This is a genomic window from Levilactobacillus wangkuiensis (assembly GCF_016861605.1).
In the GTDB taxonomy this organism is placed as follows: domain Bacteria; phylum Bacillota; class Bacilli; order Lactobacillales; family Lactobacillaceae; genus Levilactobacillus; species Levilactobacillus wangkuiensis.
The window spans coordinates 1-57671 of record NZ_BOLM01000014.1 but is presented as its reverse complement, the minus strand read 5'-3'; the positions used below and the strand labels follow the sequence as shown (position 1 = coordinate 57671).

The window sequence follows — 57671 nt, the reverse complement described above, 5'->3', positions numbered from 1 at the left end:
GTCTTCATAATCTACCCTCCAACAATCATTTTTCTCCGTGATCACTAATTTCAACATTCGTCTCAAGTTCCTTTCTAATGACAACTGCTGTCACTAGAAAAATTATTAAATCAGCCACCGGTTGACTAGCCCAAATACCATCGACGCCAAAGGCACTGGAGAAGATTACCATGAGTGGAATTGCTAAAAATAAGAATCTTGAGACTCCCAACAATACCGAAACTTTCGTCTTATTAACAGCCTGGTAGTACCCAGACATTAGGTTAGATGTTAACCCAAATGCAGAACATGAAATCATAACCATTGCTCCACGCGATGCAACATGAATTAATTCAGGATCATTCCCAACAAAAAATCCAATGATCTGTGTAGGGAACAAGATGAATACGAGCGTTACTACAAGTAAAATGCTGAAATTACTTATCGTACTGACTTTAACTAGCTGCTTCAATCGCCCTTCATAGCGGGCCCCAAAATTAAAGCTCGCTATTGGCTGCATCCCATTTGTCAGTGCCGTTGTGATTAAATTCAAATCATAAAAAATATAACTATTAATAATCCCAAACGCTGCAACATCAACATCATTTCCCACCCTCGCTAATAGAACATTGGCTGTCCAAGTAAAAGCAAAACTTGAGATTTGAACAATGAAGAAGGGTAACCCAATTTTAAAAGCTTTAAAAAATCCCTTGAATTCAAGCTCAAAATCAAATCTTATTTTCAACCTAGTGTGACTAAACAAGAAGTAAAAAACCGAAAGTGACCAGCTACCAATAGAAAATGCATAGTAAATACCGACACCCTTAATCCCCATCTTGGCAATTATCACTGTATAAAACAGAATAGCCATAGCGAAAATTGATGCCGCAATCATTACCCCCGTTGCAATCCCTGGTTTCTCATCCACACGCAAAACACTACATAGGATTTGACCTAACATACAGAAAGGATATCCTAGCATAAAAATATGAATAAATATCCTAACACTGGGTAATAATGTTGCAGATGCTCCAAGCAACCTACCTACAGCTTCAGCATTGAGTCCAATTATCATTGACAGAATAACTGTTATAATTACCGAAATCCAAAAACCGTCCGAGAAAACTTTTTGTGCTTGTCTTAAATTTCCTTCACCCAGTTTAATTGCAATTGCTGAACTAATTCCCATGCTCAAAGCACCGCCTAGAGCAAGATCCAACAACTCCAACGGCATAATAATACTTACCGTGGCCAAACCTTCAGCACCTAGTCCATTCCCAATGGTAATACCTTCAAACATCACCATTGCTGCCTGAGCCATCATTCCCATGAGCGTGGTAGTACCATACTTGGCGAAAAGCGTTCCAATCTGTTTCGTGCCTAACTCCCTATTGGGCTCATCCCTTACCGATTCATCCATGTAAAATCACTACTTTTCGTTTAGTGGAAAATTAATTATTACGTTCGTCAACGGCGTTCCGTAACATTAATTCAAATTCTGCATCGTACTTGTCGGCAACAGCCTTGGAAGCGTACTTCAATTCTGGGTTCAACAGGTAAACGAAGATAGCACGCATAGCCGTCTTACGGTTTTCAGCTTCGTCCCAAACGATGGAGTAGTCGGAGTCAATGACTTCGTCGGTAACTTCTTCACCACGGGTAGCTGGCAGGCAGTGCATGAACTTCACGTGATCGGAAGCCTTAGATACTAAGTCAGCGTTGACTTGGTACTTAGGGTAGAAGATCTTCATCCGGTCATCCTTGGATAATTCAGCTTCGTACAAGCCGTACCAAACGTCGGTGTAGATAAAGTCGGCATCCTTCATGGCTTCGTCAGCGTCTTCAGTAACTAAGACAGAACCGCCAGAAACTTCAGCGTTCTTCTTACCAATTTCAAGGGTTTCAGGCTTGATTTGGAAGCCTTTAGGGCCAAATTGTACGAAGTCCATCCCCATCTTGGTAGCCATAAACATGGTCGAAACACAAACTTGGGTAGCGTCACCAACAAAGACAATCTTGCAGTCGCTAAGCTTCTTGCCCTTTGGTAAGTGTTCCGTCATGGTAATGATGTCGCCAAGTTCTTGCGTTGGGTGGTTGTAGTCACTCATGAAGTTAACCACTGGCACCTTAGCAAATTTACCAACTTCAGCAACGGTGTGGTGACGTTCAACCCGGGCACCGATGATGTCGAGGATGCGGCCCAGAACTTGTGACGTATCTTCAATGGATTCGTGACCACCCAATTGGATTTGGCCTGGTGCTAAGTATTGGGCATGTCCACCTAATTCAGTCATGGCAGCTTCGGCAGAAGTCCGAGTCCGCGTTGAGGATTGTTCAAAGATCATCCCGAGCGTCTTGTTCTTCAGTAATGGTGGGTAGTAGCCGTTCTTGATGGATTCCTTAATCTTAATCCCCAATTCGATCATGTATTGGATTTCGTCTTTCGTGTAAGTGTTGGTATCAATAAAATCGCGTTTAGTCATGTCAATTACTCCTCTATTAATTTACTTTTTGTATACAATTTTTCCGCCTAACATCGTCAAGTCTACTTTTGTATCTAAGATAGCATCGTTATCTTCCTTAAACAGGTTCTTATCTAAAATAACCAAATCCGCTAGTTTGTTGGGAGCTAACGTCCCGTATTCGCTTTCACGACTTGCTGCGCAGGCAGAACCATACGTATATGCTCGTAAAGCTTCAAACAGTGAAATACGTTCTTTAGGAATCCAACCGCCTTTTGGCTCTTTAGTAAATGCTGATTGACGAGTAACCGCATTATAAATTCCATAAAATGGATTAATCTCAACAACTGGAGAATCCGTTCCAAAGGCTAATGTACTACCAGCATCCAACATCATTCTGAATGGCCACATGTATTGAATACGTTCTTGACCCAAATCCTTTTCAATCCCGTTAGGATCGACCATCAAGTGAGGTGGCTGTACTGATGGAATAACTCGCAACTTACCTAATCGAGCAATATCTTCTTTCTGGAAATTTTCAAGGTGCTCAATCGTTGGATGCAGATATGGCTTGTCCCCATATTTTTCTTGTGCCTCTTCAAAGAAATTAATCAAGTTATGAATCGATTGATCACCAATAGCGTGAACGCGTGGGCTTAAGTCGTTCTTGTATGCCCACAAGACTAATTCTTCCATCTTCTCAACTGGCATTGAGGGATGACCATGATCCCCTTTAAACCAGGCATCTGAATAATCATCTTTAAGATATGCTGTATGCGTAGATGAAACACCATCAAAGAATTGCTTAACACCTTGGCATCGAACCATATTGCCTTGGAATTTATCTCTCAACTCTAATGGTCTGTTTAAATCCTTACGCAGGGTTGGAAACATATTAACTCGGACAGAAACTTTATTATCCTTTTGCATCTTTTCATAAACGTCATCACGAATAAAATCGAGGCCTGGGATGGCCATCATTGAGACATCACAAATTGAAGTAATTCCTAGCTTATTCATTTCAGCCATGTAACTGTTATAAAATTCTTCGACCGTTTCATTATCGAAATCATAAATCTTTGGCTGTAATGCAGATGCGGCAGTGTCTTCAATGATCCCTGTTAATTCACCATCCTCATCCTTGTTATAGCTCCCGCCTTCTGGCGCAACAGAATCTTTGGTGATTCCCAACTTTTCTAAACCTTTTGTGTTCACCCAAAAAGTATGGCAATCAGCTGAAACCATGGCAACGGGGCGATCTGGGTAGACAGCATCAATATCCGCTTTGGTTGGCATCGTTGGATCATCCCACAACGTGTAGTACCATCCAGCGCCAATCAACCATTCATCCTTAGGAATTCGGTCTTCCATCTTCTTCAGGCCAGCAACACACTCCGCAGCGCTCTTATCCTCAAAGCTAACATTAACCAATGGTGAAGCGTATAAGGCCGACATGTACATGTGAACATGTGCATCATTAAAGCCTGGCATGACTAATTTATCTTGTGCTTGAATAACTTTAGTATTAGGTCCCTTATAAAGATCCAGGAACTCTTTCTCACCAACATACTGAATATGGTCATCCTTAATGGCAACAAAACCATTGATTAACTTGTCTGAAACACCATTAAAAATCGCATTACTCTCAATAATTGTATCGGCACTACGCATAACAGCATCTTCCTTTCAATTTGACTTCTTTTCAAATTTTTTAAGACGGCCTATTTCCCGAACTGTTAACCACATTGTCAGAAGAAACGCCAGAACATCTGAAACTGGCTGTGAGAACCAAACACCTGTGACCCCAAGCCAATGGGCCATGATGAAGATTGCTGGAATTCCAAAAATTAGGTAACGACAAATGCCCAAAATCGTAGATTCCAAAATTCTCTCGACAGCCTGAAAGTAACCAGACATTAAATTGGCTGTTAATCCTAAAGCGGCACAAGATACAACAATCTTAGAGTATCCGCCGGCCATCTCAACTAGACTAGAGCCACTTCCAACAAAGAAGGCAACTATTTGATTAGAGAATACAAAACATAAACTAGCTAATATATAAATGCCAACAATATTAGCTATCAAACTAACCTTAATTAGCTTAATTACACGCCCAAATAAATTTGCACCATAGTTATAACTAGCAATTGGTTGTTGACCACCTGACGTTGCTTGAGTAATTAACATTAGGATATAAATGATATAACTATTGATCACTGAAAAGGCTGCAATATCCATCTGAGTCCCATATTTTCCAAGAAAGTTATTCAAAACCATGGTGAATACAGTACTGGATGCTTGAATTAGCATAAAAGGAAAACCAATCTTAGAGATGGCGAGGATAATTTTTTTATCCATCTTTAAATCCGACCAATGAATTTGAAACTTGGACTTTCTACTAAAAATAAAATAGACAAAGAAGAACCCCCAAATTCCAATAGAGAATGCATAATAGAATGCCGCGCCAATAAATCCTATGTGGAGCGGAAATACACTCAAATACAGCCAGAGTGCGGCAATGATTGCTGACGAGGACATCGCCCAAGTTGCAATATCAGGTCTTTCATCCACACGGACCATATAAACTGTGACATGACCAATCATGCAAAATGGATATCCAATCATAAATATCCGAATAAACGTTGTCACCTCACTGTGTAACTGTGGCGTTGCTCCCAAAAGTGTTGCAACTTGACTAGCAAAAACTGCAATTAAGATAGCTACCGTTAGCCCAACGATAATGCTATACCAACTTCCTTGACCAAATATCCGGCGGGCTTCTTTCTCCTTTCCTTCACCCAAACGCATAGCACATAATGTTGACGTTCCAATTGCAAAGAAACCGCCCAGTGCCAACATCAAGTATTCAAGTGGCATGATGATTCCAACAGTTGCTAAACCGTTAGAACCCAATCCACGGCCAATAACCAGCCCTTCAATTACGACCATCACAGCCTGAGCAGCTAAACCTGCAAAAGTTAACATTGTATATCTTGCGAATAATGGTGTAATTTCTTTATGTCCAAGTTCGCTACCGTTAACCTCTTCAAGCGGGTCATTTTCGGTTGAAGAATCCATAAGAATCACCTTTCTTTCAATGAACTTCGCGGTTTAAACTCAGTTCAGACTTTAAATAGACCAATCAATCTTCTATAAATATTTTGGATTTCAAATCCGTTGATCATTCATGAACATGTTTAGCATAAAGGATTCCCGCTTCGGAATAAAGCGTTTTCAAAGCTATTGACTCTAGTGCTTCAGTTGTGTCACGTGTTACATTTCATGAAACATTTTTCACCCAAACACTATTGTTGATTTCTAAGCTATTTAGCACCCAATTACTAGAAAATAGATATAAAAAAGAACACACCTCAGTATTCAACTGAAAGTGTGTCCCAATGCTACATTTAATCTGGTAAATTCTGAATCTGTTTAACCGGTACCGGTAATAAGTCACCGCTAGCCAACAGATACAGGTACTGCCCTGTCACGGGCTTCCCCGTCATCTGCTTTAACGCTGCCGCGTACAGGTTCACTTGACCCCCATAGCGGTCGAGCAACTTGGCTTCACTTTGGGCAACGGCCTGTGCATTGACGTGATCGGTCTTGTAATCAAACAGGATGACCCCGTCCGCCGTTTCCAAATAGCCATCGACAATCCCATGGACCAACACCTGTGAGTCGGCTTCCTTAAAGTCCCGGAACAAGCTTCGTGCCGGCATCAATAAGGAGAATGGCACTTCACGATGGAGGTTTTGAGGGGCCGCCAGAATCTGCTGGCCGAGTTCACTACTGTAGAAGCGCAAAATGAACTCCGGTTGAATGCGTTGCGCGACCTCTGCTGACAAGACCTGGTCAGCCACCAGTTGGTCAATGACTTCCTGAACGCTGGCGGCCGTTGGTGCGGTCGTGACGTCTAGCTTCTGGAGCACCAAGTGGGTCGCGCTCCCAATTTCAGTTGGCAAGGGCTCCCGCACCGTTTGCAAGAAGTCTGGCCGTGCAAAGTCGTGGGTCACGAACCGGTTCCCGGTCGTCTGGCCCGTGGCGCTGGCCCGGTACTCGCCAATCGACGCGTTGTCGGGATCCTCAAACAGCCGCTTGGCTTCTGAGACTGACTGGTAGGCCGTGGTCATCGTTGCCGCCTGGTGTGGATACTGGAAGTCCATGATCCGTTGAATCTGTTCACCGGAAACCGCCTTAGCCGTCACCTTGGCGGCCGTTTCACTGGTCGTTTGGAGCCAATCCGTTGCTGCTTCATTAACACTTTGGGCGGGTTCCAAATCATTAGCCGCCGCAAACGCGATTCCAAAATCAGCGGGGTCGCCAGCTAAACCTGAGAAGGTCGTTGACCCTTGGCGTAAGTCGGCCGAGAATTTGGGATCACGCACCAGGCACATCCCAATCCAGTCGAGATAGTTCGCCTGCGTCGACTTTTCCCGCAAGGTCGCATTCAGCACCAGGTCGGGACTCTGATAAGCCTGCTCCCACGCCGCAATGGCCTCCGTCTGGGTCTTGTGCGACCCAACAATGTAGAGTCGGGATTCCGCCCGCGTTAAAGCCACGTACAGCTTCCGCATTTCTTCGGCCAGGCTGGCCCGCGAAATGGCCTGGGCCGTGACCAGCTTCTGGAGGCTCGGGGCCTTGACGCGGCTGTCCGGGTCCAGATAATCAATCCCAATCCCGGTTTTGCCACTCATGACGTAGTTTCCCTGCTGGTCCTGCTTATTGAACTGACGGGACGCATCCATGATGAAGACCACCGGAAATTCCAGTCCTTTGCTTCCATGAATGGTCATGACCGACACGGCATCCGTTGCTGTTTGCACCGGCGCACCAGCCAAATCGGCATCGCGCTCTTGCAGGCGTTCCACGAACCGGACAAACTGGAATAGACCTTTGAAGCTACTCTTCTCATAGCTTTGCGCCCGCTCATACAGCGCATGCAGGTTAGCCTGGCGTTGTTCACCAGCCGGCATTCCCCCAACATAATCGAGGAAGCCGGTGTCTTGGTAAATACGCCAGATCAAGGTGACCAATTCGTTTTGTTGCGCCACGTCCCGGAAGGTCTGTAGCTGTTCCATGAAGTGGGTCACTTTCGTATGGACCTGCTGCTGGAAATCACTCGCCTTGGGGCCCGCAAAGTTCTGTTGGAAATGCAGTAACGCCTGGTAGTAATCCCCCGTCTTCTGGTTGATTCGAAGCATCGCCAGTTCATTTTCGTTTAACCCTACGATGGGCGATCGTAGTACTGCAGCCAACGGAATATCCTGATAGGGGTTATCGATGATTCGCAGCAACGCCATCATGATTTGAATTTCAGTCGTCTTGAAATAATTCTGTGCATCGTTCACGACCACCGGAATCCCCAGTCGCCGGAGCTCGTCGGTAATGATCAGGTTATTGGTTCGCGTCGGCGTTAACAGTGTAATGTCGCCGTAGGTCATGTCCCGAACTTCTTTAGCATCCCGATCATAAATGGGGGTCTTAGCGGCAATCAATTCCTTGATTTTCTTGCCTACCATGAGGACTTCACCTTGGTGCTTGTTATCGACCTGGAAGGTGGGGTCCATGGGTTCACCATCCCCAGCGGTCTCTTCAGCCCCCTCGGTCAAGTAAACCAGCAACTCGGCGGTGCTCTTGGCGCCAGCACCCTGCTCATCGTAATAGGTCGCGCCATATTTCAGTTGGGCGGAGCCGGTGTACGAAATTTCTCCCAACTCACGGTCCATCAATTGTTTAAAGATCAAGTTGGTAAAATCATCGACATTCTTCATCGACCGGAAGTTTTCGGCTAGTACAATCAACTGACCGGCATCGCCATTGGTTTCGTAGCGGTCCGTCTTATCCATGAAGAGCGTCGGGTCCGCCTGCCGGAACCGGTAGATGGACTGCTTAACGTCCCCCACCATGAAGAGATTACCGTGGGGCGCTGGCTGCGCGATAGCCGTTAAAATGGCTTCCTGCAGCCCATTGGTATCTTGATATTCATCGATCATGATTTCCTGATACTGCTCGCGTAATTGTGCCGCAACCTGACGGGATTGATCCGTGTCACTGGTTAAAATTTCCAGTGCCGCGTGTTCAATGTCCGCGAAGTCCAGGACGTGTCGCCGCTGTTTCTCTTGACGATAGGCATCCCGAAAGGCGCCCACGACCCGGGCCAGTTCACCGACCAATTCGCCGGATTTGGCAATCGTGGTCGTGGCCTGCTCCTCGGTCTGCAGCAGGTAGGACTTCTGTAATTTTTCCAACTGCTTCTTGGCTGGATCATAGTAGGTCGACTTCAGCTCATCGTAAACGGGATAGTCTTCGTTCGTCTTGCGAATCGACGGCATGCGGCCCCAGGAAAATCCCTGAATCGCCGCTCTCAGCGCGTTCCAGCTCTCACCATCTACTAACGCAATGATGCCTTCTAAATCGCTCAGCAGCGGCGTCAGGTGGTCCAGTTGCTTGGTTAAGTCCGCCTGCGTGGCAATCTGTTGGGCACTGGTCAGGTCGGCCTTAATTTGTTGTAATTGCTGACTAAATAACGGCTTTAACCGTTCCTGATAAAAGGTCGTGCCGGTCAAATGGTCACTATCCAACTGATACGGTTGGGGTAAGGCCGCTAACCAGGCCGCTGGGTCGGGCGTCGCGTTGGCAAACGTATAGGTCTGCTGAACCAGTTCGGCCAGGCCATCATCGCTCCGGTCGCCAGAGAAATTCTCCGTTAACCGCGCAAATAGTCCAGATTCATCGTTGGCGTACAGGTCTTCCCGGAGGTCTGCCCAGACTTCATCGCGGAGCAACGCATTTTCCGTTTCATCCGCTAACAACCGGAAGACGGGGTCCATATCGATGACATAATAATAGTGTTGCAGGATTCGCAAACAAAAGGCATCCAGCGTGCTAATATCCGCGACGGGCAACTGGTTGAGTTGTCGCAAATAAAACTGTTGCTGCTCGCTATTGCCCTGGCTCGCCGTGAGTTCGGCGCGCAGGCTGGTTTGAATCCGGTCACGCATTTCCGCGGCCGCAGCCTTGGTAAAGGTCACAATCAGGATGCGGTCGATACCCATCCCCGCCTTCAGGTGCTCAATCACCCGTTGGACCAACACCCGGGTCTTCCCGGAACCGGCTGAGGCTGAGACCAACAAATTATTACCCGTTTGATAAATCGCATCGTGTTGACTCTGCGTGTACTTAAATTTTGTGCTCATCGGGACCCTCCTGTTCCTGCTTCTGTTCCTGCTCCTGCTCCTGCTCGGCCTTGATGCGGTTCATGACGTCATCCTTCTTCAACGCCGCTAAATCGCGGTAATTATTTTCTTTGAGTAAGGGATCAAACTGCATGATTGATTTGTACGGTGAATACTGAAGCGCCGTCTTACTCTGTTGCCGGAACGGCGCCAGGTCAACATGCCCGTCGAAAATTTCGGTGGCTGCCCGTTTGATCAAGCGCTCCGTATGGTTCAACAGCATGTCCAACTCGCCGGGGTTGACCAGCATCTTGCCGTAGGAGGTAATGACCCCCTTCTTGGTCCGCCGTAATCCCCGGTAGAGTAAGGAACTTCCACTAAAATCAGGGTCAGCAAATAACGTATCCAGATTCGTTAACAGATCCGGATCATCCAGCAATAACCCTTGGTACTGTTCCGCCTTGAGCAGGGCATCTTCGAGGTCCTCGCCCAACACATCGGCCGCTTTTAAAATTGGGTTCTGCAGGTGCAGGTACACGGCCCCGGCCAGCTCGGCATCCTCCGGTGAGACATCCGTCAACAGGTCTGGCATATTCTTCTTAACAGCATCCAAATACGTTAGCATCTGCATGGCTTGGCCGTAGTAAGCGTCTTGATAACTAAATTTATGCTCGGAACTCTTGTAATCTACGATACCTAAATAGGTCTTATTGTTGACTTGCATGGCATCCAGCCGGTCAATTCGCCCACGGACGGTGACCTGACGCTGCTTGCCGACATCAAAGGACAGGGCCGTCAGTCCCCGCTCGTCACCGAGGCCAAATTGTAATTCGGTCCGCTTAGGCCGGAACTTGGTCCGCTTGCTTTGCTCCTGTAGGGTTTTGGCCATCCGCCGCATGGTCTTGATCAATTGCTCGCGAATATAAGTCATCCGGTGAGAGCTTTCCAGAATGGCGAATTGCGGATTCTCCGTGGTATCCAAGATTTTGGCAATCACTTCATCCGTCATTTCCCGTAATTGCTGGTCATCCAGCTCAGCCAGGTCCAGCTTCTGTTGGTTGACCAGCTTCATCAGATTATCCAGCGTCGCATGGAAGAACTCTCCGGTGCTAGCCGGTGACAGCTCAAAGACATCCCGCTCCTGCAGCTTCAGCCCATATTTCAGGTAATAGGCGTACGGATTGGCATAATATTCTTCTAATTTAGAAATTGAGGTGCTGATCTTATTGCCATACAACTGGGTCACGATATCTGGCGTTAATGCCGTCGGAACATTACGGTAACTCAGGCTCCCCAGTAACTTGGTCGTCAACTCGCCATAGGTGCTATCCGCCCGTAAAACCTGGAGCACGTACAACCATGCATTAGACAGCGGCTTCTCACGGAGCTGACTGTCGTGGCTGGCCTGCACCAGGTGTCGCAACGTAGTCCGGCGGGTCCCCACAAACGACAGGATATCGCCATCCTCGGCCGTTGGGGTTGCCGCTGCAATCTGCGTTGGCAACTGGAAAAACGCCTGAATCCGCGCAACGTATGGCGACAGTTGTAGGCCATTTTTATCATCATCGCTGGTTGCGGGATAGCTAAAAATCAGCTGCTCACTACTACTGAGAAAGGCCAGGTAGTTCAGGTAGGGTTCCCCCGCCAGTTGGGTCGCAGCGTCATCGCGAAGATAACTATCGGCATCAACCTGCTGGAGTTGCTCACTCAGGTCTTGGCGGTCGTTATCGGCCAGCAAGGTCGTCGGAATCTGATTATCCGGCATGGTATCGGCCGTGGCCCCCATCAGGAAGGTCACCTTGCGATTATTGGTCTGCACGATCCCACTTTCAGAAATGGTGACCTGATCCAACGTCGACGGAATCTGACTGAACTTCGCCCCGGCAAACCCAGCCTGGAGCAGCGCTTGGAAGTCAGCCTGAACGAATGGCGTATCCCCCAGAATCGTATGGAATTCATCCAAGATTTGGCAAAAGGTCGACCACGTCTGTTCGGGTTGCCCTGCCCGCACTAAGTCACCAGCTTTGATGGCCTGGTCTCGCCAAGCCATCAACCGGTCCATGACCCCGGCATTCGCGAGAAATTGGTAGAGCACGGCCACGGCATCAGTATAGGTCTTAGCCCCCCTCAACCGCGCAAAGAATGGCGGCAGGGTCTCTTTCACAAAGTGCCGAATTAAATTAATTTGCCGTGAGATTTTATCGTCTTGGGTGGTTTGTACGCCACCATCCCCGGTAGCAAAGCGGTTGAAGACCCAATCTTTGTCTTGAGTCCACCGATGTTGCCCCTCATACCCATTCTTCAAAACGAGATTTTCCGTCAGGGCCAGGGCTTGGCGGTAGGTCGTCACTGCGATTGGCTTACCATCGGCGTCCTGTGGCAGTAATAACTCTGACTTCAAGACCCGAAAGACGTCGGCGTAGCGGTAGTTCCGCCGCTGCACGTCAAACAGCGCATTCAACAGCTCTACGAAGGGGTGGTCGGCCATCTGCACGTCGGCGTCATCAAAGTACGGAATCGACTGTGCACTAAAAATGGGGTCGATCACCGTCTGATAGGCATCTAAATGGCGCGCCAGCACCAGAAAATCCTGATACCGGTACCGACCGGTCGCCACCATCTGGCGAATCTGCGTGGCGACCCGGGAAACCTCCACGTAGCGGTTATCCGCCTGAATAATCTGGACATTGGTCAGCGATTGGTCTGCGTGCTCTGGCTGGGGTGACAGCGTATTGCTGGCCTGCCAGTAGGCATCTAACGCCTGTAGATCCGCGCTGACCCGTGGTGTTCGGGCCTGATGGTCACGTAACACGTGGACGTGCGCAGCCTGGGCCACCACGTAAAGTTGGTGATATGTTTTGGCCGACTGAAAGAAGAGGTTCGTCGGGTCGGGCAAGTCCAGCGGGTAGCCCTTATCCAGGTTCAACGCCACCGTCACGCTGGCTGCATTTTCAATCAAAACGGCCACCAGTTGCCGTTCCTGCGCGCTTAATTGTGAAAAGCCCTCTAGGTAGAAATGGGCGTGGCTGAGGTCGACCCGTGTTGTCAGATAATCTGCCAATTGGTTCAATAAGTCTGTATTTTCGACGTATTTTCCCAGCATCTGGGTCTCAAATGCCTCATAAATAATCATCAAATCGTGGAGTTTCGCCTGCAAATCAGCGTTCTTGCCCGGAAATTGGTCAATCGCGGCTAACAGGTCGGCGGCCGTCACCTGACCCACTTTGAACTCGGCTAGCTGCGTGGTCAATTGGCTGATAAAGCCCGGCCGGTCGACCTCGCCGCGAAAAATCGTCAACTCATCGGCATGACTTTGGATGATTTGGTAGATCAACATGTTCAATCCGGCCGTCGAGATGCGGGGCAGCTGGTAAACGGGTTCATTTTTCATGAAGAACCAGGCCAGTCGCGTGAACGAGAAGACCTGTACTTGGGTCTGGGCGAAGAGTGGCTGGTCGGGTGCGACCTGGGCCTTCAAGGCAGCCAGCACGTCGACTTCAGTTTCAAATTTAATATGGTTGGGAACCAAGTAATAGCTCTGATCCGTCGGTTGGTCTGTCACCTGCTGGGCCAACGCATCCACCATAGGCTGGCGGTGATCCTGGCCGGCACTTCCTAGAATAAATTGTAAACTCATCTGCGAACCTCCATCTCTTAAGTTCTGTTGCTATGTACTGCCCGGCTTCATGACAGGGACCGGACAGACGGTTAGGTGACTAATCGCAGCTGTGTGGACGATCGTAACCCCTCACCTAATCGTTAAGGTCATGATATCAAAGGCACCCGTCAGTAATTGTCGTTTTCACCAGTTATGGGCAACTTTAGTCCAGTCCGTCCATCTCTTAGGTTGATTATATTCTAGCATACGTCATCGCAAAAGCGAACACTTGTTTGGCACAAATTTTGTCATAATCTGAGGACTTCGCGGGCCATTTTTCTGAAAGCGTGCTACACTTAATCATAATATTAAAAATTGGTGAGAAAGTGGGCTTGCATTTATGAAAGATAGTGAAGAAGTTCAGATTTTACAGGATTTAGTCAGCATCAATTCCGTCAACGGCAACGAAGACGCTGTCGCGACATACATTAAGCAACTCTTCGGTGAACACGGCATCGACGCCAAGATCATTCCCTACGCTACCGGCCGCAGCAACATCGTCGCCGAAATTGGGGACCCAACTAGCGACAACGTCTTCGTCCTAGCCGGTCACTTGGACACTGTGGCCACGGGCGATTTAGCCGACTGGAAATTCGATCCCTTTGCCGCGCACATTGAAGGCAACACGCTGTATGGCCGTGGTGCCGCCGACATGAAGAGCGGGCTGGCCGGCATGTTGATCACCTTCGTTAACCTGGCCGACGCAAAGGTCCAGCTGAATGGTCGTCTGCGCTTTATCGGGACCGTTGGTGAGGAAAATGGGGCCATGGGCTCACGCATGCTGACGGAACAGGGCTACGCCGACGATGTCCGTGGCATGGTCATTGGTGAACCTACCGGCGGCAACCTGGTTTACGCCCACAACGGTTCCCTCAACTATCACGTCTATTCCCGCGGCGTCGGCGCCCATAGTTCAATGCCTGAAAAGGGCGTGAACGCCATCACCAATTTGATCAAATACGTGACCGCCGAAGCCACTGAATTTGACGATGCTCCGGTCAGCCCCGAACTCGGACCACTGGTCCACAGCGTGACCGTCTTCAATGGTGGTGAACAGGTCAATAGCATCCCCGCTAAGGCCGAGCTGCAAGGCAATATTCGCCCAATTCCAGAATTCAACAACGAAGCCGTCATCAACCGGTTAAATGAAACCGTCGACCGTCTCAATCAAGAAGACGGTGTCGACCTGAAGCTCCACGTGGACTACAGTTTCAAACCTATCATTAGCGCGCAGGACTCCCCACTGGTCAAGACGACCAAGGCCATTGCCGATGCCGAATTCGGCCATCCCATCGACCTACAAGTCATCCATGGTGCGACCGACGCTTCCGAATTTACCAAATCAACGAATCAGTTCCCCGTCATCGTTTACGGTGCGGGTAAGTGGTACGACGCCCACTCCTTGAACGAATCCGTGGACCTCGACGAATTCCGCCACGTCCAACGCGTCTACGAACAACTCGTAAAACAAGTCTTAGCCTAACTAAAAACGCTCAGTTTCCGTGAATGTTCCACGTGAAACTAAGCGTTTTTACTTACCCTATTTACCGGCCGTTCGGAAATCATGCGCCCCGAAGTACTGGAGTCCCGGTAGCGCCTGGTAATTCAGTAACTGACTGACCGTGACCAACTTGTAGCCTTTGGCCTTTAAGCGTTTGATAATCGTCGGTACCGCAGCGACGGATTGCTTGTGAATATCATGCATCAACACAATATCCCCACCACGGGTATCTTTCATCACTTCATTAATATCCTTTTGCGTGTTCAGGTAAGACCAATCGCGTGAGTCGACCGACCAGCGGATGATCGGCTGCTGAATCTTCCGGCCCTCAGCCGCGGTGATATTCCCGTATGGTGGCCGAACGTACTGCGGCAGCGTCCCAGTCGCCTGGTAAATGGCCCGATTGGTGCGCATGACCTGACTGGCCGTGTTGCTGGTGCCAATGCTGTTGAAGTCGGGATGATTCCACGAATGGTTCCCTAACTCATTGCCCCCAGCCAGCACGGCCCGGGTAATCTTGGGATAACGACTCACGCTCTGCCCAACCTCAAAGAACGTGGCGTGAACCTTATTTTTCTTCAATGTCTTCAGTAGCCGTGGCGTCAGGGTTGGGTCTGGCCCATCGTCAAACGTCAATGCCACCATCTTGTTTGTCTTGACCTTACTCGTCTTGTCGGCCTTAGGGAGGTAGCGATTCAGCACCTTCCCCTTCAGCTCGCTGTATGGAACCGTGACGTGTTTAAGTTTGAAACTATTTGGCAGCAGTGGCATCCGCAAGCCATCCTTGGTCAGCTTAGCGGTCTTGTTCATGTGTGTCGGTAGCTTCACCTGATAGACCGCGGCCACCTTGGAGCTCTTGGCCTTAGTCGTCTGTAAAATGGACTGGCGCGCCGCCTCCCGAATTGCTGCTAAGCGGTGCGGTTGCTTGTTGGTCAATTGACCATAGGTAACTGTCTTGTTCACCGTCTTGGTCTTCGCCTGGGCGGGGGCCTGAGCGGACAGCGTTCCAGTCAGTAACAGGACCGCCGCGGCCGCCATAACCCCCGTGATGATGCTTCGTTGTCGTTTCCTCATTAAAATCCCTCCTAAAAATAGACTCCCCTGAATCTACTCTTATGTTACCAGTCTTGGCCTTGAAATGAACGCGTTCCGCCTAAATAATTCGGTATCAAAAAAGGGCCACCAACCGAAGTCAGTTTCCCTTTAATCTTCCGCACTATCTGGCGGATTAATCGTTTGGTGATTCTCTTTCAAAACCTCATTGGTGTAATGTTCCAGGTCGGCCAAAACGCTGGCACTGTCGCCCTGTTGCGCGGCCATGTTTTCAGCCACTGCCCAGCGCGCCAACGTGTCCGTGATTGGCACGATGTCTTGGATAATTGCCATGTCCGAGTCATCCTGATGCTGCTCCTGAATCGACCGAAAGCTTTCGACATCGGTGATCAAGCGTAACACCTTGCCCGTCTCACGTTCAACGGATTGAAAAATCACGAAATGAGCCTGTTGATTGGCCTCACCCATGCGTTCGCGAATCGCTTGTAATTGTTCATCATCTATTTTTAATGCCAATGCTTTCACCCCACTGGCTCTATTCTAACAAACATTGCGTGGTGCTACGTAAAATTTTATCAGGTTTCCGCAATCTTTAGGTTCTTTGGGCAAACTTTCGTGTTTTGATTCGCCTCCAAGGTGAGAAAAACTGGGCCGGAACGCTGTGGGCGGACGTCTAGAGCCAAAAGGCGGTCTCTAGACTTGCTTTGAGCCGCCAAAAAACGCGTCTCAAAGTCACCAATTCTCTAACCAGCAAAGCTGGCAAGAGAATTCCCACGGCTTAGCCCATTTTTCTCACCTTTCCGGTTGACACTGGTTTAGCCCATAAAAACAGCAATTATCGGCTTCACCTAATCGGTCATCGTTTAACCACTAATCTCTAGCAGATAGCCAATGATTGGTAGTCGTAACCGCCATCACGCATTAGATCAACGGCCACGCGGGCGACTGTTTCATGTGAAACAGTACCCGCGGGAACCGGGTTACCCTCTTTAATAATCTGCGGGTCACGCCCGGCGCCATCCGTCAATGTGACTGGCCGCAAGATGGTGTAAGGGAACTCCGCTTCGTCGACCAATTTCGCCGCATACCGTTGTTGGTTCAGGTATTCCTTGACGTTATCGATACCGGGGTAGGCTAGGTCTCCCGTCACCTCTTGATCCACGCCCGCCGTGCTGAGCATCACAAAGCGCGCCAGCTTTAGTCGTTGGTGGTATTGCGCGTCGAACAAGGCTTCAAACGCCAAGTCGACATCCATCCCGCTCAAGGCTGAGAAAATAATCGGGTTGTCCTGCAAGGGGGCCACGTAGGTTGCTTCCGCCGTTAAATCTCCGCTAAATTCCGTGACTAAGCTGGCGACATCCGCTGTCAGCGTTTCTGTGGTGGCGTGTAGCACACGGACCGTTGTGTCCGGTTGCTGGGCCAGTTGACGGGCGACCGTTTGTCCCAATGTCGTTGCGCCCACGATTAAATAAGTTGTCATCATATCCGCTCCTTTTTCCTTGCCTCCCAGTGTACCAGAAAGTGGTGAGCGCTAACACCGGGCCAAGATATTTTTCACCACAAAATAAATCCGTTATAATAGGAAATGTATTTGAATCCGGTTTCACAATTAATTAGGAGGGTCTTTGTATGACACACAAACAAGTCACGATTGGTAAAACTGATGTGCAAACAACACCGCTAGGACTGGGCACAAACGCCGTTGGCGGGTATAACCTCTTCCCGAATTTGAAAGATGAAGACGGGCTTAACCTGGTCAAGGCGGGCTTAAACAACGGTATTCAGCTACTGGATACGGCCTACGTTTACGGTCTGGGCCATTCCGAAGAACTCGTTGGTCAAGCGATGCACGACTTTGACCGGCATAGTTTTACCCTAGCAACTAAGGGCGCTCAAGACTTTTCCAGCGGCGAACAGGTCATCAACAACGACCCTAAGTTCTTAACTGAACAAGTTGAGGCTAGCCTGAAACGCCTCAACACCGATTACTTAGATATTTATTACATCCATTTCCCAGATAAACAAACCCCTAAGGCCGAAGCGGTTGGCGCCCTGCAACGGCTGCGGGAACAAGGCAAGATTCGCGCGATTGGCCTGTCTAACTTCAGTCTGGACCAGGTCAAGGAAGCCAACGCCGACGGTTACGTGGACGTGGTCGAAGACGAATTCAGCCTGCTACACCGCGACCACGAAGCCGACTTGATGCCCTACCTGAAGGATCACCAAATCAGCTTTGTCCCTTACTTCCCACTGGCTTCTGGCCTATTGACTGGAAAATATGACGCTGACGTGTCCTTCCCAGCCGATGACATCCGTAGCCAAATCAGCGACTTCCAGGAACCGCGCTACAGCCAAGCCCTGAAGGCTATCGAGGCTATCCGGCCAATCGCCAAGGCACACAATGCCACGGTTGCCCAAACCGTTTTGGCTTGGTACATGCAGGATCCCCTAATCAGCGTCGTCATCCCCGGTGCCAAGCGCGCCGCTCAAGTCGAAGCCAACGCACAGTCTCTGGATGTCACCCTGAGTGACACGGAATATCAAACGATCGATACCGCCTTTGCTGGTTTCAAGAGCATCGAAAGCGGCAAGTCCTTAGCTGACCCAGACTAGGACAAATAGCTGGTTCACTGCCTCCGGGCTGGTGAAAATGGGCCGGGACACGGTGGGCGGACACTTGGAGCCAAAGAACGGTCTCCAAGCTTACTTTGAACCGCCAAGCCCGCGTTTCAAAGATACCAGTTCTCTAGCTGGCAAAAATCGCCACCAAGAGAACTCCCACGGCTGAGCCCATTTTCACCAGCCCTGCGGCTAACTGTGATTTGTCCCGTTACACCGTTACTGGGTAACTTCTATTGGATATTTCACTTCGACAAATTTAAAGCACCACACTCCCCCAAGGGTTCGAGAAAATTTTCTCGGACCCTTTTATTTTGTCTAACGCCGCCATCATGGGATGTTCGTATTTTACGAACTTATTCATAACAAATTAATTCATAATTCGTGATTGCATTTTATTTAGAGAAATGATAAGCTCTATAAGTATTGTTTGAGAGAAAAACACGAACGATAGTCGACAACGTTCGGATTTTACATAAATTCTGCCTTAAAGGAGCAATTATTCATGCAAAGAATCGCTGACTTTTTTCATTTTGAAGAATTGGGCACCAACTATAAGAAGGAAACGCTGGCTGGGTTAACCACCTTCGTCTCCATGGCTTACATCCTGTTCGTGAACCCCCAAGTCCTAGGGGCGTCCGGTATCAGCCAAGGTGCCGTGTTCACCGCAACGGCCTTCGCTTCCGCCTTCGGGTGTATGTTGATGGGCATTCTCGCCAACTACCCGATTGCCATCTCCGCTAGTCTGGGGATTAACGCCTTCTTCTCCTACTCTGTCGTTATTGGCATGAAGATTCCTTGGCAAACGGCGCTGGCCGGTGTCTTCGTGGCCTCGATTCTCTTCATGATTTTGACCGCGTTCAAGCTGCGGGAAAAGGTCGTTGACGCCATCCCTCGTGATTTAAAAATGGCCATCAGTGCGGGTATCGGACTGTTTATCGCCTTTATCGGTCTGAGCCAAGGGGGCTTGGTCATGGCTGACAAGTCCACGGTGGTAACGCTGGGGTCTCTGCAAGTCGGCAGCACCTGGTTAACCATTTTCGGTCTGCTGGTGACGCTGGTTCTGATGAGTGCTCGCGTGCCGGGCGCCATCTTCATCGGGATGGTCGCCAACTCCATCTTAGGTTTAGCCACCGGCCTGATTGCCATGCCAAAACACATCATTTCTGGCGTGCCATCCATCAGCTCGACCTTCATGGTTGGGTTAACCCATGTCACAAGCATTAATTCCCTGCAATTAGTTGTTGTCGTCTTAACCTTCTTACTGGTAACCTTCTTTGACACCACCGGAACACTGGTCGGGTTGGCCGAACAAGCTGGCCTGGTCAAGGATAACAAACTGCCGCGGATCGGTAAGGCCCTGATGGCCGACTCCAGTACGATGGTCGTTGGGTCACTCCTCGGAACTTCCCCAATGGGCGCCTTCGTGGAATCTTCCGCTGGGATTGCCGTGGGTGGTCGCTCCGGGTTTACCGCCATCGTAACCGGTATCTTCTTTATCCTGGGGGCCTTCTTCTCTCCACTGCTCGCTGTTGTCACGAACCAAGTGACCGCCCCGGCTCTGATCATTGTTGGGGTCCTGATGGCCCAATCCCTGAAGAACATTCACTGGGAAAAGTTCGAAGTCGCTGCCCCAGCCTTTCTGATTGTCCTGGGGATGCCCCTGACTTACAGCATCTCTGATGGGATTGCCTTAGGGTTCATCACCTACCCGCTGACCATGATTGCGGCCAAGCGCGGCAAGGAAGTCGGCGCTATGATGTACGGTTTAGCCGTCGTCTTCGTGCTGTTCCTGTGGATTTTAAACGCGGGATAACCCGTTAATTAAAAATATAATATACAAAGAGGCTCGCCAATTTTAGTTGGCGAGCCTCTTTGTATATTATTAGAGATACTTGATTTCAAGCAATGTAGCCCCTACCTCTTCGAAAAATACTGCTTAATGTACGAAACACTCACCAAAGCAATCGTAAAAAGAAGGGCCGTTTTAAAATCAGCAACAAAAAAATAAACCAAAAAGGAAACAGCGCCAACTACCATTAGCAGCGCGACAATCCCATCAAAATGTCTCATTTATCCTCCCCTATTACTATGTATTGGACGAATTTTTGTGACGCCTATCTGGCCAGAAACTCCCCACCACAAAGCAGCCAATCACCCATACAGCTAGCTGCCAATTCAGTTGGCCGGCCTGTGGCCACACTAACCGTGCTACCCAACTGGCACCTAGGAAAGCGATGGAGAAAACCAGGATACGGAAAACTTTCCGTCGTAACGTCTCTGTCTTCTTTGGTACGCGTTGTTGATACCAAGTCTGACTAACCTCATAGGCTGCCACTAAAAACAAGGCAATCGCCAGGTAGTTTGCAACGTTAGCAACCTGCCAGACGCTAGCTTGCCAGCCACGAACGGCCGGGCTGATGGCCAAGAACCCATAAGCCAAATCTCCCAGCACCAGCCACACCAATTCCGCAAACCGGTCAATCGTACCGTGCCAAACTGTCTGCCAGTGCCGTTGCCAAAAAATTAAACTGAGGTTAAACAGCCCCACCAGCAACGCTAAATGCCCTAACCGCCACGGGAGCGTCGCCTGCATGGCTAGTGAGCTGTACAGAATCCCCGCATTGCCTAGAACGATTACAAGGCCCCAAATAAATTTCTTTCGTGTCACGACCCTACCCCTTCCTGGCTGTTCGCCGACCACGAGTCAATAACCAGCGCAAAATATTCACGCCCACGATACCTAATGCGATTGCCGCACTATCCAAGCCCAAAAACAGGTTGGTCGTGGGCGGTAAGCTCATTAAATCCGCGCTAAAACTAATGGCCACCATTAAGATTGCCAGGCCGCCGATAAGGCCCTTCGACCAGGTCCACCAATTTTGCACCGGATTAGAACTGTGCTCATTTAATAAGTAGAGCCAATCCGCCGTCTGTTCAGACGTTAATGACCGTGGATTCCGCCAGAATAAGTGCCCTAAACTCACGGCACTCAGACCAATTGCGGCCACGGCAAAACCTCCCACAGCCAGGAGCCGCCAAGCCCACTCGCCATCCCATTCCAACAGCATCATGGCTAGTTGGAGCGTCACCATAATTAAGATAATATCCCCGAAAAATTGTTGCCAGTAATCTCTTGTTTGCTTCGTCACGCTTATTTCCTCCCCGAAATTTGTGTGCGTTGGCGCAACCGATAGCCCCATAACCCGATATTCATGAGGTAAATCCCTGTGGTCAGACCGGCCACTCCCAGGCCAACTTGCTCACGCCAAAGCGATACGCGTCCGACTTGTAGACTGAGGGCCCCCAACGCAGCCACAACAATAACGACCTTGGACCAGGTCAAGTTCATCTGCTGATAATCCCCATTGGCCTCATTCAATAGATAGAGCCAGTGTCGCCGCTGTTGCCAGTCGAAATCGACGGGATCAGGCCGTGGCCGCCATAGGCTAAGCAGTCCCTCAATCCCCAACAGAATCAGCAGCAACACCAGGAAAATAGTACTTCCCCACTGCCAATACCACTCACTGAACTTAGGCACAGCTTGAATCCCTATGTTGACCGCTACGATGAATAAAAAGGCGTCAAAAACCTGTTGTCGCAAATAACTACGAACGTGTGCTGTCATTACTTTCCTCCCCAGGAAAAACTGGCTGCTTGACTTATAACCCGGGTTAACCCGAGTATATTTCCCCGTTAGATCAACGTCCCCACGTTAATCTAACTGCCCTGTATCCGCGCAACTACTGCCAGCAAAATTGCCAAGACCACCATCACCGCGAGTAAGACCAACACCACTCGGCGCAAGCGCCATGCCACTCGATAGTAACCATAGCTTTGCTGATATCGTCGTAACGCTAGTGACCGCGTTAGCCAGTCGCCGATGCCCACCCCAATCAGGACCGCATACAGCAGCTGATCACGAAACGAGGCAAAAAACAGCAAGGCTGGCAACGCAACCAGGCTCCCAATACAACAGATATCGTAAATGATTAAATACGATTTCATACTGCGGTTCATGGTTAGTTAGCTCCTTCACCTGCCGACTACACCTTCCACAATACCTTACTTTGAGGCGTTTGCATAGCCAAAATCACCACGCCGCCAAACAATCTCTCCGCGAGCAAATTAAAACGCCGATTCCGCTGGCTAACCGAAATCGACGTCACTATTTTCAAACTATAACCCGGGTTAACTCTGACATTTTCACCCTATAGCCAGGCCCCCAGCGCGAACAGCAGCGGGTACGCCACGAAAAATAAGGACGCGCTCTTCACCATTGTCATAAACGTCTGGCGCTTATCCTGAACCCGAAAGAACGGCTGCATCCCCCGCCACATCACGGGCAACAACAGGACTGCCAGCGCGGTCCACATCGGCGCGAGTCCCAGGGCCACGTTGACCAACGGCCACAGGCTGCCCACGACCACAACCCCTTGAATCAACCGCACAGATCCGCGCTGGCCCAGGTAATAGGCCAACGTGTAGCGATGATTGGCAATATCTTCCGTCCGGTCAGCCGTATCGTTGGCCATTTGGAGCGTAAAGAAGATCAGCGTCAGCGGCAGACACAGCAAGAAGGTCACGCCCACCATGCGCCAGGTGAGCGGCCGCTGACCATAGATGGACACGTAAACGCAGGTCAGCTGAATCAAAAAGGCAATTGCCAGCGCCACGATGATGGCCGAGAATGGCGTCGCGTTGATGGGCCGCGGTCCAGCCGTGTAAAAGATGCCAATCAAATAACCCACGATACCAAAGACCGCCACCGGCCAACCCGTCCGCCAAACTAAAACGGCGCCCGGCACCGCCGCCAACGCATACAGGCCCCAGGCCAGTTGTGCGACCCCCATTTTTGGCAAGGCTAATCGGCCAACCGGATTGGTCTGCTGCGCGTACCCTGCCCGGTCGTGCGCGTGCTGATAATCATAATAATTATCGGCCACGTTGACCGCCAGATCGAAAATAAATACCACCACCAGGCACAGCCCAACGTTCACCCAATCCACCGTTCCCGCATAGAACTGGGCAATCGCTGCGCCCAGGATAAACCACATAACGTTGAGTGGCGCCGTGTAGATCTCCGTTAACTCGTAAAACACTGGCCACGTTAACCACCGTGACATTTTCCTCACTCCCCACATTGTTTGACACTGTCCCCAGTTTACCAAATTTACAGCGCAAAACTGGTCCCCAAGCTCACCGAAATTTCCGCCATAAAAATAGGGCGTCACTTCCGCCCCCCATGGACAGTCACAACACCCTAGTCTGTTTACTTCAGTCTGCTTTGCCGTTTCCTCTGACGCCAATGCCACCAATCGACTTCACCGGCTAAACCGATGAGCCCGACCACCGTCAGCATCCAGCCGAGCTTGAGCCCCGGCGTTTGGTACGTTAACTTAATTCGGTGCGTCCCGCTAGGCAGCCGAGCGCCAACAAAACCGTCGTTGACCACCAGCGTCTGGGTTGGCCGACCATCGACCGTCAGCTGCCAGCCCGTTGAGTACGGAACCGATGTCGTCATGACACTGGTCTGGCCCGTTGTTAGGTCCCCGGTGATTTGATTGTTCGTGACCCGCGCATGCTGCAACCCGCGTTGTTGCACGCGGTGAACTTGCTGATTATAGGATTGCCCAAATGGCACGGCAATCAACCGTGCCGATTTGAAATTGATCTGCTTCGTCGCGTTAAAGGTCACGTCAATGGTCTTGCGGAGCTGGCGTGAATAGCCCAGGTTCAACAGCACGTGCTGCTTGGGCTCGTAGTCGGACAGGTTATCAATGCCAAATTGGGAGAACGTCTTGGCCGCGTTACGCGTTTTCGCCGTAACCCAGTAATCACCCAGGTCTGGGGTCCGCGTGGTAGCGCGCCAGGCATTCAGTTTGGTCAGCGCCAACCGGGGCGTGGCACCCAGCACGCTGGTATTGTCCTGCGCCTGAAGTTGTCCGGCCGTGGTCAATTGCTCAGAGCTAATGCCGTTGAGTTCCAAATACAACTCGGTCCCCTGCGCCCGCTTTGGTCGGTTCAGCGTCAGTGTGTAGCTAATTGGATTGTCCTGCGCATCACTGACTAGTTGGTGCAGACCCGTGGCGTTCGCCGTGGTTGTTTGTTTAAGAATCGTCTGGTTCTTCGTCAATACCCGGTTCAACGCCTGCCGGTTCTGCTTCAGTGCGACCATTGACCCATACTGCCGCATATCTTGCTTGCTGATCAAGCCATTTTCATCCACGGTCAGTTTGGGCGCCTTCAGCGTACTGCCAAACATATCCTGTTGCTTCTCGTTAAGTCCGGTCTTCAGACCCGCTTGCCCCTGTTTCAGGCGATACTGGACGACCTTGTTGGTACTGTCGATCACCGGTACGGCATTGGGCGTGACCGTGTACCCCAGCGTCCGCTTAGGCGACTGGTAATCCACCGTCTGCACACCCTTAACCGCAGTTGGCGTGACGGCCCCCTGCGTCAAACTTCGTTCCCGGTCGACGCCACTAAGCTGATGCCAAGCCGCGGTCGTTAGGGCTTGCGGTTGCGTGTAGACCAACGGGAAGGCCAGCTTGGTCGTCAATACCTGGGTGCCGACGCCATTGGATAGCGCGTAAACCGGTTTCTCGGTGAAGACCTTTTTCTGGGCATGATACCCATACGGCAAGGCTTGATGTGCTGCCACCTGATCCTCACGGGCAAAGAGGTACTTGACCCCCAGCAGTTGATTCAGTGTGGTTCGACTGTCCCCTTGCCCAATCGGCGCGTTCATCGCATACTCCGAGTTCTGCAGGTCGCGGCTAAATTGCCCCACGTAGCCATTTTGAACGGAAAAATACGACATTGTCCCGTGGAGGCCGTGGGTCATGGTCATGTTGTTGCCGACCGTGCGAAAGAGATTAAAGTTTCGCGTGGCATCGACCCGGCTGAACGTCGCCGACTTTTGGGCCACCGTTTGGGCACCATCAAAGTAGTCCTGAATGTAGCGGGTCGCGTCGCCCCGCCGAAGTTCCTGGGTCGCCTGTACCCCGGCGTTCGGGTCGTAATAGCCCCAGGCGTTATTGACCAAATTGAGGCCCACCAGTGTCCAAACCAGGCCCAACGTGACGCGGGCTGGCGCATTGGCCACGAGAATCGCCGTTAACGCCAGTAGGAGGCCGTAGGTAATCAGGTCCCGGGCAGGATTGCTAAAGACCAAGCCGTTACTGAGGTAAACCAGCGCCAACAGGCCAGCCGCACTGCCCGCCAACCACCAGCGGTCCCGGTTGGACAGGGTCGGCAACTGGTCGGCCAACGTCATCGTTGCGAGTCCCACTGGTACGGCCGCCAGCAGAATCCAGCGGTTAGATGGCGTCGATAGCACGTTGAAGACCGCTGCGACGGCCGGAAACATCAGGCCGATGACCACGGCAACGAGCGTGCCCGCAACCCACTTGTGCTGCCGCCAATGGACCAACGTGTAGACGCAACCGAAGAAGGAAATACCGCTCAATCCCAACACGCTCCAGTAATCTAGTGTGTTTCCAGTCGTCAAGACGGCGTTGCCTAATTTTAAATAATAATCAATCGGATAGAGCCACAGGCCGTTGGCAAAAATCGACCCGGTCCGCGTGGAATTGAGCATCATTAAGAGCGAGGGCACCAATAACACGCCAGAAATTAAGATGCCCAGCCCGGCGGCGGCCAAAAATCGGCCAATCACCACTGGCAATTTCACAGCCAGTGTCCCCTGCTGCTTGACGTGCAGGTAGCGAATCACCGCGTAGATCAGACTGCCCAACCCTAAGATGTAGGCAAAGTAAAAATTACTGAGGATCGTCACCCCGGTCATCAGCGCCAGTAGCCCCCACCCCTTACCGTGAAGAATTCGGTCGATACCGACGAACAATAGGGGCAGCCAAATCATGGGCAGGAGGAAGAAGGGGTGATGGACGCCCACCATCAGCGAGTAGCCGGTAAAGGCGTACGTGATGGCCCCCAACAGGCGGCTGCTGGGCTTAAACGCGTATCGTTTGGCCAGTGCTAGGAAGGCTAGGCCGGTGGCGTAGAGCCGTAGAATAATGGCCCAGCCGAACCCCGCCTCTAAAAATTTCGTCGGTAGCAGTGCCAATACGTAGGCAAACGGGTCGCCGAGAACGTAATAGGCCAGCGTTGTCAGCTTGTCGGCGCCTAGCCCCATCGTCCAGGACCAACCGGCTAGCCCGCCGACACCCTCTTTGGCCAGTAGGCGGTGCAGCTCTAAAATGACGGGATAGTGTTGCGTCACCCCATCCATGTACCAGATCATGGTGCGATTGGCCAGGCCAAACACGCCAAACCCCAATGCCGCAATCACCGTAAACGCTAAGGTGTAAAGCCCCCACAGCGGCCACTGGCGGTGTCCGATTTTCATTTCGTTCCCTCCGTTTTCATTTGGTTGCTGATCTGATCCGTCCCCTGTCTGCCGACGCACACGAATCAACTAGCATAATTGTCATTTCTCTAATTACAGTAAAATTGTTGCTTCCAAAAACGCCGACCACATCTTAAATGACGTCAGTGTTAGCTAAGTTAACCTTAATTTTTGCAAGAAAACCGCTCCGTGTCAATGATTCTCGCCAGACGATACCCGATTGTAATGTTTCACATGGAACATTTTGTCAAAACCACCCTTTTGCTGGAAACCCCAGCGTTCGTTAACTGATCCACACAAAACAGCCGCCACGAGCTTGGAAACTGCTCATGACGACCGAGGTTTGCTTATTTTCTGTTGTGCGACTGGCCTTAGAACGCGCCACCGCCGGAACCGCCACCGAAGCCACCCGAACTACCGCCGGAGAAGCCACCGGAGCCACCAGACGTGGAGCTCAGGTCGTTCGATGTTTTAATTGAGCCGGCAACGCTGCTGCCAATCGCATCGCCCAGCGGTTGACCCGTGACGTTAGCGAAGTACAGTGGGTAGAAATCGATAAAACTCGCTTGCACTTCAGCTTGGCCAAAATCAATTTCCAGTTTCCGGGCAACCTGCTTGGCTAACCCAAAGGCCGCGGCGTACGGCAAGATTTGTTCCCACAGAATCAGGTCGCCAATCTTAGCCGTATTGAAGTGGCCAATGTCCTTGAGCATTCGCCGGAAGCCTTGGATCTCGTTGACCAAAATCAGGCTCTCCGCATTGTTGCGGTCGATGCGACGCCGTTGAACCAAGGCGTAACTCCAAACACCAATCAGCAAGATCACACCGCCACCCGCGGTCAGGGCAAACTCGTCGAGCCCCATGACCCAGGCAAAAATGACCAACGCGATGACCAGCGCACTGATGCCCGCTGCCAACCAGACTAACCGTTGGCGTAAGGTAATGTTCGCGTCATCCTGGTATTGGTCGGTTTGCTGGTCGATGCTCGTTTGCCAGTGTTCGAACCACTTGCCGACCTTGCCCTTCTTATCCTTCTTCGCAAATGCATTGAGCTCTTTTAACGTGAAGCTGTCGTTGGCGCCCAGGCGCACGAAACATTTCTGCAAGAAATAATTGTCCACGGTTCCCGTCTTGGTGATCCGGACGGTGTCCCGTCGGCCAGCCTTTACCGTTTCCACCTTGAGTTGGTGATTGCCCGCCGCCATCATGATGTCACCCGTCAGCGCATTGGTATTCGGCCACCGCGCATCAACTAGTGATTCCGCCAAAGCTGGCGTTACGCGTGGGACATCAAAGAAGTGGTCGACTGGAATGGGCCGCGAATAGACGTTGGCCGGATGGCGTTTCAACCACCACCAGGCCCCACCGAGTGTCGCCACCAACGCCACGAGTAGGCCCACGTAGCCCCCGTAAACGAGCCGGCGCCGACTCTTTCGTTGGGCATTGGCATCCGCGACCAAGGCAGCTTCCTGCCGTTGGGCCGCGGCTTTATGATTCTTCGCAACGCGATTGGGGTTAGTCGCCGTCACGCTGGTTGGAAAGAGTAGGTGACTTTCAATAAAGCTATTTGAAGGATTATTGGCCACCGTCATCGTCACGATCCCAGCCGCGCGATTGACCTGCGTGTGGCCGTCTAAAGGTCCGTGCGTCCAGCCCTGCAGCTGGGTGATGTTTTTCGCTGGCAACTGAATCGTGACTGCCACGTTGGTCAGCGGCACCTCCCAACCACCGCCAACGACGCGCCAATTAAGCTGAGCGGTGTCGCGGTAGTTCGTAATGACACCACGCAAGTGAAATTTATACGTGACTTTCAGTCGGTTACCCGCATGTACTGACCGGTACAACTTGGCCTTGAGCCGCTTGGAACTTTGCGTCAGCTGATAGGTATTGTCTTGTTGATTGCTAGCTGGTTTGGCCGTCACGACCTTGCCGCCATTAAGTTGCGTCCGCACCTCGGTGAGTTTGCCACCCCGAATGCCCCGCAGATCCTGCACGTTAAAGACGCCGTGATAATCCGAATTGAAGTGGTACGTCAACGTTTCCGTGACGTTAGCATCCCCATTTTTCAAGACCGTCACGTGCATGTTAAATGGTTGGATCTTATAGCTGGCTGAAGCGGTCACGGGCGTGTTGCCCCACACCAATAGCATGGTCAACACCGCCACCAGACTCCAAATCAGTCCCGTTTCTTTTCGCATGTCCATCCCCCCGTTTTCCCGTGTTTGTTTCAGTGTAGCATATCGCTCTTGGGGTGGGTATTCGTTGGCAAAGAAACTTTGGGCTGGCCTGTCGTTTCCTGCCAGTGGTCTGTGGCATGCAAAGATTTCCATTAATAATCAATAACCCAGCAACACGATTGCCAGTGGCTTTGATTGCTATTTACCAGTTAGCCAGGTACTATAGTGGTGAGAGAAGAATTCAACATACCAAACACCCCAACGATTGCACTCGTTGGGGTGTTTTTTAGTTCTAAAAGCGAACTGGTGGGCTAGGGAATGATTACTTCCGATGTTTACGACTTAACCAATCCACATAACTAATAACCCGACAACACGATTGTTGTTATCTTTGATTGCTATTTTAGTATCATCCTTGTATCATGTATTTGAAAGCATTCAACAAACACGCCAAACACCCCAACGATTGTGGTCGTTGAGGTGTTTTTTAGTTTTAAGCTACAAAACTGGCGAGCTAAACATCGAAAAAATTATTTCCGATGTTTGCGACTTAGCCAATCAGCAAACCAAGCGACAAGTAATCCCACCGCCAGTGGAAATAAGAAAGCATTCAGCAAGTGACTCACTCCTTCCCATCGTCACCTAAATCGACGAATTCTTTAGAATACAGGAGTGACCCCCATTCACCGCCTAGTCTGTCTCGCTTTCGTACCTACCGGCTTAATAGCCCGCCAACTCAACCAATCGCCCGGTAATCCGATTGTGAAGCACTTTGATTGTGTTTCCCACCTTGCTCAGTTACTATTAAGCCTGTAGATGGGCGTTACCAACCAGCACCCACCTATGGATTGCATTGGCACCCCTAACTAGTCATACCAATCCAGTACCTTCAGTCAAGAATTAGAAACACATGCATTTGTCAGGCCCCGACGACACGCCTCGCTGGGGTCTATTTTTGTGCAGAAAAATAGGCGAGCTTTTCGGTATTGACCGGAAAGTGTCGCCTATTAGACATTCCTAAAAACTATCACTCGTCGTAATCGACCGAACTTCAGCGGTTCCTTGACCCTCTGGCCCATAGCAATAAACGCCATCTACACAGCCCACAAAACCACCAGCGACCTCGGTGCTTAGGAAACTCGTTGCCATCTGGGTTGCTAGCCAACGATAATTGCCAACGGTCTCGTCAAAGTACCCGAACGACAGCTTCTGACCGTGCTGCTTGAGAATCAGTTTCTTCGGCATTTCTGGACAGGTGACCGTTTCAACGACGGTTTCCTGATCATCCAGATGCTTCGTCACCGTTAACGCAAATTGCCCGTCGGCTTCACTGATCATAAATGTCACAAAGTGCGTATGACTCTGATAAACCGCCAGGCCCACCTGACTCTCCGGAAGCGACACTTCGCCAAAGGCCACTTCAAAGGTCCCCGTCATGGTACTTTGCCGAATCCCCAAGAATGTTGGCGAGTCCATGGTTGCCAACGACTTCGGGGAAGAGACTAACTTCAATACCTGTTTTTGCTGATCCAAAACGTAGTGGTCGCGGTATGGATTACGCAGATATAGCGTCCGTAAATCTGCTTTATCCGTTTCAAAAGTCAGTTTATTCGCTAACTGTGGGACCGTCTGACTAGGGAGATTCAGTTCGCCGTGCGTTGCCAGACGACCGAGGCCGGGATTCAAGACCGGCCAGTCATCTTCCCACTGAACCCGACCCAGGAACGTTTCCCGACCCAGATTGACATAGCCTTCACACTGTCTGCTACCGAGGCACACAAAGTACCAGTCGCCCGTATAAGCCTGAACAAAGTCGCCATGCCCAACGTTTTTAACCGGGAAGTCTTTGCCCAAGAAACGATGTGTGAGAATGGGATTATCCAAATCTCCTTGGTAAGGCCCGAAGATATTTTTACTTCTGGCGACAGTCATCGCGTGTTGGTGCGACGTCCCCGCCTCTGCTATCAGCAGATAGAAGTAATCGCCCCGGTGATACAGGTGCGGACCTTCTGGCCAAACCACGTTCCGTAAGGCCCCTTGCCAAACCGGAGTCGTGTCCCCAATTTGACCCGTTGCCAAATCATATTCAGCAACGTAAATTTCCTTATCTCCCGGATACTTTGGCCCCGCTGAATTATCATGTGTCGCGGCGAAGTAGCATTTGCCCTGATAGAAGAACAAACTCGGATCAATCCCATCGGCAGCAGCAATAAAGCGCGGTTCAGACCACGGTCCCCGCGGATCTTGGGCGGTGATGACAAACATGCCACCACGGTTTTTCGTCGTTTCATGGTCTGCAATAATGTAGTAGGTTCCTTGATGATAGCGAATCGTGGGGGCATAGATACCCTCGTGATCATCATTTCCTCGTAGGCTCACCTGTGAATCCCGATCCAAGGCATTTCCAATCTGTTCCCAATGAACTAAATCTCGACTATGAAAGACCGGAATCCCTGGGAAATAAGAGAACGTGGAATTGACCAAATAGAAGTCCTGCCCCACCGCACAAATCGAAGGGTCCGGATAAAAACCATGTAAAACGGGATTTTCATACTGTACATTTGCCATTATTTACGCCACCTAGCTTTATTTTTAAACATCTAATAGTCTCAATACCTGCTAATTTGCCCACAAAAATAGACGACCCTTCCGGCAAGAACCGAAAAGTGTCGTCTATTACACATACAGTCTAATCTGCTACGCGGGTGTCCCGCCAGCTGACCAGTTTCCCGGCCTCAATCCAGCTAACGGTGACAAACCACTTGAGCGGGTCCATCATACACCCACCACTAACTTCCGCCAATTAATCTGCTTAACGACATATTCAGTCACCCATTGGACAAATTATGATCCTAAATTGATAACCCGGACAGACAGACTCTCTCGAACATATAGTGCCTGAGAAAATCGTTTAGTCAGGAAGTTCTTGGTAGTCGAAGTGGTCAAACGTAGCCACCTGTTCGTACCCTGCATAATCGACAGCTGCTAGCCCAACGAAGGCGCCAGTGAAGAAACCACCTGACGTTTGTAGGACGTAGTCATCGGACAGGATAGCGGCGTCTAACGTGACTGGCACCGTTTCCCAGGTCTTGCCGTCAAAGGAGTACTGGTACGTGTAAGATTCCTTGCGGGCTTGGACTCTGAACCAAACGGATTTCGCATCTGCTGGGACGGGAATCGCGTTGTCCTTCAGGAAGGACGTGTAGGTGTTGTCGTCGTTTTGAGCGACTTCAATCACGCGACCCTTCTTCTCATCGTTGGTGATGAAGATCCAGGAGTAGTGTTTATCGTTGTAGAAGTTGGCCAGACCAGCCATTTGTTGGTAGCTAAATGGATCAAAGCTAACTTCCGTTTCAGCATCGAAGTTGAAGGCTTGCCAGCGCCGCGCCACGAAGGACACGTCGAAGGTGCTAGATAAGGACTGTTGACCCACCAGCTTCAGCTTGCCGTCGCCGACCGTCCCCAACTTAGGGGTAAACGGCTGACGCAGCGTGTTCCAGTTGAGGTCCAACGTGGATTTACTAAAGTCATCGTGTTGTGAGTGATCCTTGGGGGCATCGGTTAAAATGGCATCCTTAGGGGCTTCCACTTCAACTTGACCACCGTGACCGCCAACAACCCGTGGCCAGCCAGCATCATCCCATTCAACCTTTTGAATTGAGGTTTCCCGGCCTAACGTGCTCCAGCCACGAGGATCATGACTGGATTCGTTGGCGTGGTTCCAAGGACGCGCGACCAACGAAGCGTAATACCATTCGCCACCCGGCGTTGAAGCCAAGGCCCCGTGGCCCTGCTTTTGCAGGTAGAAGTCAGGCGTGTCCACGTTCGTGATGAATGGCCCGTCTGGTTCGCCTTCAAAGGACAATTCATCGAGCGTCTTGGAGCGCGCGACGATTTCTTGGTGGGTAAAGACCGTACCACCCTCAGCAGCAAACAGATAGTAATAGCCGTTGATTTGATACAAGTGTGGCCCTTCGACCAACTTAACATCATCACCGTTGTAAATGTTGCGGGCCGTTTCCGGCTTCAGTTGCATCGTATCCAGGTCGAACTCGGTCAAGGTAATCCCGTTAAAGGGCTGCTTATACTCACGGTGATCCCAGGTCTGTTGGACCAGGTACTTCCGACCATTCTCATCGTGGAACAGGGAGGCATCGAACCCAACCCCGTTGATCTTGATGGGATCCGTCCATGGCCCATGAATGTCGGTCGCCGTGGTCAGGTAGTTGATCATATCCTTGAATGGCCCATCGGTAATTTTAACATCGGTGTAGATCAGCCAGAATTTACCATCGGCATAGCTCAAATCTGGTGCCCAAATACCCCCAGAAGACGGATTACCCGTCATGTCGAGCAGTGTCTTCGTGGACAGTGGTGATGGCAACAGGTTCCAGTGGACCAGGTCCTTGGATTCATGTAGGCGGACACCCGGGAACCATTCGAAGGTTGAGTTGGCGATGTAGTAGGTGTCACCCACCCGAATCATGCTGGGGTCGGCATTAAAACCAGGTAACACAGGATTTTGAATTTTCATAAGAAATTTATCCTTTCGTGTAAACTGAAATTTAATTTAACAGGGCCTTTCGTTCGGCCGTAAATACTTCTGATTGCAGACTTGATAGCGTGAATAACTAATAAATGAGGATTCAAACCTGGCAAGCTCGCCAGACCTGAATCCCCATCTTTCGTCGTCATTTTGGAACCGCCGTAACGGCTATTTCTGGCCTAGCAACGTCTCCTTGAAGAACCCGAGAGTTTCTTTAAGCAACGTTTCTTTCACAGCGACTGAATTCCAAGCATGACTGGCGCCTGGCACAACAACCAGATTGGTTGGTTGCTGATAAACGCTTTGATATTTCTTTGAGTAGCTGAGCGGTGCAATGTTATCCGCATCCCCATGAATGATGGTCACTGACCCCTTATACTTGGCAGCCTCTTCGTAGATTTGAATATTTTGTAAATCCGCAAAGAACGCTGGACCTAATTTTAAGCTATTGAAGTCCAGATAACCCGTCTGGGAAACCGTATCCGTCGACTTGCCCTGCAACACGTGTTTGTTCGCAATCTCATCAACAAAGACCGCAGCTGGTGACCACATGCACAGTGACTTGATTTCGTTTGGAAGCTGCCCCGCTGTCATACTAGCGGCCACACTGCCTAAACTCATGCCAAGTAACGACAAGCGCTGGGTATCAACGAAATCCAGTGTCTGAACAAACGCAACGAGTGCACGACTTTCCTCGAGCTCCTGACTAAAGGTAAAGTCGATGAAGTCCCCGTCACTCTCACCATGGTAACCGTAGTCAAAGGCAATTGCTGCGATCCCATTTTTGTTGAGCAAGCGACTCATGTAGACGAAGGAATTAAACGCCTCGTCACGATTCGAACTGAATCCGTGGAACATCAGGACGGTTGGCTGTTGACCCGTCGCGCCGTCTGGGATATGCGCCGTTCCGCGCAAGGTCAACCCGTTGATTTCCGTTGATAACTGTTTAATCATTGCCTATCTCCTCCCGCTATTGACTGTCGGTTGGCAGATGCTTCGTGATAAATCTGGCAATCTTGTCCCAAACAGCCGCGCTCCAAAAGTTACTCTCATGGTCGGCGCCCGATACCGTAACCGCTTCCACTTCATAGCCGTTGCGGTCAAGACATTCGGCCATTTCCGGCATCTGTTGATATGGCACCAAGGTATCCTTGGACCCGTGCATCAACAGGAATGGCGGGTAACTTTGGTCGGGGCGAACTTGATAGACGGGACTCATCTGTTCGAGTGTCTTGGGAAACTCGGTATTTTCCAAGTGCTGGGTCACTTCGACAAATTCCTTTTGATTCTTCAAAGCAACGACATTTGACACGCCGAAACAGCTAACAACCACGTCAACCTTGTCCGAGAATCCTGCGTAATCAGCCGTTTCGTAGCGCGGATCACCCGCGGTCAACCCGACCAACTGCATCGCATTGCCTCCGGAAGAGGTACCCAGGCCAATGACCTTATCAGCATCAATCGCATACTGCGCGGCATGTGCCCGCAAAAACCGAATGGCACATTTGACGTCCTGGAGAAAGGCTGGGAACGGATGGCCCTCAAACGCATTGCGGTGTTTGACCATGGCCACCACGTAGCCCTGCTTCGCTAGGTTTGCTAATTGAATAACTTCGAAACCATTATCACCGGTTTGCCAGCCGCTTCCTTGAACAAAGACCACTACGGGAAACGTTTGATCCGTTGGGCCCTCTAAGGACAGGCGCCACGGCACAATCAAATCCAACACTTGGTTGGGTTCTCCGCCGTCTTCACAGTAGGAAATGTTTGGGATCACTGAGTACATCCCCGCGTAATGATCATTCGACGACAAGTAACTGCTAATCATTCACTCAACCCCTTGTTCTTGGTTCTCTAAACAACTTAGTTTTTCTTCGGGTCAATCTTCACCTGTAAGGCAACATTGACCAGTTGTGGCTTGAGGTCCAGGTCCTCGGTCATCCCTAGGTCTGGCTCGCCATCAACATCGAAGTGCACGCGCCGAATACCAGAACTCCGCGGCCCCTCTTTACCTGGGTGCGCATGGTAACTGTTCCAGTAATGACCGTCATCATCAATGACGTAAGCGTTATGGCCGGGGCCAAATTCACCGGCAACCGTGTTGGACGTCAGGATTGGGTAGTTACTCTTCTGCCAATTCTCTGGGTCTAACGGGGACAACTCCCGGTCGATTTGCATCAGACCAACCACGTAGCTGTCATCGATCAGCGCCCCAGAATAGGTCAAGTACACCTTACCGTTTCGTTGAATCGCAAATGGTCCTTCATTAACTGGCGCACGGTTGTTTTCCCACCCATAGATAGGTTTTGCAATCACGACGGGGTCCGAAACCATTTGCCAAGGATGAGCAGCATCCACTTCAGCAATGTAGAGCCAAGCCCCTAAGTCGTTGGGCACAAACTGCCGTTGCGACCAGGTCACGTAAATGTGATCATCGATTTGAAATTCCGTCATATCCAGCGTAATCCCTTGCTTGATCAGGGGGTCACCGTTGGGCTTAACCACCCGTTTAGGTTCACACCAGTCACTAGCTAACATGGGATTGCCGTTGGGCTTCAAAGCCATGACATACGACTGCACGTCTTCAAACCGGTCGATAGTGGCTGAGTGGAACACGAACAGCTGGCCATCGATGATATGAAATTCTGGCGCCCAGAGCAGGTTGCCAATCGTATCGTACATGTTACTGTCCAAGATTTTAACTTCTTGTGCCGTCACTAATTCAGGAACTGAATCGGCTTCACGGATGTACAAACTGTGATTCCGGTCCGCATCATTCGTGGCAATGAAGTAATACTTATCTTGCCAGCGACCAATGCAAGGATCTGCCCGGTCCAACGCCATTGGGAAGATAAAGTGATCTTGGTGAATCCGTCCTTTAATTGTAAGACTTTGTGGCTTGGTAAAATCAATGTTACGACTGTACCAATCAACGCGTTTGTTGGTCTCGGTGCCATCGCTATACTTCGCGACAGCCTTAACCTCTTCTAATTCCTGCTGACTACCGACTGTGACTTCCTTAGGGAGCTCATTAGCCGTGTTGTACGGTTCATCTAACTTATTCAGCAGATAATCACCGATGGCATCACTAATGCTAATCTCCCCACGAGGAATGCAGCCATCAATATTTTCGGCAGCAACCTTGGGCTGGTTCGGAATCGTAGCAACTTCACTTTGTTCGTTACCACTGATTTCAAATGCCTGGGTGTCTGCATTAAACCAGAAGCTGGCGGCGTAACACTTGCCGGAAACTTCCCGCCAGAAGACCTTCTGGGCCATCTGACCATCGACTCTGACCTCTAAGATCACGTCGTTGCCAACCTTGATTGACGACAATTGTTGATAGTGGACAAAATCTTCGGTTGTGAAGCACAGGAGTTCACCTTTGCTGGTTAAGTCATTCTCAGCCTTGGAACCCGTTTGAATCGCAAAGATACCAAATGTGGTGTCATTGATTTGGAAGATGCAGGGTTGAATCAACGTTTTCGCGTCGATACTGCCGTCGTCCTTTTCAATACCCTTAGGGAAAAGCACCCCATAATTGTGATTCAACGCTTTAAAGGCTGACCCGTTTTGGGAAATTCCTAAATGCATTGAGTGAGATAACTTGGCGTCATAGCCCTCATCGTTCCACGGATCACGTTCATAACAAAGTAATTGATAATTTTTCATAAGCTAACCACCTCGTAAGTTCTCCTGGATTGACAGACTAGTCTTCGACTGCTTGTTCTTGTTCAGCTTTTTTGTTACGAGCATCAATTTCAGCACTCATTTTGTCCATGCTGCTGTCGGTGATTGGGTAGAAGATAAACAGAATCATCCCGGCAATGATGAAGATCAGTGGCAATAAGGATTGCATGGTCAAGATACCGTGTAAGGTACTTGCGGTTTGCATCTTCAAGCTGGCGTTGAAGCCGATAAACTTCAAGAAGTAACCAGGAACCACACCACCTAAGGCTAACCCTAAGGCAACGGCGAAGGAACAAACGGAACTGATGATAGCGTTTTCACGTTTGCCTAACTTCCAGTCACCGTAGTTAACAACTTCGGTTTCGAAGGCCCACATGTAACCAGTGGTAACGATCATCCCGATGGAAGCTAATAATTTACCAGTCATAACCAAGCCAACGCTGTGGGCGTTACCAAAGTACATGATCAAGAGACCTAGCATTAAGACGCCACTGAAACCGAGCATCAAACCTTTACGACCCATGTGACGCTTAAACCATGGGAACAATGGCACTAAGATAAATGAAGGAAGTGACCCTAACAAGTTAAAGTACTTCAGTAAATCAGGACGGCCCATGTTGTAAGTTACGTAGTAAGAACCGGATGAGTTAACAATACTCATGAAAATGAAGGCCAAGATGAGGTAGGCCAGTAAAATAGCAAATGGTTTGTTGACTTTCATTTGAACAAAGATATCTTTAAAGGAAACATCGTCCGTTGCTTGAGCAGACATGTGGTAGTGTTCGTGAATCATGGTGAAAGCAAAGAGTAACCCGATCAGACCCATGATGGCGAAGATACCCATCGTCAGGAACCAACCTTTTTGAGAAGCTTGGCCGGTGTAGGCGCCAGAGAAACCAGTAACTAAGAATGGTACCCCAAATGAGATCAACATCCCACCAACGTTTGAGCAGAACATGCTGTAAGCGTTCAGTTGGGCAATTTCATCGTTGTCCCGCGTCATGGCAGCTGGCATCGCACCTAATGGTGACAGGAACGTGTTCAGTAAGGATAACCCAACGTAAGTCGTGTACGCGTAAACAAGTTTGAATGTGTAAGCGCCACCAATTGAGTAGAAACAAAGGACGGATAAGACCGCATATGGAATGGCTAAGTAAAGTAAGTACCCACGATATTTACCAAATTTGGTCGTTCGTTTGTCGACCCACGTCCCATAAACTGGGCTGGCAACCGCATCAATAATTCTAACGAGTAAGAACATTAACGCGGCATCTGCTGGCTTCAATCCATAAACGTTGGTATAGAAGAATAACAGATAGGTACTGACCACGTTAAAGATCAGGTTGACGGACATCGAGCCAATCCCTTGACCCAACTTTTCTGTGAATTTCAGCTTGGGCATTACCTGAGCTTGTACGCTTTGCGCTTCATTATTTTCCAAAAGATTTTCCCCCACTCTATTTGATAGGAAGCTTCATCGTCACAATTTCTCGTGGATCCAAGTTCATCTTGAGTTCATTACCCGTGACCGTGTAGTCTGCGTAATCCTTGTCGACGACGGCATCCGGATGGTCAAGATCGTTGTGCGCGTTCATTTCAGCTGGATTCAAGCACTTCGTGTAGGTGATGTCGCCAATTGCTTTAGGCAAAGTCAGGGTTAACTCGTGTGCTTTATCAGGATTAACGTTACATACAGAAACGATGTAGTTGTTGTCCTTTTCTGAAACGGTGTAGTTTAAGTCATTGTTCATTTCATGGAATGCTTGTAACAACCGGGCATCTTGATGTAGCTGGTACATCTTGAATACATAGTAGGTTGGCGTCAAAATAATCTTGTCGCCTTCGGTCATCACCATGCTCTGCAAAACATTGATCATCTGTGCAATGTTCGCCATCTTAATCCGGCCGGCATACTTGTTAAAGATGTTCAGTGACGTGGCAGCAACAGCGGCATCCCGCATCGTGTTTTGTTGAATCAGGAAGGCGGGGTTCGTGCCCTTCAACGGCTGGAACCAAGTCCCCCATTCGTCGACAACCAAGTCCGTGGACTTTGGCATCAATTCCAAGTGCCGGGAGATCATGTCGTCAATTTGACGGGCACTGTTCAATAAGCTCGTCCAATCTTCAGCGTTAAAGTCGACCGCATCACCCTTGTCGTTCCACCCATTAGTTAAGGCGTAATGGTGTAAGGCTAAGCCATCCATAAAGGGTTCAGCGCGTTCCGTAACTTCCTTGGTCCAGGCATAATCGTCATCGCTAGGGCCACTAGCAACCTTGTACATTGGACCGTTGTATTCTGAAACGTAGGTCTGGAAACGCCGGTAAACGTCTGAGTAGTACTCAGCGCTCATAAAGCCGCCGCCCATCCAAGCTTCGTTCCCTAATCCCAAGAACTTAATCTTGTAAGGCGCCGCATGACCATTTTGCCGCCGTAAATTAGCGAAGTAAGAATCGCCATCGGCTGTCATGTATTCGATCCAATCAACCATTTCCTTGACGGTCCCACTACCTAAGTTAATGTTGATGTAGGCTTCACACCCAAGTTGGCGGCAAAGTTCAAAGAACTCGTCCGTCCCGAAGGAGTTGTCTTCAACTACGGCACCCCAACTATGGTTGATGGTCTTTGGCCGCTGATCCACTGGCCCAATCCCATTTTCCCAATGGTACTCATCAGCGTAGCTACCGCCGGGCCAACGTAGCACTGGAATATGTAAGTCTTTCAGCGCATTGACTACGTCGCTCCGCAGTCCATTTACATTTTCGATCGGGCTGTCCTTGCCAACCCAGATACCATCGTAAATCCCATGCCCTAAATGTTCTGCAAATTGTCCTTGTAAATACTTACTAATCAGAATCTTGTCATTTGACTCATCCGTAACTTTCGCCTTCATAGGCTCACTCTCCAAATAAGTAATAGTTAAGATATCTTGTATTCCTGTGCACAACCCTATGTTAGCGCTTGCAAAGTCGAAGTCAATATCGTTTTTGTTGATTGCTTAACTTTATTTGAATCTACTAATCATTTTCGTTATCAAGGGGGTATAATTGAACTATCGGTAAGATGGCTTAGTAACATATAGACTACTTAGGAGATGTATTCATGGATTTATCACTTACAAATAATTCATTGCCGGCGTTCTCGGCGTTAGATAATCCGGTCAGACTAGAAATCATCAATTTACTGTCAAAATCAAAGATGAACGTGAAGGAAATCGCGACGGCTGTAGGCCTCAGCAGTACCATCACCATCATGCATTTGAACAAGTTAGAAGCTGCACATATTATTCGCACCGAAAAACACGGGAATCAGCGAATCTCCATCTTAACGGTCGACAACATTACCATTCATTTTCCCCAACAACTCTATGTCCCCTATGAAAAATACGAATTCAACATTCCCATTGGGCAATACACCCATTACCAAGTTTCCCCAACCTGCGGGCTAGCTGGACAAACTGGCTTCATTGGCAAGGTCGACAATCCCAAATACTTTATGAATCCGGAACGAACCGATGCTGGAATGCTGTGGTTCTCCGACGGCTTCGTGGAGTACACGGTCCCCAACTACCTGGCCCCCGACCAACAGATCAAGATGATTGAATTTAACGTTGAGCTGAGTTCAGAATTTCCGTTCTCAAATAACAATTGGTTATCCGACATTACCATTTCCTTGGCGGGTAAGACGCTGGGAACCTGGACTAGCCCCGGTGACTTCTCCGATGTCCGCGGGAAATTCACGCCCGAATGGGTCTATAGCGATATGAATCAATATGGTTTACTAAAAACCATTCGTATCTCTGAGTACGGCACCTTTATCGATGGTCACCATTTCTCCGACATAACCATTTCGGATATCGATGCCAAACGCGACAACTGGACACTGCGGTTCTCCGTTCCTAAAACCGCTGAACACTGCGGCGGCTGCACGATCTTTGGCAAACACTTTGGCAATTACAATCAGGACATTAGCTTCCGAACCTACTACCAGGAAAAGATTAAGAGCGACTAGCTGGATACAAAAAATCGGCGCCACCGTGGTAAAACACGATGACGCCATTTCTTTGTGTTCTGCTCGCATCCTTACTGGTGTCGAGCATCCATTTTATAAAATTGGTGATAACAGCCGTGAAGCCGTCTGCTTAAAGCGCAGGTAGGCCGACTGCTGCTTGAATTTTTCTGGCGTAATCAGCTCACTGTGCCGCATGTCCGCCTCGTAAATCTCTTCCAACTGCGTGGCGACTACCGGGTCGTAAATGAATGCGTTGATTTCGAAATTCAATTTAAAACTCCGATAATCCATGTTGGCCGAACCCACGGAGGCAATCCGGCCGTCGACAACCATGGTCTTGGCGTGAATGAACCCGTTGTGGTAGAAGTAAATCTTCACGCCATCATCGGCAAGCTGGCGGGCATAGTACTGGGTTGCCCGGTAAACAAAGGCGTGATCCGGCTTGTCTGGGATCATGATTCGCACGTCAACGCCGGCCATGGCCGCAATCCGCAGGGAGTCCAAGACACTGTCGTCCGGAATCAGGTACGGCGTCTGAATCCACAGGCGCTTCTCCGCCGTCTGAATCAGCCGCATGTACCCCATCTTAATCTGTTGCAGGTCGGAATCCGGCCCACTAGAGACAATCTGCAAACTGGTTTCCCCCTTAACCTTGGTCAGTGGGAAGTATTTGTGCTCGATGCGGTCGTCCTTGAACGGATGGTCGCGGTCGGTGGCGTTCCAGTCCAGCATGAAGCGCGCTTGCAGGGAGAAGACCCCGGAGCCCACGATGCGTAAATGCGTATCGCGCCAGTAGCCAAACTTTTCCTTGCGACCAAGGTACTGGTCACCGATGTTAAAACCGCCAACGTAGCCAACCTGGCCGTCAATTGTGACGATCTTCCGGTGATCACGGAAGTTCAGCCGGAAGTCAATCACGGCCGAACGCGTGCCCAGGAAGGCTTCCACGTGGCCGCCCACGTCAATCAACGGCTTGAAGAACCGTTTCCAGGTACCCATCGATCCCCATGGATCATAGATCACCCGAACTTCGACGCCGGCCTGAGCCTTCTTCACCAGCAGGTCCAGGATGTCATTTCCAATCTTATCGTTGTAAAAGGTGTAAAATTCAATGTGAATACTGGAGTGGGCCCGTTCAATGTCCTCCATCATAAGATGGAACAGGTCGTGACCGTCCGTAATCACCCGCACCCGGTTCTTCCGGGCTAAGAAGGCGTGGTCGGTCTCCATAAACATATTAACCATATTGATGACCGAGTGACTAATTTGGTCAGCCGGCATAATTTTGTCGCCAATTTCTTCACGTTGCTGGCTGAGCCGTTCCTCTAACTGAACCGCCACTTGCCGTTTCAGCCGAAACATCCGACCCTTGGGTAGTTTTCGCCCAATAAAGGCGTAAGCGATAAACCCGACGACGGGCAGTAGAACCAGCACCAGCATCCAAGCCCACGTCGCGGCAATATCACGTTTCTCACGGAAAACCGTCACGAATGCCAACGTCGAGTTGACAAGCACAATGATTTCCAGGATGAGCATGTAATTCACGTTCACGGGTAATCCCCTCCTCTAACTCTCTGTGTTTTTATGATACGCTAAATCATCAAAATGTCTTTAGTTTTCCTTAACTTTTTTCAATTAATTCACCCTAAATCGACCAGGAGGCGTTTCCATGTTTTCTCACTTGACCACGTTGATTGGCGGCTTACACGGCACCAGCCCCTTTCGCGTTTTACACTGGATTTTCCGGGACAACCCGACCATCGGGATCATCCTGTTGGCGGGCATTATCTTGTACAGCATCTACCGCTACATGAATCGGCGCTAATGTGTCGTTCCCGCCGGCGGGTTCAAGGCGGCCTGCTATGGGGCCGCTTCCAGCCTGAGAAGCGGTCTTCCAGCTCGACTTTGAGCCCCTAAACCGGTCTCAAAGCTCGTCCCGTGGTCTAAAACTGAGAAATTCACTCAGTTAAGACCACCGACACAGCTGGCCACCTTGACCCGCCTCTGGTCGCTCACGTTAGCGCATTAATCTTCCGATTTCTCGCCTTTCACTGTGTCCTTTGCGCTAGCGTTGCACCTATGGCAATACTTATTTATCCCGTTCAATGTATCTCCATCGTTCTACTACTATAGTTTTCTAAGCTCTCACTTAACAATTAAGACTTATTCTTATATCAACGGTCATCAAAAAATCACCCAGCCACAAACCAGTGGACTGGGTGATTTTAATTTTTCGCTTTAAAAACTACTTGCCGGGTCGCCGTATTGGCTGGTCCCGGTTGTGTAATTGATTTTGACGCCGGCCTGGATGTTAAAGATGTAGACGTTGTAGGAAACACCGGGGTTATTGACCGACTTGGCCTGCATGTGGACGCCGCGGGCAACTAACTCGTTGCCGCGGAAGACCGGTTGCACCTGGTAACGAATGTAATCGCTGGGATGGCTCTTCAGGTAGCTGGCCACCGGATTTTCATAGGCGGTCATGCCGGGGTCGTTCAGTGAACGGGTCCCGGTCATCAGGTTCTTCAGATTGTTATTTTGCCCAGTCAGTTGGTAGCCGATTAAATGACTTCGGTTGTACAGGTAACCCCGCTTGCCATTGACCGTGTATTCCTTGTTCTTCCACCCAGTCGGGTTGACGTTGAGTGGCTGGCGCTTGGCCGTGGGCATCGTGCTCTTGCTCAACAAGGCATTCGCCGTGGTCACCCGGTTCAAGGTGTCCAGCTCGCCATACGTCGCCCAGGGACCCTTCTTCGTGGACAATTGGGCCGCGGTAAACGTCGGCTTGTTGTGGTTGACCGCCACGATTTGCGTGCCGGTGTATTTCTGATCTGCTAGGGCTTTCGTCGCGACCGACTGCTTGGGTACCGTGGCCGTGGTGCTCGAATTCGTTGCCTGATGGCTGGTACTCCCCACTAAACTCGTGGCCACGTTGGTAATTTTACGAGCGGTCGGGTTGCCCTGACTACTTAACGTGCCCACAACCCCAATCAAAATCACCGCAATGGCGGTGTAAATGGACACGCGCCCACCCCGGCGGCGTCCCCGATAACGTTTACTCATTTTTCTCTTCCTCTCAGCTCTCATAGTGTTACCTTCTATTTTAGCAAAAGAACATACGTTTGTCTGCTTTTATTGATTATTAATCACTACTTTTAATTATTAATAATTGATTATTACAGCTAGTCACGCCAACTTAACACTTTTTTAACTGCACGTCCCCCGTTTCTGGTGGACCGCCATGCTATACTATAGGAGAGAAGTAGGCGGTTTGTGTGAACAACATAAAACTGTTATCATTTGCGATGAGGTGATTGAGATATGAAGAAATCCCGTACGATTGCCGCCGCTCTGAGCCTTTTGGCTGTATTTGCCATCGGCTTGGCCGGCTGCAGTAGCTCCAGCAGTAAGTCGGGGAGCAACCAACAAGCTAGTTTTAAAAACAAGACCACGAAAAAGGCTGACGTGAAGTCCACGTTGACGGGTTCCAAGCAACTCTGGTACGTCAACGGTGCCATCAATGCCAAGAGTAATTCGGGTCTGGAAGCCTACAGCTTCGACGCTAACGGTAAGGCGACCGTCTACAACGTTAACAAGTACTACAAGTCACTTAGCGCTGCCAAAAAGGACAACGCCTTAAACAAGATTGGGACCCTGAACACGACCTTTAAGACCAAGGGTGACGATACCGTCATCAACTTTAAGGGTAAGCTGTCGGACATTCCGATGACGCAAAAGTTCACGGTCAAGAAGACGGTCACTGGTAAGAATGACGCCGCTAAATTAAAGGTCGCCGGTTACCACATTTCTCGTGACGTCGATGATGACGTGACGCAGGCCGTTTTAGTTAAGGTCGCTGAATAAACTATCCGGGAAACGGCGCTGCGCTGGCAGAGCCGTTTTTTGTTTGGAGGAAACTTTTATGAAAAAATTGGGCCCCTGGATTGGGGCAATTCTGGTCGTGGGCGGCGTCTTGGTCTATCAACGACACCGGCACCTTCCTGCCATCGTCCTCCTAGAAACGGGCGTGCTAGGAATCGCTGTGGTCCTGGGAATTTTCCACCTGATCAGCCTCTGGCGTAACCGCCGTTAACCCATCGCAGAGAATGGCTGACAGCGCTTTCTCTTTGGGGTATGATAGGGCCAAAGGAGTGTGATACTGATGTTGAAACACAAGTTTATCATGGACACTATGGACCCCGCAGAATTCAAGGAACACCGTGAACGCTTCAGCACACTGATTTCCGAAAACCCTTGGCTGGTTCCTGCAGTGATTTCTTTAGAGATCATCCCGGTCACCACCATGCTGCACGGCTTCTGGAAGAATCGCCAACTCAAGAAACAACTCCAAATTGAACGTGAACAAACCAAGCAACTCCAGTTAGGTGGCGGCTGTCAACACGGCAAATGCTGTGGCAAAGGCGGTCACTGTCACCATCATCCAAGCGGCAAGCCCCAAATGCTAGCGGATGACGCCCCTGAACACGCACCCATGGGCCATTGCCATCACCACATGGGCTAATTCAAAGACCTAACTTAAAATCACTTCCAGCTCACGGGCAGGAAGTGATTTTTGGGCTTCTTAGCAAAATTTTATTAAAATGTAACATATGCTTAGTATTATAAATACAATTAGTTTTCCACATTTTAAGCAAATAAGTAACGTCAAATTCTGCGAAATCACATAAAAACAGTGTGTAAACTATTAGATAAAAGTAATCCAACCCCCTTTCAATCCCCAAAACACCCCTATTGCACCAGCTGTTTAGTAATATCTAATAGATTACATTACTACGAACTGAATTTCCTTCACACTTTCTTCACAATTACCAGTTAGGATACAAGCATACCAATAAAAACCTATTAACCAACCTTTTTTCATTTTATTTATCAATAAAATGATCCACTTACCCTAACCAAGTATGTGGCCTGACCGTCCTCTAACCAGGGACGGTTTTTTTAATCCGATAATACTCTACTTACAAAAAAGCTCAGCATTAGCGTTAACTATGGCTGGGCTGGTAAGTAATCCTATTTATAATGCCCACAACAAGCTGCTATATGCAGTGTTATTTCATCAGTTTCGGCTTGGCTAAATCATGACTACGCAACTTTCCATCTTTGATTTGTTGAATTCCTTGTAAAATCCATTCGTAATTTGTTGAATCGTTGGTTAAAAATTGATTTTCCACAAGATTATTGTAGGTTACCTCTGAGATTACAACAGCATTAGGCGCATTTTTACGAGTAACCGTCACCGGTTCAAAATCCAATGTTGCTTGATCCAAATAAGCTTTCAAATTTTTACGGAACCCTGAATAGGTCGTTGCTTTCACTACAATCACCCCTTTTATACAATTGTACGAGTACTTTATCTTCCTTTAATCCGTCAAAAAAAGGAACGTCCAACCATCACTGACGAACGTTCCCACCCAACATTAAATCGTTAATAATTCCGCCGGGGTACTTAACAAGTACGTCGGCTTTTCAGCCTTCACCGAGGCTGGGTCGGCGGCACCCCACATGGCCGCGGCGGTGGCGACACCGGCGTTGTTTCCCATTTGCATGTCGTACTTGGCATCCCCGATCATGACACTCTCATCGGCGGCCAAGTCAAAGCGGTCCAGCAAGCTTAAGATGCCATCGGGTGCTGGTTTGTAATGGCTCACCGTGTCAGAGCCACTAATGGCCTCAAAGGTTTGGCCCAGGCCAAGTTGGTCAAGGTTGCGTTGCAGCGGCACCGAGTGCTTGCTGGAAACCACGTATAAATGGTCTCCCCGCTGCTTTAAGGCCGTTAGCGTGTCCGCAATCCCATCAAATAAGGTGATGCCGAGCTTTTCAGCCTCGTGATACTGGGCGCGAAATTCCGTGTAGAGTTCGGCCAGTTCCGGCTCGCTAAGCGTTTCCGTCGCCATTTTCGCAAAGGACACCTCAATCGGTACGCCCATGTAGCTCACGACCGCCTCACGACTGGGTTGCGTCAGGCCCTTAGCGGCATATGCCTGCTGGGTTGCCAGCACGGCCACGTCACGGGTATCGGCCAGCGTACTATCAAAATCAAACAAAAAATTGTGCATCAGATCACCTCATCAATTTATCTTGCCAACGTCTCTCTTATTTTACGCGTTGCGGGGGCCTACTGGCTAGCGTTAACGCCTATCTTTTTGAAAAACGCTGATGCCCAATGTTTCATGTGAAACATTCGCGACACTAAAAAATCAGCCGCCAAGATGACCGACTGATTTTAACGTTTATGATAAAGAATCCCAAGGAGCCAAAGCCTGTGGTGTCGTGGCTAAGACGGCTTGTTGTTCTGGCGTTAAGAAGCGCTTGTGGACGACCACTTCGTAGACGAAATCATCCATCCAGTCGTCGGTCATGACAAAGTACCCCTTGTCGCCGTTCTTCTCGCCCCAACTGTTTTCAACCTTCCAGCGGTTGGGTTCGTCATTAACCAGGTTGACCCCGGTCAGCGTCATGGCGTGAGACACACTGGCCTCACCCGTAGCGAGCCGTTGGGCCTTGGTCAAGCTCAGGTCAACGCCAAATAGGTCGCTGACTTGGAACAAGTGGCTGTCTAAGAAGCCGCGTTCCCGACTCATTTGTTGCAGGACATCGTTCCCGAACCAGACCGATTCACCACTCTGAAGTTGGGCGATTGCAGCTTGCTTCATGTCGGCCAATGGTAAGTTGAGGAAGCTGATGTGCTTGCCACCCACGATGTTGTCCTGGCTTGGCAGGCTGTAGTGTTGATTAAACGCCTTATCTGGCGAATTGGCAATCACGACATAGTCATCGAGGTCGATATCAAAGTAATCGTGGAAGAAACCTTGTGGCGTTAACCCTTCGGCCCGGTGGATCTTTTGCTTGTCGTCTTTGAATTCTAGGTCAAACGTGGTTGGTGGTTCGCCAAAGGCGTAGGCGGCCATCCGGTAAACTTCCTTCATGGCTTGGGCGCGCGTTTCCGCAATGGCGTCCTCGTCTGCCCCGTCCGCGACTAATTGGCGCAGTGCCAGCGCATCCTTACGCAATTTCAGATTCAACGCGGCGCCGATACCGGTCGTATCATTGCTGTTAAATGATTCTGGCATGGCACTCACCGGCACGACCCCATACTTCTGCACGAGTGCCGCCCCCATAGCCCACTGACCACCATCATTGTCGGGATGGCCCAAGTAGTAAGCGACTTCGCGGTCATCGAGTGGCTGGTCGGCCGTGCGTAAAATGTTGTCGAAGAACATGTTGGCCCGTTCCACGCGGTCCCAGAAGAACAGGTAGCTTTGGGACAATTCAAAGTCCTTTACGTCGTATTTCGCCGCGAATTGATGGCGAATCGTGTTCAACGTGGCAAACAGCCAGCAACGGCCGGAATGCTTCTGGTTGGAAACCTTCCCCGTTGGTAATTCCACGGAGAACGTGCGGTTCAAACGCACGGCGGCTTGGGGATCTTCAGATGCTGCGAGGACCCCGTTTTTGATGACGGCCCGACTCACAACGTTGTGGGCGGGTTGTTTTTGTAAATCAGCACGTAAATCCGCCGTCTCAGCAGCGGTTAATTCATGATTGGTCTTGGTTTCTGGCATAGAACGAACTCCTCTCGCGATGACTTCATGAGAACTCTCATGAAAATCTCATAATTTACATAGATTCATTCTAGCCCTTTCGCTTTAGAAAGGCAATTAATTTTTGGCACGAAAAAACGTGGCCAGACCCACTCGCCTAACCACGTCAATCACCCTATGTATGTTTCTAACCGCCACTATGCCTGATCAGCCGGCCCAGTCTCGTTACCCACGGCCCGCAACGCCAACTGCCGAATCTGAGCCACCAACGCATCATGCTGGTCGGCCGGTACGTCCGCGAGCAAGCTGTCGGCCACTTCCTGCCGCAATTTAACAATATCGGGATACAGCGCTTCGCCCCGCTTGGTCAACGACAGCTCGTAAACGCGCTTGTCCGCCTTGGACTGACGCTTACGGACGTAGCCCAGGTTGACCAACTGATTGACTGCCCGAGTCACGTTGCTGGGATTCAAGTAAGTTAAGCTGATCAACTTATCCTGCGTCAAGCGCGGTTGTTCGTGAATCCGTAAAATATAGTAATACATGCTGGCGTTTAACCGGTACGGTTGGAGGCGCCGGTCAAGCGCGATACGCGTATAACGGTTGGCAATCGACAACCACTTTAAAATGTCGGGATCATTGCTACTGGTGACCATAAGCCGCCTCCTTCTCTAAAATTACGTGCGCAAGCATATACTAAATTATCGCGATTGTCAAGCAAACACGCCGCTTCCCCACCTTCGTGGAACCCGAAGGACAGCGGCCACTATGCCGTCTGAGGACAGTAAAAAAGCGTGGTCCCAGTAATGGGTTCCACGCTTGCATTTTAACTAGTAAGCTAAGCTATTCACATTGGCCCGGCGCGTCTTGCTAGACGTCCAGAATGGCACCTTAACGACCCCTAAGACCTTGTCCTTATCGACGAAGCCCCAGTACCGACTGTCGTTAGAAACGCTCCGGTGGTCCCCCAGCACGAAGTACTTGCCCTTAGGGACGACCGTGGTGATTTTCTTGCCATCGTTCCACTTCTGCGTCTTTTGCAGGCTAGCCAGCGTCCAGTTCCCGGTCCCAGCAGTCCGTTCGCTGGTGGAAATGAAGCCCTGGTCGACCTTCTTCTTGTTCACGTAAATGTACCCGTTCTTGCTCGTCACCGTATCGCCAGGCAGGCCAATGACCCGCTTCACGTAGTTGGTGTTGGGCTTAGCGGAAGGATCCTCACCATGGGCATCAAAGACGATGACGCTCAGATGCTTGACGCTAGCCTGTTTCCAAGCAAAAACCTTTTCGTTGTTTTGGAGGTTCGGTTCCATGGATGGCCCGTCGACCCGCACCCGGGTGAAGACGAACGATTTAATCGCAAATGCGATGGCTAACCCAATAATCACAGGGATAATCCAACTCATGACTTCCTTTAATGCTTTCATGATTGAGCTCCTTATTTTCAGATATTAATATATTTTTATCATACACCCCGACTGCCCTTAGGAAAACTTTTTCTATCAGTGAGGGTCAAGTATCATCTTACCATTTACTGACTGAAAGTCCCACGTTTTCCCGTAATTTAATCCGCGTGTAACGTTTTTGTTGGCTGAAGGGGGCTAACAACCCGAATATTTTTCAAATGCCGCTTGCAAATTTACCCGTTTCCAGCAATAATAAGGAAACGAACTTACGTCAACAAATGATGTTCTGGACCGCCATTCTGCCCGGCAGAGTAGCGGTCCAGTAGTGTTTCTAGCGCTAATTATTCTATTATTTATGAAAGGGCTGACTGTTTTTGAATCCTACGCTTTCTCGACGTCGTCAAATTTGGCTGACGCTGCTCCTGGGGACCGTGAGTGCGACCGGACCCCTGGCCATTGACCTTTACTTACCGGCCCTCCCCCAAATGAAAATTCAATTTGCCACCAGCGCCTCACTGATGCAATTGAGCATCACGGCCTGCCTGATTGGGCTGGCGCTGGGCCAATTAATTGCTGGACCCCTCTCCGACCAGTATGGCCGTCACAAGCCGCTGGTGCTGGGATTTGTGATCTTCGGCCTGGTTTCCTTGGCTATGGCCTTCATTCATTCGATCACGCTCCTGATCATCCTGCGGTTCATTCAGGGATTGGCGGGTGCAACCGGTCAGGTGTTGGCTCGAGCCGTGGCACGGGACCTATTTTCCGGTAAAAAATTGACGCGCTTCTACGCGCTACTGAATACCGTCAACGGGGTCTTCCCCATCATCGCACCCATTATTGGGGGCTTCATGATCCACTACGTCGACTGGCAAGCCATCTTCATCCTGCTGGCCATCATCGGTTGGGTGATTGCCTTGGCCGTGGCGTTTGGCCTCCACGAATCATTACCGGTTGACCAACGGCAAACGGGCGGTTTCACCGCTTCCTTGGCAACCATGGGGAAATTGGTAGTCCAACCCGCTTTCTGGCCGTTGATTCTGGCCACGGGACTGGTCTACGGCGGACTCTTCAGCTACATTTCCGCCTCGACCTTCGTCTTCCAAACGGGTTTTGGCCTGGCACCCCAAACGTTTAGCCTACTCTACGCCTTCAATGGCCTGGGCATCGTGGTCGGGAGTAACTTACCCGGCCAACTCGCCAGTCGCTTCACCAACCGCCAACAGGTCACGAGTCTCTTGACGTTAGCGGCCGGCGTCAGCGCCGTCCTACTGGTGACGCTCCTATTCCCAGCCAACGTCTGGGTCGTCAGCGCGCTCGTCTTGGCGCTGGTCATCCTGATTGGGGCACTGCTCACACTGACGGTCACCATCATCATGGACCAAGCCACCAGCAACGCCGGCGGGGCTTCAGCCGTCATCGGTCTGGCGCAAAATGCCTGCGGTGGTCTGGCATCCCCACTGGTCGGCCTGTCCGGTAGCTCCTATGCCGCCATGGCCACCATGCTACTGGTCTGCAATGTGGGCGCCCTGGGCCTGGTCCGCTACCAAGCCAAAACTGCGGTGGCTAAATAACATTCGTTCCCGGCGGTGGGCTCAAAGTCCCCTGCTGTGGGGTCGGTTCCAGCCTAAGAAACGGGCTTCCACCTCACCTTTGAGCCTGAGAAACGGTCTCAAAGGTTGCCCCGTGGACTAGGCTGGGGACCTTGGCCCACCTCTGGTCACTAACGTTGATTTAGCTAGTGCAATTTAGCTCGAATCGACGTTAACACCCACAATCCCATACTAAAAATTCCCAACAATCATATGACAACTAACCACACAATTGATACGAAGGGCCCAACCAAATTTACGGTTGAGCCCTTTTTAAATGTCGACCGTTAATCCCAACCTAGGCCCTACCGCCGCCACACACACGCCAACAGTAAGCTAACCGCCAAAACATGAAACGAAACCAATATCAGCCGCAAAACTAGTCAAACTGAGTTGGGTTACGCAGTGTCAGTGACCAGAGGCGGATCAAAGCGACCAGCTGTGTCGGTGGTCTTAGTAGAGAGATTTTCTCTACTTAGAGCACGGGACGACCTTTGAGACCGCCCTTCGGCTCAAAGTCGAGGTGAAAGCCCGCCCCTAAGGCTGTAACCGGCCCCACAGCAGGGCACTTTGAATCCGCCGCCGGGAACGACTGTCACCGCGCTCCGACTCATTTTCACCAGCGTTGGTTAGGTGATTAGGTTAACTGTGGGCGTTTTTTAGCCACTTCGGTCACTCTGGGTCACATCCAAGTCGCCCGCCACCAGCCAACCAGCGACCTATGCTACACTGCAAGTGAAACAACGTATTAAGGCCGTCCACTAAAAATGCAGATCACGCCAGTTAACGAATCGCACTCCCCCCAAAGGACGTGGCGTTACTAGCGGCACTCACCTTAATTGGATTGACAAAAGGGGCTGTGACAACCGTCACAGTCCCTTTTTCGTGCCTGTTTAACCGCTCACTAGCCTTCATCAGCTAGCCGGCAGTTGTCCGGCACCTCTTCACGTGCCCACTGGGTCAGCTGGGCAACGACGTTCTTTAAAATTTTAATGCCTAATTGATAGTCCGGTTCGGACCCCAACATGCGGAAAGCCAGCGTCCAGGCGTCGTGGTACACACTCACGGTCAGCTGGAAATGCGGCATCGTGCGGTAGGCCCCGGCAAAGTAAATCTGCGTGACCGCCACGCCGCCAAAGTCCAAGCGCGTGTGGTCAATATGGCCGAAGTTGGCAAACGAAATCGCCGCTTGGGGCCGGTGCTTCTCGGCTAACCGCCGCACCAATTGTGGCGGTAGCGCCCGACTCATGCGATTCAACTCGACTAACGGTGGCAAGTAGGCCAACTCATCACGTAGCCGACTGATGGTCGCTTGCGTGTGTTGGATTACGTCCCCCAGCCGATCGCCATCTTCAACCGTAATCGGGATGGGCATTTCACTGGTCAGGTTGGCGACCTGAACCACGTTAGAAGCCGCCACTGGCCCGTGTAGCCGCAAATCAACTTGATAGGGAATAACTAGCCGTTTTTCACCGGTCAAGGCAAAGAGTGACAGCGCGTACGCCGACAGGAGCATGGCATTCATCGTCACATTTTCCGTCTGGGTCCGTTGCCGTAGCCGCCGACTCACTACCCGGGGAATGGTCGCCTCGCCACGGTGATGGTGCACGTCGCCTTGAAGGCTCGGAAAGGTCTCATCCGAGTTGCCATTCAGCGTTGGTAGCGCCCGATGGGGATGGCGCAGGTGGGCTAAAATCTTGTGCACGCTGCGCTCATTGGTAAAGTTGGCCAGGTCCTCGCCATCGTAGGCCGCGGCCAACAGATACAGGTAATGCTTGAAGCCCTCGCCATCCGTTAGCAGGCGGCTCATTGACAGGCGCAGGGCGTCGTAAGCCGGATGGTGAATGACCTGAATTTTTAATTGGGGCCCGGTCAAAACGTCCAGGTTGCCCCGCCCCGGGTCGTGAATCGCCGGGATTTCTTCAATCACTTGGTCCAGGGAATCCGCCGCATCTTCAAAGCGGTTCCAGCGTAAGTTATAGCGGCCCAACACTTGGGGGACCACTGTTTGGGTGGTTGCAACGGCCGTCTTTAGCCGCGCAACGTCAATGGGGTGCGTCAGGCTCAGTGTGCACTCGAGTAACGGGTACGTTTCCGCCAAATCCAGCGTTGGCATCAAGTCCAACGGTTCACCATGATAGATCATGAAAACACCCCTCCTTACTAATTTACGTTCAGTATAGCAAGCCGACCGACATCATTCGCTTATTTCACATAGATATTGATAAAAATTAATAAAGCTGTAACTTGCGGCCCCTATCGCCGTTTACAGCCCACTCTGTTAGAATGGAGGAAGTGCAACGCCATTTGACTGGGCGGTCAACCACAAACCACGAGCACCGGCTCCGCTCGCCGGGTCCCAGCCAAAGGGTTATTCTATTAATGAGGTGAATCAATTTGACTAATGCAATGACGCCCGTTTCCTGCAATGCCACGCTCATCGTGACCAGCCACCGGGTCTTCCAACCAGATTTAAACGAACACGAATCCGTCTTTGGCGGTAAAATTTTGTCGCTGGTAGATGATAGCGCTTCCGTGGCGGCTGTTCGTCTCACCCACAAGACCGTCGTGACCGCTTCCTTTGACCACGTCAGCTTCCTCAAGCCATTCCATTTGGACGACTCCATGTGCCTGGAAGCCTATGTTAGTGGTACGGGGACTCGTTCGCTAGAGGTCTTCGTGAAGATTATCGGCGAGAACCTGACGACTGGCAAACGCTTCGTTGGCTTTACCTGCTTCATCACCTACGTGATTGAGGATCCGACATCCACCAACCCACTACCACCAATGACGCCCGTGACTGATGAACAACGCTACATCTGCGACGGCTATGCAAAGCGCAATGCCCAACGGAAGGAACGGCGGAGTGAGCAGACGGACTTGAACGCCCACGTCTCCATCGAGTCCCCGTGGCCAATCTAACCATGTTCCACGTGAAACATCTTGGTTAAGCCCTCTGTCTAGCATTCAGCCCTATTCTAACCACAAAACAAATGGTCGACATCCCCGTAATCCCAGGACTGTCGACCATTTTTCAATGCCTATTCTTCTGTTTCACGTGAAACATCCTGCCACTCACTGGCGAGGATCCCGTACGAATACAGGTCCAGCCAGCGGCCATCCTGGTAGACGCCCTCGCGATTGATGCCTTCGCGCACGAAGCCGACCGCCTGATAGGCGTGGATTGCCGGCACGTTGTTGGCATTGACCTCCAGTGTGACCTTGTGCAAGCCTAACTCGTTGAACGCAAAGGCTAACACCGTGTTCAGCGTATCTTCGCCGAACCCCTGACCGCGATCACTGGCGACCGGCAGTGCGATACCTAACGTTGCCCGCCGATTTTTGAAATACACATCATCTAACATGACCCAGCCCAACAAGCCGTCGTCGGCATTGGCCCGCACCATGAAAAAGAAGCGCTCATTGTTGTCGGGTTCCGCGGCCAGTTCACTGTATTCCGCCGCCGTAAACGGGTGAAAGGCGTCCGCCGACAGATTGCGCAGGAGACCGGGCTCCCACTGCGTATCCTGAAGCCATTCGGCATCCCCGTCCCGCATTTCTGTTAAGTGTACCAAGCTACCTTGTACCACGTCCTTCATGGTCGTGACCCCCTCTGTTTTCTTTTACTCTACCACAGGTTAAAATCGTTGTCGCTACCAGTCAACTAGCCTATACTGAACGCAACGAAAAAAGGAGGATTCTCATCTATGAAAATTACTGTTATTGGTGCCACCGGGATGGCCGGCTCCGCCATTGTTGCCGAAGCCTTAAAGCGTGGTCACAGTGTCACGGCCTTGGCTCGCTCAGAAGAAAAATTAGCGAAACTTCCCGCCAATGCCAACCTAACGACGCGCACGCAAGACGCCTTTCAACTGACGACCGCTGACCTCACCGCCAGTGACGTGGTGGTTGATGCGTTTGCGACTGCCCCCGCTCAGGCTTACCTACACGTGGACCTGGCCACTCATCTGGTCAGTCAGTTACGAGAAACCACGACGCCCCGCTTAGCCTTCATCTTAGGCGCAGGTAGCCTGTTGACCGGCGACGACCACCACCTGTTCGTGCACGACTTAGAACAGGCACCTGAGGCCGCTAGCTTCATTAGTGTTCCCCAGAACCAGTTGAAGGAATTAACTTTCTTACGCGACGTCGACAACGTGAACTGGTTTGGCGTCTCCCCTGCCGCCAACTTCCATCCCGGTGAGGCCACAGCAGCTAAATTAGGCACCGACGAGCTGTTGGCCAACGACCAAGGCGAATCTGGGACTAGTGCCGGCACCATGGCCGTTGCCATCTTAGATGAAATCGAAAATCCCCAACACCACCAGACCCGTTTTACGGTGGCAGATAACTAAACCGCTACGCCGCCATATCATCTGGCGGCGTTTTTTGGTATGCTAGTCTGCGGTAAAACTCTGACATAGAAAGTTGCGATTACTTTGAAAACAAAATTAAATTGGCGGGAAATGTTGTTCATCGGCATGATGCTATTCGGGCTGTTCTTCGGTGCCGGCAACTTAATTTTCCCCGTCTTTCTAGGCCAACAGGCTGGTAGTCACGTGGGGGCGGCCATCGTCGGCCTCCTGCTCACGGGGATTGGCTTGCCGCTCCTGGGGGTCGCCGGCATTGGGCTGACCCGTAGTGAGGGCGTCTTCGACCTGGCGACCAAGGTCAACCGGCCGTTTGCCTACACCTTCACCATCCTGCTGTACCTTACTGTAGGCCCGTTCTTTGCGCTACCCCGACTCGCCACGACCTCCTTTCAGATTGGTCTGGCGCCGTTCGTCCATCCCGCGCAACAGGGCTGGGTGTTGGCGATTTTCTCCGTACTCTTCTTCCTGGTTGCCTGGGCCCTGGCCCGGAATCCCGGCAAGCTAATGGTCTACATTGGCAAATGGCTCACGCCAACCTTTCTGGTACTGTTGGGCCTCCTGATGCTCGCAGCCTTCATCAAACCCATGGGCGGCTTTCACGCTGCGGCGCGCGGAGCGTACGTGGCCAGTCCCCTAGCGACCGGCTTCACGGAGGGCTACAACACGTTAGATGCCCTGGCCTCCCTGGCATTTGGCATCGTCGTCATCGATAGCATTCGCCAACTGGGCGTGACCGAGCCCGGCCAGATTGCCAAGGACGTTATCAAGGCCGGCATCATCTGCGTCGTCCTCATGGGAATCATCTACTCGCTGCTAGCTCTGATGGGGACCATGAGTCTCGGCCAGTTTGTCGCAGCGGAAAATGGGGGCATCACCCTCGCCCAGATTGCCGATTACTACTTCGGCACGTTCGGGAATCTCCTACTGGCACTGATCGTCATCATTGCCTGCCTGAAGACGGCGATTGGCTTGATCTCGGCCTTTGGGGACACGCTCCACGGCCTGTTCCCCCGGCTATCCTACGTGGGCCTGACCATCTTCGCCGCGGCGCTTCCCTGTTTATTTGCCAACATTGGCCTGACCAAGCTGATCAGCTATTCGACGCCGGTCCTGATGTTCCTCTATCCACTGGCCATCGTCTTGATCATCCTGGCCGTGTGCTCACCGATTCTGGGCACCAGCCGCTGGCTCTTTGGCCTGGGGATGCTCTTCACCCTGATTCCGGCGATTTTCTCCGCTGTGGCCGCGCTGCCTGCCGCCTGGCAACGGGCCGGCTGGGCCCAAGGGATTCTGGCGTTAAATAACCGCCTCCCCCTGGCCACACAAGGGTTTAGCTGGGTGGTTCCCGCAATGATTGGGTGTGTCCTCGGTTGGCTAATGAGCCGACTCTTTGACCGCCGCGCCAATTAACGAAAAAATTATCGCCCCAATTGTCAAATCAAGTGCAACACAGGACAGTAAGGCGTAAGCATAACCGGATGCATGTTCTTGAAGACCTGTG

The 57671-nt window shown here is 50.6% G+C and carries 45 protein-coding genes (1 of these 45 running past the window's edge); 12 read left to right on the top strand and 33 right to left on the bottom strand.

The window, feature by feature from the left end; translation table 11 throughout:
* The 7 genes from aguA to JUF13_RS10210 form a co-directional block, all read right to left on the bottom strand.
* A protein-coding gene (gene aguA / locus JUF13_RS10240; protein WP_203639604.1) for an agmatine deiminase crosses the window boundary here: on the bottom strand, positions 1-8 show its 5' portion. The gene continues 1087 nt to the left of window position 1, outside the view; the window shows 8 of its 1095 coding nt (coding positions 1-8); its start codon is at positions 6-8; its stop codon lies beyond the left edge, outside the window.
* A 17-nt stretch (positions 9-25) separates the two neighbouring features.
* Entirely contained in the window at positions 26-1399 is a 1374-nt protein-coding gene (locus tag JUF13_RS10235) for an MATE family efflux transporter (RefSeq protein ID WP_203639603.1), read from the bottom strand.
* A gap of 31 nt (positions 1400-1430) precedes the next feature.
* Positions 1431-2462: a putrescine carbamoyltransferase gene (gene ptcA, locus JUF13_RS10230; RefSeq protein ID WP_203639602.1), complete on the bottom strand. Its 1032-nt coding sequence runs from the start codon at positions 2460-2462 to the stop codon at positions 1431-1433.
* 21 nt (positions 2463-2483) lie between these two features.
* Entirely contained in the window at positions 2484-4112 is a 1629-nt protein-coding gene (locus JUF13_RS10225) for an amidohydrolase (RefSeq protein ID WP_203639601.1), read from the bottom strand.
* Positions 4113-4127: 15 nt separating this feature from the next.
* Positions 4128-5519, bottom strand: coding sequence for an MATE family efflux transporter (locus JUF13_RS10220; RefSeq protein WP_203639600.1), 1392 nt, complete (start codon positions 5517-5519; stop codon positions 4128-4130).
* Positions 5520-5848: 329 nt separating this feature from the next.
* Positions 5849-9640, bottom strand: coding sequence for a helicase-exonuclease AddAB subunit AddA (gene addA / locus JUF13_RS10215; RefSeq protein ID WP_203639599.1), 3792 nt, complete (start codon positions 9638-9640; stop codon positions 5849-5851).
* Complete coding sequence (locus JUF13_RS10210; protein ID WP_203639598.1) at positions 9624-13256, bottom strand: PD-(D/E)XK nuclease family protein; 3633 nt, start codon at positions 13254-13256, stop codon at positions 9624-9626. The genes addA and JUF13_RS10210 overlap by 17 nt, the downstream gene beginning before the upstream one ends.
* 361 nt (positions 13257-13617) lie before the next feature.
* Here JUF13_RS10210 and JUF13_RS10205 point away from each other — a divergent pair, with 361 nt between their 5' ends.
* On the top strand, positions 13618-14760 hold the full coding sequence (locus JUF13_RS10205; RefSeq protein WP_203639597.1) for an ArgE/DapE family deacylase: 1143 nt from the start codon (positions 13618-13620) through the stop codon (positions 14758-14760).
* Positions 14761-14817: 57 nt separating this feature from the next.
* On the opposite strand, the gene JUF13_RS10200 is transcribed toward JUF13_RS10205, so the two are convergent.
* The 3 genes from JUF13_RS10200 to JUF13_RS10190 form a co-directional block, all read right to left on the bottom strand.
* A complete protein-coding gene (locus JUF13_RS10200; protein WP_225893655.1) occupies positions 14818-15852 on the bottom strand; it encodes a polysaccharide deacetylase family protein in 1035 nt (344 codons plus the stop codon).
* A gap of 129 nt (positions 15853-15981) precedes the next feature.
* Complete coding sequence (locus JUF13_RS10195; protein ID WP_225418159.1) at positions 15982-16356, bottom strand: hypothetical protein; 375 nt, start codon at positions 16354-16356, stop codon at positions 15982-15984.
* Between the two features lie 352 nt (positions 16357-16708).
* On the bottom strand, positions 16709-17311 hold the full coding sequence (locus JUF13_RS10190) for an SDR family oxidoreductase (RefSeq protein ID WP_203639596.1): 603 nt from the start codon (positions 17309-17311) through the stop codon (positions 16709-16711).
* A 149-nt stretch (positions 17312-17460) separates the two neighbouring features.
* On the opposite strand from JUF13_RS10190, the gene JUF13_RS10185 reads away from it, so the two are divergent.
* A complete protein-coding gene (locus JUF13_RS10185; protein ID WP_203639595.1) occupies positions 17461-18444 on the top strand; it encodes an aldo/keto reductase in 984 nt (327 codons plus the stop codon).
* Between the two features lie 511 nt (positions 18445-18955).
* Positions 18956-20266, top strand: a complete 1311-nt coding sequence (locus JUF13_RS10180; protein ID WP_125764840.1) for an NCS2 family permease — start codon at positions 18956-18958, stop codon at positions 20264-20266.
* A 273-nt stretch (positions 20267-20539) separates the two neighbouring features.
* On the opposite strand, the gene JUF13_RS10175 is transcribed toward JUF13_RS10180, so the two are convergent.
* The 14 genes from JUF13_RS10175 to JUF13_RS10110 form a co-directional block, all read right to left on the bottom strand.
* A complete protein-coding gene (locus JUF13_RS10175; RefSeq protein WP_203639594.1) occupies positions 20540-21121 on the bottom strand; it encodes a hypothetical protein in 582 nt (193 codons plus the stop codon).
* A gap of 4 nt (positions 21122-21125) precedes the next feature.
* The gene (locus JUF13_RS10170) at positions 21126-21602 is read right to left on the bottom strand and encodes a hypothetical protein (RefSeq protein ID WP_203639593.1); all 477 of its coding nucleotides are present in this window, start codon (positions 21600-21602) and stop codon (positions 21126-21128) included.
* 2 nt (positions 21603-21604) lie between these two features.
* The gene (locus JUF13_RS10165) at positions 21605-22078 is read right to left on the bottom strand and encodes a hypothetical protein (RefSeq protein ID WP_203639592.1); all 474 of its coding nucleotides are present in this window, start codon (positions 22076-22078) and stop codon (positions 21605-21607) included.
* Positions 22079-22170: 92 nt separating this feature from the next.
* The gene (locus JUF13_RS10160; RefSeq protein WP_203639591.1) at positions 22171-22470 is read right to left on the bottom strand and encodes a hypothetical protein; all 300 of its coding nucleotides are present in this window, start codon (positions 22468-22470) and stop codon (positions 22171-22173) included.
* A gap of 191 nt (positions 22471-22661) precedes the next feature.
* Positions 22662-23576, bottom strand: a complete 915-nt coding sequence (locus JUF13_RS10155) for a prenyltransferase (RefSeq protein WP_203639590.1) — start codon at positions 23574-23576, stop codon at positions 22662-22664.
* A 146-nt stretch (positions 23577-23722) separates the two neighbouring features.
* Entirely contained in the window at positions 23723-26821 is a 3099-nt protein-coding gene (locus JUF13_RS10150; protein ID WP_203639589.1) for a YfhO family protein, read from the bottom strand.
* 371 nt (positions 26822-27192) lie between these two features.
* Positions 27193-29019 (bottom strand): DUF2207 domain-containing protein, encoded by a 1827-nt coding sequence (locus tag JUF13_RS10145; RefSeq protein WP_203639588.1) that lies wholly within the window; start codon positions 29017-29019, stop codon positions 27193-27195.
* A gap of 996 nt (positions 29020-30015) precedes the next feature.
* A complete protein-coding gene (locus tag JUF13_RS10140; RefSeq protein WP_203639587.1) occupies positions 30016-31566 on the bottom strand; it encodes a glycoside hydrolase family 43 protein in 1551 nt (516 codons plus the stop codon).
* 343 nt (positions 31567-31909) lie between these two features.
* The gene (locus JUF13_RS10135) at positions 31910-33532 is read right to left on the bottom strand and encodes a glycoside hydrolase family 43 protein (RefSeq protein ID WP_203639586.1); all 1623 of its coding nucleotides are present in this window, start codon (positions 33530-33532) and stop codon (positions 31910-31912) included.
* 180 nt (positions 33533-33712) lie between these two features.
* Positions 33713-34498: an alpha/beta hydrolase gene (locus tag JUF13_RS10130; protein WP_203639585.1), complete on the bottom strand. Its 786-nt coding sequence runs from the start codon at positions 34496-34498 to the stop codon at positions 33713-33715.
* 16 nt (positions 34499-34514) lie between these two features.
* The gene (locus tag JUF13_RS10125) at positions 34515-35372 is read right to left on the bottom strand and encodes an alpha/beta hydrolase (protein ID WP_203639584.1); all 858 of its coding nucleotides are present in this window, start codon (positions 35370-35372) and stop codon (positions 34515-34517) included.
* 35 nt (positions 35373-35407) lie between these two features.
* The gene (locus JUF13_RS10120) at positions 35408-37216 is read right to left on the bottom strand and encodes a family 43 glycosylhydrolase (protein ID WP_203639583.1); all 1809 of its coding nucleotides are present in this window, start codon (positions 37214-37216) and stop codon (positions 35408-35410) included.
* A gap of 37 nt (positions 37217-37253) precedes the next feature.
* A complete protein-coding gene (locus JUF13_RS10115) occupies positions 37254-38675 on the bottom strand; it encodes an MFS transporter (RefSeq protein WP_203639582.1) in 1422 nt (473 codons plus the stop codon).
* A gap of 16 nt (positions 38676-38691) precedes the next feature.
* Positions 38692-40125 (bottom strand): alpha-N-arabinofuranosidase, encoded by a 1434-nt coding sequence (locus tag JUF13_RS10110; protein ID WP_125764872.1) that lies wholly within the window; start codon positions 40123-40125, stop codon positions 38692-38694.
* 209 nt (positions 40126-40334) lie between these two features.
* Here JUF13_RS10110 and JUF13_RS10105 point away from each other — a divergent pair, with 209 nt between their 5' ends.
* The gene (locus tag JUF13_RS10105) at positions 40335-41243 is read left to right on the top strand and encodes an ArsR/SmtB family transcription factor (protein ID WP_203639581.1); all 909 of its coding nucleotides are present in this window, start codon (positions 40335-40337) and stop codon (positions 41241-41243) included.
* A 93-nt stretch (positions 41244-41336) separates the two neighbouring features.
* Here JUF13_RS10105 and cls read toward each other — a convergent pair whose 3' ends face one another.
* Positions 41337-42794: a cardiolipin synthase gene (gene cls / locus JUF13_RS10100; protein WP_373300827.1), complete on the bottom strand. Its 1458-nt coding sequence runs from the start codon at positions 42792-42794 to the stop codon at positions 41337-41339.
* A 118-nt stretch (positions 42795-42912) separates the two neighbouring features.
* On the opposite strand from cls, the gene JUF13_RS10095 reads away from it, so the two are divergent.
* The gene (locus JUF13_RS10095; protein WP_164511336.1) at positions 42913-43068 is read left to right on the top strand and encodes a hypothetical protein; all 156 of its coding nucleotides are present in this window, start codon (positions 42913-42915) and stop codon (positions 43066-43068) included.
* Positions 43069-43481: 413 nt separating this feature from the next.
* Here JUF13_RS10095 and JUF13_RS10090 read toward each other — a convergent pair whose 3' ends face one another.
* Positions 43482-44306: a DNA/RNA non-specific endonuclease gene (locus JUF13_RS10090; RefSeq protein WP_203639580.1), complete on the bottom strand. Its 825-nt coding sequence runs from the start codon at positions 44304-44306 to the stop codon at positions 43482-43484.
* A gap of 258 nt (positions 44307-44564) precedes the next feature.
* On the opposite strand from JUF13_RS10090, the gene JUF13_RS10085 reads away from it, so the two are divergent.
* The 3 genes from JUF13_RS10085 (at position 44565) to JUF13_RS10075 (ending at position 45765) form a co-directional block, all read left to right on the top strand.
* Complete coding sequence (locus JUF13_RS10085; protein WP_203639579.1) at positions 44565-45107, top strand: hypothetical protein; 543 nt, start codon at positions 44565-44567, stop codon at positions 45105-45107.
* Between the two features lie 58 nt (positions 45108-45165).
* Entirely contained in the window at positions 45166-45336 is a 171-nt protein-coding gene (locus JUF13_RS10080) for a hypothetical protein (protein WP_203639578.1), read from the top strand.
* 69 nt (positions 45337-45405) lie between these two features.
* The gene (locus JUF13_RS10075) at positions 45406-45765 is read left to right on the top strand and encodes a hypothetical protein (RefSeq protein WP_203639577.1); all 360 of its coding nucleotides are present in this window, start codon (positions 45406-45408) and stop codon (positions 45763-45765) included.
* A gap of 547 nt (positions 45766-46312) precedes the next feature.
* Here JUF13_RS10075 and JUF13_RS10070 read toward each other — a convergent pair.
* From JUF13_RS10070 to lepB, 5 genes are all read right to left on the bottom strand, one after another.
* Entirely contained in the window at positions 46313-46579 is a 267-nt protein-coding gene (locus tag JUF13_RS10070) for a type II toxin-antitoxin system Phd/YefM family antitoxin (RefSeq protein WP_203639576.1), read from the bottom strand.
* A 102-nt stretch (positions 46580-46681) separates the two neighbouring features.
* The gene (locus tag JUF13_RS10065; RefSeq protein WP_203639575.1) at positions 46682-47320 is read right to left on the bottom strand and encodes an HAD family hydrolase; all 639 of its coding nucleotides are present in this window, start codon (positions 47318-47320) and stop codon (positions 46682-46684) included.
* A 174-nt stretch (positions 47321-47494) separates the two neighbouring features.
* Positions 47495-48826, bottom strand: coding sequence for a C1 family peptidase (locus JUF13_RS10060; protein ID WP_203639574.1), 1332 nt, complete (start codon positions 48824-48826; stop codon positions 47495-47497).
* A gap of 176 nt (positions 48827-49002) precedes the next feature.
* Positions 49003-49461 (bottom strand): MarR family winged helix-turn-helix transcriptional regulator, encoded by a 459-nt coding sequence (locus tag JUF13_RS10055; RefSeq protein ID WP_203639573.1) that lies wholly within the window; start codon positions 49459-49461, stop codon positions 49003-49005.
* 174 nt (positions 49462-49635) lie between these two features.
* Positions 49636-50229, bottom strand: coding sequence for a signal peptidase I (gene lepB, locus JUF13_RS10050; RefSeq protein ID WP_125764890.1), 594 nt, complete (start codon positions 50227-50229; stop codon positions 49636-49638).
* 353 nt (positions 50230-50582) lie between these two features.
* Between lepB and JUF13_RS10045 the strand changes: the two genes are divergently transcribed.
* A complete protein-coding gene (locus JUF13_RS10045) occupies positions 50583-51779 on the top strand; it encodes a multidrug effflux MFS transporter (protein ID WP_225893654.1) in 1197 nt (398 codons plus the stop codon).
* Between the two features lie 922 nt (positions 51780-52701).
* On the opposite strand, the gene JUF13_RS10040 is transcribed toward JUF13_RS10045, so the two are convergent.
* Positions 52702-53943 carry a condensation domain-containing protein gene (locus JUF13_RS10040; protein WP_203639572.1) on the bottom strand — a complete coding sequence of 414 codons (1242 nt, stop codon included), beginning with the start codon at positions 53941-53943 and terminating at the stop codon, positions 52702-52704.
* A 263-nt stretch (positions 53944-54206) separates the two neighbouring features.
* Between JUF13_RS10040 and JUF13_RS10035 the strand changes: the two genes are divergently transcribed.
* Positions 54207-54719: an acyl-CoA thioesterase gene (locus tag JUF13_RS10035; RefSeq protein ID WP_203639614.1), complete on the top strand. Its 513-nt coding sequence runs from the start codon at positions 54207-54209 to the stop codon at positions 54717-54719.
* Positions 54720-54838: 119 nt separating this feature from the next.
* On the opposite strand, the gene JUF13_RS10030 is transcribed toward JUF13_RS10035, so the two are convergent.
* Entirely contained in the window at positions 54839-55396 is a 558-nt protein-coding gene (locus tag JUF13_RS10030; RefSeq protein ID WP_125764894.1) for a GNAT family N-acetyltransferase, read from the bottom strand.
* A 108-nt stretch (positions 55397-55504) separates the two neighbouring features.
* Here JUF13_RS10030 and JUF13_RS10025 point away from each other — a divergent pair, with 108 nt between their 5' ends.
* A complete protein-coding gene (locus JUF13_RS10025) occupies positions 55505-56152 on the top strand; it encodes an NAD(P)-dependent oxidoreductase (protein WP_203639571.1) in 648 nt (215 codons plus the stop codon).
* A gap of 111 nt (positions 56153-56263) precedes the next feature.
* The gene (gene brnQ, locus JUF13_RS10020) at positions 56264-57580 is read left to right on the top strand and encodes a branched-chain amino acid transport system II carrier protein (RefSeq protein ID WP_373301405.1); all 1317 of its coding nucleotides are present in this window, start codon (positions 56264-56266) and stop codon (positions 57578-57580) included.
* The last annotated feature ends 91 nt before the right edge of the window (positions 57581-57671 follow it).

Excerpts from the sequence above, each read along its gene's own strand:
- JUF13_RS10235 (WP_203639603.1), bottom strand. The coding sequence starts at position 1,399 with ATGGATGAATCGGTAAGGGATGAGCCCAATAGGGAGTTAGGCACGAAA.
- ptcA (WP_203639602.1), bottom strand. The coding sequence starts at position 2,462 with ATGACTAAACGCGATTTTATTGATACCAACACTTACACGAAAGACGAA.
- JUF13_RS10225 (WP_203639601.1), bottom strand. The coding sequence starts at position 4,112 with ATGCGTAGTGCCGATACAATTATTGAGAGTAATGCGATTTTTAATGGT.
- JUF13_RS10220 (WP_203639600.1), bottom strand. The coding sequence starts at position 5,519 with ATGGATTCTTCAACCGAAAATGACCCGCTTGAAGAGGTTAACGGTAGC.
- addA (WP_203639599.1), bottom strand. The coding sequence starts at position 9,640 with ATGAGCACAAAATTTAAGTACACGCAGAGTCAACACGATGCGATTTAT.
- JUF13_RS10210 (WP_203639598.1), bottom strand. The coding sequence starts at position 13,256 with ATGAGTTTACAATTTATTCTAGGAAGTGCCGGCCAGGATCACCGCCAG.
- JUF13_RS10205 (WP_203639597.1), top strand. The coding sequence starts at position 13,618 with ATGAAAGATAGTGAAGAAGTTCAGATTTTACAGGATTTAGTCAGCATC.
- JUF13_RS10200 (WP_225893655.1), bottom strand. The coding sequence starts at position 15,852 with ATGAGGAAACGACAACGAAGCATCATCACGGGGGTTATGGCGGCCGCG.
- JUF13_RS10190 (WP_203639596.1), bottom strand. The coding sequence starts at position 17,311 with ATGACAACTTATTTAATCGTGGGCGCAACGACATTGGGACAAACGGTC.
- JUF13_RS10185 (WP_203639595.1), top strand. The coding sequence starts at position 17,461 with ATGACACACAAACAAGTCACGATTGGTAAAACTGATGTGCAAACAACA.
- JUF13_RS10180 (WP_125764840.1), top strand. The coding sequence starts at position 18,956 with ATGCAAAGAATCGCTGACTTTTTTCATTTTGAAGAATTGGGCACCAAC.
- JUF13_RS10165 (WP_203639592.1), bottom strand. The coding sequence starts at position 22,078 with ATGACAGCACACGTTCGTAGTTATTTGCGACAACAGGTTTTTGACGCC.
- JUF13_RS10160 (WP_203639591.1), bottom strand. The coding sequence starts at position 22,470 with ATGAACCGCAGTATGAAATCGTATTTAATCATTTACGATATCTGTTGT.
- JUF13_RS10155 (WP_203639590.1), bottom strand. The coding sequence starts at position 23,576 with ATGTCACGGTGGTTAACGTGGCCAGTGTTTTACGAGTTAACGGAGATC.
- JUF13_RS10150 (WP_203639589.1), bottom strand. The coding sequence starts at position 26,821 with ATGAAAATCGGACACCGCCAGTGGCCGCTGTGGGGGCTTTACACCTTA.
- JUF13_RS10145 (WP_203639588.1), bottom strand. The coding sequence starts at position 29,019 with ATGCGAAAAGAAACGGGACTGATTTGGAGTCTGGTGGCGGTGTTGACC.
- JUF13_RS10140 (WP_203639587.1), bottom strand. The coding sequence starts at position 31,566 with ATGGCAAATGTACAGTATGAAAATCCCGTTTTACATGGTTTTTATCCG.
- JUF13_RS10135 (WP_203639586.1), bottom strand. The coding sequence starts at position 33,532 with ATGAAAATTCAAAATCCTGTGTTACCTGGTTTTAATGCCGACCCCAGC.
- JUF13_RS10130 (WP_203639585.1), bottom strand. The coding sequence starts at position 34,498 with ATGATTAAACAGTTATCAACGGAAATCAACGGGTTGACCTTGCGCGGA.
- JUF13_RS10125 (WP_203639584.1), bottom strand. The coding sequence starts at position 35,372 with ATGATTAGCAGTTACTTGTCGTCGAATGATCATTACGCGGGGATGTAC.
- JUF13_RS10120 (WP_203639583.1), bottom strand. The coding sequence starts at position 37,216 with ATGAAAAATTATCAATTACTTTGTTATGAACGTGATCCGTGGAACGAT.
- JUF13_RS10110 (WP_125764872.1), bottom strand. The coding sequence starts at position 40,125 with ATGAAGGCGAAAGTTACGGATGAGTCAAATGACAAGATTCTGATTAGT.
- JUF13_RS10105 (WP_203639581.1), top strand. The coding sequence starts at position 40,335 with ATGGATTTATCACTTACAAATAATTCATTGCCGGCGTTCTCGGCGTTA.
- JUF13_RS10095 (WP_164511336.1), top strand. The coding sequence starts at position 42,913 with ATGTTTTCTCACTTGACCACGTTGATTGGCGGCTTACACGGCACCAGC.
- JUF13_RS10090 (WP_203639580.1), bottom strand. The coding sequence starts at position 44,306 with ATGAGTAAACGTTATCGGGGACGCCGCCGGGGTGGGCGCGTGTCCATT.
- JUF13_RS10085 (WP_203639579.1), top strand. The coding sequence starts at position 44,565 with ATGAAGAAATCCCGTACGATTGCCGCCGCTCTGAGCCTTTTGGCTGTA.
- JUF13_RS10080 (WP_203639578.1), top strand. The coding sequence starts at position 45,166 with ATGAAAAAATTGGGCCCCTGGATTGGGGCAATTCTGGTCGTGGGCGGC.
- JUF13_RS10075 (WP_203639577.1), top strand. The coding sequence starts at position 45,406 with ATGTTGAAACACAAGTTTATCATGGACACTATGGACCCCGCAGAATTC.
- JUF13_RS10065 (WP_203639575.1), bottom strand. The coding sequence starts at position 47,320 with ATGCACAATTTTTTGTTTGATTTTGATAGTACGCTGGCCGATACCCGT.
- JUF13_RS10060 (WP_203639574.1), bottom strand. The coding sequence starts at position 48,826 with ATGCCAGAAACCAAGACCAATCATGAATTAACCGCTGCTGAGACGGCG.
- JUF13_RS10055 (WP_203639573.1), bottom strand. The coding sequence starts at position 49,461 with ATGGTCACCAGTAGCAATGATCCCGACATTTTAAAGTGGTTGTCGATT.
- lepB (WP_125764890.1), bottom strand. The coding sequence starts at position 50,229 with ATGAAAGCATTAAAGGAAGTCATGAGTTGGATTATCCCTGTGATTATT.
- JUF13_RS10040 (WP_203639572.1), bottom strand. The coding sequence starts at position 53,943 with ATGATCTATCATGGTGAACCGTTGGACTTGATGCCAACGCTGGATTTG.
- JUF13_RS10035 (WP_203639614.1), top strand. The coding sequence starts at position 54,207 with ATGACGCCCGTTTCCTGCAATGCCACGCTCATCGTGACCAGCCACCGG.
- JUF13_RS10030 (WP_125764894.1), bottom strand. The coding sequence starts at position 55,396 with ATGAAGGACGTGGTACAAGGTAGCTTGGTACACTTAACAGAAATGCGG.
- JUF13_RS10025 (WP_203639571.1), top strand. The coding sequence starts at position 55,505 with ATGAAAATTACTGTTATTGGTGCCACCGGGATGGCCGGCTCCGCCATT.
- brnQ (WP_373301405.1), top strand. The coding sequence starts at position 56,264 with ATGTTGTTCATCGGCATGATGCTATTCGGGCTGTTCTTCGGTGCCGGC.